The organism is Azotobacter vinelandii CA, from assembly GCF_000380335.1.
GTDB classification, from domain to species: Bacteria; Pseudomonadota; Gammaproteobacteria; order Pseudomonadales; family Pseudomonadaceae; genus Azotobacter; species Azotobacter vinelandii.
This window is the reverse complement of sequence record NC_021149.1, coordinates 1,365,652-1,423,322: the sequence shown is the minus strand read 5'-3', so window position 1 is coordinate 1,423,322 and position 57,671 is coordinate 1,365,652. Positions and strand designations below refer to the sequence as shown.

Genomic DNA, 57,671 nt, shown 5'->3' with positions numbered 1-57,671 from the left:
GCATTCAGCACCTGCCCGCCCCTTTGGGCAAGGGGTGGCGCACGCGAAAGCTCCAAGGCGAGTCATCCGTTTCCCCGCTTGCGTCGCTGCCGGAAACGGGCCCGGACCGCGTTCGGCAAGGCACAACCCGCGGGCGATGGTCATTCCCTTGCCAAAGGCTGCAACGCCGCATGGCCTGCCCCGGCCACCCCCGCAGGAACGGGCCCGCTTCGGCACAGCGCCGCGTGGCTCGGCATTCATTCATTTGGAACGACCAAACCTCAGCCCTCGCGTCTTGCCCTGCGCCAAGACAGGCTCCGTCGCAACGCGGCAAATAATTGGTGACTCGCCCTAGCCAGTTTCCGACAGGCATTGCAGAATTTTTATGCAGATTGACTAAGTGGAAACAACGCACGCCCATGTCCAGCAAGTCCAGCCCCACCCCGGCCGCCGCTTCGCAGGCCAACACCCAACTGGCCGACAGTCCGCTGGACAGTTCCCTCGACGACCTGATCGGCTACGCCCTGCGCCGCGCCCAGCTCAAGGTCTTCCAGCAACTGGTCGGCCGCCTCGCCGCCTTCGACCTGCGCCCGGCACAGTTCACCGCCCTGGCGATCATCGCGCAGAACCCCGGCCTGATGCAGGCCGACCTGGCCCGTGCGCTGGCCATCGAGCCGCCGCAGGCAGTGGTCCTCCTGAACAAGCTGGAGAGTCGCGGGCTGGCGCTGCGGGTGCGCTGCAAGCCGGACAAGCGCTCCTATGGCATCTTCCTCAGCAAGGCCGGCGAGACGCTGCTCAAACAGTTGCGGGAGGTGGCCGCGCTGAGCGACCAGGAAGCCACCGCGGCGCTCAGCGCCGAGGAGCGCCAGCAGTTGATCGGGCTGTTGCACAAGATCTACCGCTGAGCCGTCCTTTAGGCCATCGCGGCCTTCCCTCATTCCTCATCGTCCCGCCCCGGCGTCGACATGCCGCCGGCCGCCGCGCTCAGGCGGAAGGCCTTCGGCGACTGCCCGGCGAGGCGGCGGAAGAACCGCGAGAAATATGCCGGATCGTTGAAGCCGAGCGCGTCGGAAAGCTCGTTGACGGTCATGGTGGTGTAGATCAGGTTGCGCTTGGCCTCCAGCAGCAGACGCTGATGGATCACCTGCAGGGCGCTCTGCCCGACCAGTCGGCGGCACAGGCTGTTCAGGTAGACGCCGGATAGCCCGATGCGGTGCGCGAACTCATCCACCGACAGGTGTTCGCGGTAATGCTGCTCGACCAGCCGCATGAAGCGCGCCAGGTACTGGCGGCTGCGCTCGCTGGCGCCGAGTGAGGCGGCGTGCCGGCGTTCGCGGCGGCCGAGCCAGACCATCAGCAGGTTGACCAGCGACTGCAACTGCAACTCGCGCCCCGGTTCGTGCCCCCGGTATTCGCGAAAGAGCGTCTCGAACAGCGCATCGAGCCAGGTCCGATCCGCACCGACCGGATGGCAGGCGAATCCGCCCTGAACGCCCAGGTTGTGTCCCAGGAGCTCCTCCAAATGCGCCACCAGGGGCGCGGCCAGGGTCAGTACGTAGCCCTGGATGTCCTCGGAGAAGCGGAAGCCGTGCACGCAGAGCGGCGGCACTACCTGGATCGCCGCCTCGGCCAGGCGCAGGTGCTGGTTCTCCACCTCGACCAGCGCCTCGCCCGCCTGGACATAGAGCAACTGGAACAGGTCGGCATGACGGTGCGGCCTGATCTCCCAGCGATGCAGGCTGCTGCGCTGCGGGATCGACTCGCAATGCAAAAGGTCCGGCGTCGGCCAGGCCAGTCGTTCCCCGTACAGCTTGAACACCGGAATGTCGGGCGCGATCGGCCTCATGGGCTGCGCTCTCCTCTGGCTCGATAACCGAACGAATCATCCGAAAGTACCAGTAATACCGTCCAAATCACCTTATTTTCCTCATCCATCCAAATAAAAATGCAGAGGCCTTCAGCGCAGCCGGCTCTGCACGGGCAGGCCGGCCCCAACCCGGAGAGACAACAACAATGAAGACTCAAGTGGCAATCATCGGCGCCGGTCCGTCCGGCCTGCTCCTCGGCCAACTGCTGCACAAGGCCGGCATCGACAACGTGATCCTCGAACGTCACAGCCCCGACTACGTGCTCGGCCGCATCCGCGCCGGCGTGCTCGAACAGGGCGTGGTCGACCTGTTGCGCGAGGCCGGCGTGGCCGAACGCATGGACCGCGAAGGCCTGGTCCACGAGGGCATCGAGCTGGCCTGCTCGGGGCGGCGCATCCGTCTCGACCTCAAGGCCCTGTCCGGCGGCAAGACGGTGATGGTCTACGGCCAGACCGAAGTCACCCGCGACCTGATGGACGCGCGCCGGGCCAGCGGCGCGCCGATCGTCTACGAGGCGCAGAACGTGCGATTGTCCGGCCTCAAGGACGGAATGCCCCATGTCACCTACGAGAAGGATGGCCAGACCCATCGTCTCGACTGCGACTACATCGCCGGCTGCGACGGCTTCCACGGCGTGTCGCGCCAGAGCATCCCGGCCGAGGCGCTGTCGCATTACGAGCGCGTCTACCCGTTCGGCTGGCTCGGCCTGCTGTCCGACACGCCGCCGGTGCACGAGGAACTGATCTATGCGCACACCGACCTGGGCTTCGTGCTCTGCAGCCAGCGTTCGCCGACGCGCAGCCGCTACTACCTGCAGGTGCCGCTGAGCGACAGGGTCGAGGACTGGTCCGACGAGCGCTTCTGGAACGAACTCAAGCGCCGCCTGCCGGGCGACGTGGCGAACAGGCTGGTCACCGGGCCGTCGCTGGAGAAAAGCATCGCGCCGCTGCGCAGCTACGTGGTCGAGCCCATGCAGTACGGCCGGCTGTTCCTGGTCGGCGACGCGGCGCACATCGTCCCGCCGACCGGCGCCAAGGGCCTGAACCTGGCGGGCAGCGACGTCTGCTACCTGTACCGCATCCTGCTCAAGGTCTACCGCGAAGGCCGCACCGAGCTCCTGGAAAAATACTCCGAGCTGGCCCTGCGCCGGGTCTGGAAAGGCGAACGCTTCAGTTGGTTCATGACCAACCTGCTGCACGACTTCGAAGGTAGCGACGCCTTCGACAGGCGCATGCAACTGGCCGACCGCGACTACTACCTCGACTCCGAAGCGGGCCGCGTGACCATCGCCGAGAACTACGTCGGCCTGCCCTACGAAGAGATCGCCTGACCGCCGCGCTCCAGCCGGAAACGGCGGCGCCTGTCGCACCGCCGTTTCCCCGCCCCGCCATTCGCCACGGGAACGGCACCACGTCCGATGGAAACCTGCGGTAACTATCTGGCACAGTGCGTTGTCCAAACGGACGTTTGATTCATTCGATGTCGTTGGAGTCTTACCATGATTCGAGACAAACGCTTCACCTCCCGTGCCGTTCTGCTGTTCGCCCTGCTGGCGGGCGTCGCCGGCCAGAGCCAGGCCGAAAGCAGCGGCGTTTCCAGCGCGCTGGGCATTCTCAATGGCGCCATGGGCAACAAGAACAGCGGCGAGACGACCCAGCAGGCCACCCAGGCGACCCAGACCAGCGGTCTCGGCGGACTGGGTGGGCTGACCGGCCTGACCGGCGTTTCCGTGCCCTCACTGGATTCGGTCGGCACCGGAAACGTGGCCGGCGTACTGCAGTACTGCGTCAACAACAACTACCTGAAGAGCGACGCCAGTAGCATCAGCAGCAAGCTCACCGGACTGCTCGGCGGCCAGGAAGAGGCGACCCAGGATGAAGGTTACCAGCAGGGACTCCAGGGTATCCTGGGTGGTGACAGCGGCACGGAAGTCGACCTGAGCAGCAGCACCCTCAAGCAGAAATTGACCGACAAGGTCTGCGACCAGGTTCTGAGCTACGGCAAATCGCTGCTCTGATCCCCGGCAAGCGCCCTGCCCCGCGCAGGGCGCCCCGCCTCGAGGCAGCGGCGGGCCTTGCAAGACTCATGGCCATTGCTCGATGTAGGTGGAAGTGACCAGCACCGGGTAGTGGGCGAACCCCAGCAGGGCCGCCAGATCGTCGCCGGACACCGGGATCAGCGACAGTCCCTCCGCCAGCCCGCGCAACTCCGCGAGACCCGCCGGCGAAGCGACGTTCACCACCAGGCCGAGCGCATTCAGGCGCCGCAGCCGGTCCCGCTTCGCCCGTAGCCAGCTCCTCGACAGACTGTCGTCGCCGACCAGGAACACCGGCCGCATGCCCGGCGCCTCGATCGCGCGGCTCTCGATCGGACCGGGCGACAGGCGCCAGGAAACCACCGGCAACATCTCGGCCCCGCCGGCGTCCACGGCCGGTTTCGGCTGCCCGGATTGCCGGGCCCGGGCCGCGCCGCCCTGCTGTCCCTCCCCCGGCCCCGCCGATGAGCAAGCCGTGAGCAGGCCGGCCAGGACGCAGCAGAGCATCCGTCTGTTCCAGGTATTCATCGGGTTCATCGCCGCCATGGATTGTCCGACATCGACAGGAAACGTCGCCGGCCACGGGCCGTACCTTCCCTGCTAAAACCAAACGAATCCATTCCCGTTTTCCCGCCGCCATCCGTTGACCGCTTCCCTCGCCCACGCCCTTGCCCGAAGGGGGTTGGATGGACTCATGACGAAATTATCAGCAACGGGGCCTTTCCGGCGACCGGAGTCACACAGTGGATGCGCTCAGCGAGCCGTGGCCGGCGCCTCCGTTTCATTCTGCCAACCGCCGCCCAGCGCCACGATCAGTTGCACGCTGGCCACCAGTTGGGTGCCGACCAGTTGCAGCACGCTCTGCTGCTCGCTCAGGCTGGTGTTCTGGGTGGTCGCCACGTCCAGGTAGTCGATCATCCCTTCCTCGTACTGGTCGTAGGTGACCCGTTCGGATTCCCGGGCCGCGTCCGCCGCCCGGCGCCGGGCGGCCAGTTCGGTTTCCAGGGTACGCAGTTCGACCAGGTAGTCCTCCACCTCGCCCAAGGCGTCCAGCACCGTCTGCCGGTAGGTCGCCACGGCGGCGTCGTAGCTGGCGCGGGCCTGGGCGACCTCGGCGCGGGTGGAGCCGAAGTCGAACAGCGTCTGGCTGAACGAGGGACCGATGGACCAGAAGCGGTTGGCCACGGTGAACAGTTTCTTGGTGCCGGAATCCTGGAAGCCGCCGCTGGCGCTCAGAGTCAGGTCGGGGAAATAGCCGCTCTTGGCGACGCCGATGGCGGCGTTCGCCGCCGCCACGTCGCGCTCGGCGGCGGCGATATCCGGGCGCCGCTCCAGCAGGCTGGAGGCCACGCCGGCCGAGGTCTCGGGAATCCGCTGTTCGAAGCGCTCCGCCACCGGCAGGGAGAACTCCGCCGGCGCCTTGCCGATCAGGATGGCGATGGCGTGCTCGTACTGGGCGCGCTGCCAGCGCAGGTCCAGGGACGAGGCGCGCGCCGATTCCAGTTGGGTTTCCGCCTGGGCCAGGGTGGCCCGCGAGGTCTGGCCTTCCTCGTACTGGTCGCGCACCACCCGCAGGTAGCGCTCATAGGAGCGGATGTTGATGTCGTAGAGCCTGATACGCTCGTCCAGCACGCGGAGCTGGAAATAGTTCTGCGCCAGGCTGGACTGCGCGCTCAGGGTGGCGTCGGCCAGTTCGGCGGCGCTGGCCTCGGCGCTGGCGCGGTCCTCCTCCAGGGTGCGGCGCAGCTTGCCCCACAGGTCCAGTTCCCAGCTCAGGCTGAGCTGCGCGGAGTAGTTGTCGCTGATGCCCGACACGCTGCGGCTGCTGCTCTGGGTGACGCCTTCGCTGCCGCTGCTGCCGGTAGCGCTGCTGGTGGAGGAGCCCGTGCTGGAGGTCAGGTAGGTGCCGCCGCCCGAGCCGCTGCGGGTCATGCCGGCGCTGCCCCGCAGGGAAGGAAACAGGTCCGCCCGCGACTGTCCGGTCAGGGCCAGCGCCTGGGCGTACTGGGCCAGGTACTGCGCCACGTTCTGGTTGGAGACTTCCACCTGGACCAGCAGCGCGTCGAGCCGCGCGTCGCCATAGACCCGCCACCAGTCGCCGCGCGCCTCGCCGTCGCGCGGTGTGGCGGCCTTCCAGCCGGCGGCCTCCTTGTAGTCGACCGGCATGCTCACAGCCGGGCGCTGGTAGTCCGGGCCGAGCATGCAGCCGCTCAGCCCGCCGAGGGTCAGCGCCAGGGTCAGCGGCCGGATACGCAAGAAAAGGGACGGTAGAGCCATGGCGAATCTCACAGGGCAGGCAGACGGCGGACATGCACACGCCAGAAACGGGCGATGCTGCGGCCGAAACGGTCGAGGTAGAGGTAGACCACCGGCGTGGTGTAGAGCGTCAGCAACTGGCTGAGCGCCAGCCCGCCGCAGATGGTCAGCCCCAGCGGGCGCCGCAGGTCGGCGTCGCCGCCGCTCTCCAGCACCATCGGCAGGGCGCCGAAGAAGGCCGCCAGGGTGGTCATCATGATCGGCCGGAAACGCATCCGGCAGGCCAGCAGTATGGCCTCGCGCGGCGCCAGGCCCTGGTTGCGCTCGGCCAGCAGGGCGAAGTCGATCAGCATGATGGCGTTCTTCTTGACGATGCCGATCAGCAGCAGGATGCCGATCAGCGCGATCACCGTCAGTTGCGTGCCGGTGGCGATCAGCAGCAACAGGGCGCCGACCCCGGCCGAGGGCAGCGTGGAAAGGATGGTCAGCGGGTGGATCAGGCTTTCGTAGAGGATGCCCAGCACGATGTAGACGGCGGCCAGCGCCGCCAGGATCAGCCAGGGCATGCTGGCGGCGAGGCTTTCGTAGGCTTGCGCGGTGCCCTGCAGGCCGCCGTGCACCGAGCCAGGCAGGCCGATACTCACCAGCGCCTGGTCGATGGCGGCCTTGGCCGCCTGCAGCGAAACGCCGTCGGCAAGGTTGAAGGCGACGGTGCTGGTCGCCATCTGGTTCTGGTGCGCCACCGAGAGGGAACCGTTGGCGCTCTCGATGCGCGCCAGCCGGGACAGCGGGATGGCCTCGCCCTGGGCGTTGAGCACCTTGAGCCGCTCCAGCACCTCGGGATCGTGGGTATAGGCCGGGTCCAGACCCATGATGGTGTAGTACTGGTTCAGTTCCCGGTACTGGGTCGCCACCTGCCGCTGGCTGAAGGCGTTGTTGAGGAAGTCGTCGAGATCCGCCACGTCCAGCCCGTGCTGGATCGCCCGCTGGCGGTCGAAGACCAGCTTCACTTCCTGGCCGCCGGTCTGCGAATCGCTATCCACCCCGCTGAGCTGCGGCAACTGCTTGAAGGTGGCGTGAACCTTGGGCGTCCATTCGCGCAGGGTCGCCAGGTCTTCCGACTGCAGGCTGTACTGGTACAGGGCGTTGGCGCTGCGCCCGCCGATGCGCAGGTCTTCCGCCGGCATCAAAAACAGCGAGGCGCCGGCGACGTGGCGGGTCCTGGCGCTCAGCCGGTTGGCGATCTCCATGGCGGTGGCGGTGCGCTGGTCGCTGTCCTTGAGGCGCACGAAGAAATTGCCGGTGTTGCGCGAACCGAAGCCGCCGCTGCCGGTGGAGGCCATCACGCCCTGCACGTCCGGGTCCTGGCGGATCAGTTCGCTGAAGGCCAGCAGCCGGGGTTCGAGGGACTGGAACGAGGTGTTCTGATCCGCCCGCAACTGGCCCATCAGCATGCCGGTGTCCTGGTTGGGGAAGAAGCCCTTCTGCACCACCGCGAACAGGAAGAGGTTGACGGCCACCGTCAGCAGCAGGCTCGCCAGGGTCAGCCGGCGGTGGCGCATCACCCATTCCAGACTGCGCGCATAGGCCGCCGCCAGGGCGTCCAGCAGGCGTTCGATCAGCCGGTACAACGCGTTGTCCGTGGTTCCTGCGTGCGCCTTCAGCAGGCGCGAGCAGAGCATGGGCGTCAGGGTCAGCGACACCAGCATGGAAATCAGCAGGGCCACCGACAGGGTGACGGCGAACTCGCGGAACAGCCGGCCGACGATGTCGCCCATCAGCAGGATGGGGATGAACACGGCGATCAGCGAGAGAGTCATCGCCAGCACGGTGAAGCCCACTTCCCGCGTGCCGCGCAGCGCCGCCCGCAGCGGCGACGAGCCGGCCTCCAGGTGGCGGCTGATGTTCTCCAGCACCACGATGGCGTCGTCCACCACGAAGCCGGTGGCGATGATCAGCGCCATCAGCGACAGGTTGTTCAGGCTGTAGCCCAAGAGGTACATCACCGCGCAGGTGCCGATCAGCGAGATCGGCAGGGTCGCCGCCGGGATCAGCAGCGCACGGGCGTCGCGCAGGAATACGAAGACCACCGCGATCACCAGCAGGATGGCGATCAGCAGGGTTTCCTCGGTGTCCAGCAGCGAGGCGCGGATGTTCGGCGAGCGGTCGATGGCCACCACCAGCTCGGCCTGCCCGTCCAGCATGCCACGCAGCAGCGGCAGCAGCGCCTTGATGCTGTCGATGGTTTCCAGCATGTTCGCCCCGGCCTGGCGGGTCACGCCGATGGTCACCGAGGGGCGGTTGTCGTGGAAGCCGGCGGTGTAGAGGTCCTGCACCGAGTCGTAGACGTTGGCCACGTCGCCCAGGCGCAGCGCCTTGCCGTCCGCGTAGGCGATCGGCAGGTCGCGGTAGTCGGCGGCGCGGGTCAACTGGGCGTTGGCGTCGATCCACCAGTGCTGCCGTTCGCCCTGCAGGGAGCCCTTGGGCAGGTTGCTGGTGGCCTCGGCGATGCGGCTGCGCACCGTCTCCAGGGAAATCCCGTACTGGCTCAAGGGCTGCGGCTGCAGGTCGATGCGCACCGCCGGCAGGGCGCTGCCGCGCAGGGAGACTTCGCCGACGCCCTTCACCTGGGCGATCTTCTGCTGCAGCTTGCTGGAGGCCAGGTCGTACAGCTCGCCGCTGCTCAGGCTCTCCGAGATCAGCGAGAGCATCAGGATGGGCGCGTCCGAGGGGTTCGCCTTGCGGTAGGTGGGCAGCGATTTCATGCTGCTCGGCAGCAGGCTGCGCGCCGCGTTGATGGCGGCCTGCACGTCCCGCGCGGCGCCGTCGATGTCGCGGTCCAGGTCGAACTGGACGATCACGTTGGTCGAGCCCTGGGAGCTGGTCGAGGTCATCTCGGTGATCCCGGCGATCTGCCCCATGGCCCGCTCCAGCGGCATCGCCACGGTCGCCGCCATGGTTTCCGGGCTGGCCCCGGCGAGGCTGGCCTCGACCATGATGGTGGGGAAATCCACTTGCGGCAGCGGCGCCACCGGCAGCAGCCGGTAGCCCAGCGCGCCGGCCAGCACCAGCGCCAGGCTCAGCAGCAGGGTGGCGACCGGGCGGAGGATGAAGGGCCGCGAGAAGTTCATGCCGGCTCACCGGCCGCCGCGTGGCGGCGGCGGCGCTGCGCCAGGCGCTCGAACAGCAGGTAGATCACCGGCGTGGTGAACAGGGTCAGCAACTGGCTGAGCAGCAGCCCGCCGACGATCACCAGCCCCAGCGGCCGGCGCAGCTCGGCCCCGGCGCCCTGGGCCAGCATCAGCGGCAGGGCGCCGAGCAACGCGGCCAGGGTGGTCATCAGGATCGGCCTGAAGCGCAGCAGGCAGGCCTCGTGGATCGCCTCGCGGGCGGCCAGCCCGCGCTGCTGCCGGTCGAGGGCGAAGTCGATCAGCATGATGGCGTTCTTCTTGACGATGCCGATCAGCAGGATCACCCCGATCAGCGCGATCAGGCCGAACTCGCTGTCGCTGGCCAGCAGGGCCAGCAGCGCGCCGATGGCCGCCGACGGCAGGGTGGAGAGGATGGTGACCGGATGGATCCAGCTCTCGTAGAGCACGCCGAGCACGATGTACATGGTGACCAGCGCCGCCAGGATCAGCCACAGGGTGTTGCCGGTGGCCGTGGCGAAGGCGTCGGCGGCACCCTGGTAGCGCAGGGTGATACTTTCCGGCAGGCCGATGGCGGCGCAGGCCTCGCCGACCGCCTGGCGCGCCTGCTCCAGCGAGTAGCCCGGCGCCAGGTTGAACGACAGGGTCACCGCGGGCGTCTGGTTCAGGCGCGCCAGCGACTGGTGGCCGGTCCGCTCGCGCAGGCTGGCGATGTTGCTCAGGCGCACCATGGGCGTCTCGCCGTCGGTGGAGTCGTCCGTGGCGCTGCCGGTCAGGTAGACGCGCTCGAAGTCGGCCGGTCCCCGGCGGAAGGCCGGCGCCACCTCCAGCACCACCCGGTACTGGTTGGCCTGGGTGAAGATGGTCGAGATCAGCCGCTGGCCGAAGGCGTTGTACAGCGCCGTGTCCACGTCGCTGGCGCTGATCCCGTAGCGGGCCGCCGCCGCCCGGTCGATCTGCAGGTAGGCGACCGGGCTGGCGTTCTGCAGGCCGCTGACCACGTCCCGCAGTTCCGGGCGCGCCCTGAGCCGCTCCAGCAGGCGCGGCACCCAGGTTTCCAGGTCGGCCAGCACCGGCGTGTCCAGGGTCAGTTGATAGCGGCTGGGGGTGACCTGGTCGTCGACGCTCAGATCCTGGCTGGCGGTCAGGTACAGGCTGACCCCGGTCACTTGAGCGGCGGCCCGGCGCATCCGCTCGATCACCGCGTCGGCCCGCTCGTCGCGCTCGGCGAAGGGTTTCAGCTCGATCTGCAGGCGGCCCATGTTCAGGGAGACGTTGCTGCCGTCCACGCCGACGATGGAAGACAGCGAGGCGACCGCCGGATCGGCGCGCAGCACCTCCACCAGCACCTGCTGGCGCCGGCTCATCTCCTCGAAGGAGACGTTCTGCGGCGCCTGGACGATGCCCTGCAACTGGCCGGTGTCCTGGATCGGGAAGAAACCCTTGGGCACGAACAGGTACAGCGCCGCGGTCAGCGCCAGGGTGGAAACCGCCACCAGCAGGGTGAAGCCCTGGTGCGCCAGCACCCAGCGCAGCGCCCGGTCGTAGACGGCCACCAGCCGTTCGAACTGCAAGCCGCCCCAGCGCGAGAAGCGGCTCTCCTCCGCCGCCGGGATGTGCCGCAGCAGGTAGGCGCAGAGCATCGGCGTGAGGGTCAGCGAGACGAACATCGACACCAGGATCGACACCGCCAGGGTGATGGAGAATTCGCGGAACAGCCGGCCCACCACGTCGCCCATGAACAGCAGCGGAATCAGCACGGCGATCAGCGAGAGGGTCAGCGAAACCACGGTGAAGACGATCTCCGCCGAGCCCTTGAGCGCCGCCTGCAGCGGCGGCTCGCCCTCTTCCAGGTGGCGCTGGATGTTCTCCACCACCACGATGGCGTCGTCGATCACGAAGCCGGTGGCGATGGTCAGGGCCATCAGCGTCAGGTTGTTCAGCGAGAAGCCGGCCAGGTACATCACCCCGAAGCTGCCGATCAAGGACAGCGGCACCGCCACGCTGGGGATCAGGGTGCCGGCCAGGTTGCGCAGGAAGATGAACGACACCAGCACCACCAGGGCGACCGACAGGATCAGCTCCAGTTGCACGTCCTCGACCGAGGCGCGGATGGTCTGGGTGCGGTCGGCCAGCACCTCCAGCTCCACGGCGCCGGGCAGGCTGTCGCGCAGGCTGGGCAGCAGCGCCTCGATGCTGTCCACCACCTGGATCACGTTGGCGCCGGGCTGGCGCTGGATGTTGATGACGATGGCCTGCTTCGCACCGGCCCAGGCGCGCTGGTAGAGGTTCTCCGGCGCCTCGTCGAGGCTGGCCACGTCGCGCAGGCGCAGCGCCTTGCCGTCCTCGTAGGTCAGCACCAGCTCGGCGTATTCCGCGGCGCTGCGCAACTGGTCGTTGGCGTCGATGGTGACCGAGTGGTCGGGGCCGTCGAAGCCGCCCTTGGAACCGTTGACGTTGGCGCCGTTGACCAGTTCGTAGACGTTTTCCGGCGCCAGGCCGTGGGCGGCCAGGGCGACCGGATCGACGCGGATGCGGATCGCCGACTGCTGGCCGCCGGCCAGGCTGACCAGGCCGACCCCGGACACCTGGGACAGCTTGAGGGCGATGCGCGTGTTGATCAGGTCCTGCACCTCGATCAGCGGCAGGCTCTCCGAACTGGCCGCCAGGGTCAGCACCGCCGAATCGGCCGGGTTGACCTTCTTGTAGGTCGGCGGATTGGGCAGGTCGCTGGGCAGCAGGCTGTCGGCGGCGTTGATCGCCGCCTGCACCTCCTGTTCGGCCTCGTCCAGCGACAGGTCGAGGTTGAACTTCAGGGTGATGACCGAGGCGCCGCCGGAACTGGTCGAGTACATCTGGCTCAGGCCGGACATCTGCCCCAGTTGCCGCTCCAGCGGCGCGGTGACGGCGGTGAGCATCACCTGCGGCCCGGCGCCGGGGTAGAAGGTGGTCACCTGGATGGTCGGGTAGTCCACCTGCGGCAGCGCCGCGATGGGCAAGATGCGATAGGCCAGCAGACCGCTCAGCAGCACCGCCAGCATGATCAGCAGGGTGGCGATCGGCCGGCGGATGAAAAGACCGGAAGGATTCATGTTCAGGGCCCCGGCGGCATGCCAGCGGGCCGCTTGCCGGTCTCGATGACGCTGATGTCCACCTCGGTCGCATCCACCACGCTGACCCTGGAACCGTTGCCCAACTGGTCGACGCCCTGGGTCACCACCCGCTCGCCGCCGGCGACGCCGGAGAGGATCGCCACCCGGCCGTCCGCGGCGCTCGGCCCGACCGTGACGGTCTGGCGTTTGACGGTATCGTCCTGGCCGATCAGGTAGACGAACTTGCCGGCGTCGCTGAGCTGCACCGCCGCCGCCGGCACCAGCACGGCGTTCTCCAGGGTGCCGATGCGCAGCCGCACGTTGACGAACTGGTTGGGATAGAGCCGCTCGTCCGGGTTGTCGAACAGCGCCTTGAGCTGCACGCTGCCGGTCGCGGTGTCGATCTCGTTGCTGATGAACTTCACCGTGCCCCCGGCCAGCACCTCGTCGCCCTGCTGCGACAGCGCCTCGACCGCCAGGCTCTCGCCGCGGCGCAGCGGCTGCAGCACGTCCTGCAGGTTGGCCTGGGGAATGCTGAATTTCGCCGCGATGGGCTGGGTCTGGGTGATGGTGACGATGCCGCTGGTATCGCTGGCGTGCACCATGTTGCCGGGGTCCACCTGGCGCAGGCCGACGTAGCCGTCGATGGGCGCGACGATCCGCCCGTAGCCCAGGTTCACCTGCGCCGAGCGGATCTGCGCCTGGCTGGCCTTCACCGCGCCGGCATACTGTTCGACCAGGGCGATCTGCGTGTCCAAGTCCTGGCGGGCCAGGGAATCCTTGGCGTACAGGCGGCTGTAGCGCGTCAGGGTCAATTTGGCGTTGGCCAGTTGCGCCTGGTTTTCCGCCAGTTCGCCCTGATACTGGGCCAGCGTGGCCTGATAGGTGCGGGTGTCGATCTCCGCCAGCAACTGGCCCTTCTTCACCCGCTGGCCCTCGGTGAAGTGCACGGCCTGCAGGGTTCCGTCGATCCGGCTGGTGACCGTCACCGTGTAGTTGGCGCTGACCGTGCCCAGCGCGTCCAGGTGGACCGGCACGCTGGCCAGCGTCGCCGTGCCGGCCTGCACCGGCGTGGCCTCGTCCATGGGCGGCGGCATGCCGACCTGGCGCTGCGAGAGGAAATACCAGCCCGCCCCCGCCGCGGCCAGCGACAGGAGCAGCGCCAGCGACAGGCGCGTGAAACCGCGTGAGGAAGAAGGCTGAATCATGATTCCGACCGACGACTGAAACCGGGCGCCATCGGAACAGACAAATGTGCAGAGAGTGTGGAGATTGCCCCGGCGGGCTTGAACGGCTCCCGGCGCGTGGCGCTAAATGCCCCCGCCAGCCGGAGTTCTCCGATGAAAATCAGCCTCTCCACCAAGGTATTCCTCGCCGTCCAGGCGCTCTGCACCTTCGCCGTGCTGGGCATGGCGCTGGCCGCCTACCTGAGCTTCGCCCGCGGCTTTCTCGGCTACCTCAACGAGCAGGCCATCGAGCGCCTGGAGCGCATCCTGCCGAACTTCCAGCGCGCCTACACCGAGCACGGCGACTGGCGCTTCCTCGACGGCAACCCGGACGAATGGTTCCTCCTCACCCGTCCCGACGACCGCCCCAAGGGCGCCGGCAGCGACCTGCCGCCGCCGCCGATCTCCGATCTGACCGGCGCCTTCCTGCGCCTGAGCCTGCTGGATGCCGGGCAAGGCTACGTGGCCGGCTACAGCCAGTACGCCAGCCAGCCGGTGCTGCGCGCCATCCGGGTGGACGGCGAGACGGTCGGCTGGCTGGCCATGACCCCCTTCGAGACAGTCAGCGCCGCCGGCGACCAGCGTTTCCAGGCCGGGCAGATACGCTCGAGCATCCTCATCGCGCTGATCTGCCTGCTGGTCTCGGCGGTGATCGGCTGGTGGATCGCCCGTTCGCTGCTGCGCCCGATCCGCCGGGTGGCCCGCGCCACCCGGCAACTGGCCGCCGGCGACTATTCGATCGAACTACCGGTGGCCTCCAACGACGAGGCCGGCCAGTTGGCCGGCGACTTCAACCGCATGGCCCGCACCCTGGCCGCCAACGAACGCCTGCGTCGCGCGTTCATGGCCGACATTTCCCACGAGCTGCGCACCCCGCTGGCGGTGATGCGCGGCGAGCTGGAAGCCATGGAGGACGGCATCCGGCCGACCGACCCGGCGGCGCTGCGCTCGCTACAGGCCGAAGTCGCCGCGCTGAGCAAGCTGGTGGACGACCTCTTCGAACTGTCCCTGGCCGACGTCGGCGGCCCCACCTATCGCCACGAGCCGCTGGACCTGCGCCTGCTGCTGGAAAGCCTGGCCGACAGCTACCGAACCCGCTTCACCGAACGGCGGCTGGCCCTGGAACTGCAACTGCCGGACGATCCGTTGTCGGTGGTGGGAGACGAGATGCGCCTGAACCAGTTGTTCCACAATCTCCTGGAAAACAGCCTGCGCTACACCGAGCCCGGCGGCCGGGCCCGGCTGGGCGGGCAGCGGCAAGGCGACGCGATCCTGATCCACTGCGAGGACTCCGCGCCCGGCGTGCCGGAAGCCCAGCGGGCGCGGCTGTTCGAGCGCTTCTACCGGGTCGAGGGCTCGCGCAACCGCGCCAGCGGCGGCGCCGGCCTGGGATTGGCGATCTGCCGCGGCATCGCCGAGGCCCACGGCGGCAGCCTCTCGGCCAGAGCCTCGACGCTCGGCGGCCTGTGGCTGACCGTGCACCTGCCGATCCGCGCGGAGCAACGGCCATGAGCCAGGGCCGCATTCTGGTGGTGGAGGACGAACCCAAGCTGGCGGCGCTGATCGGCGACTACCTGCGCGCCGCCGATTTCCAGGCCGAAACCCTCGCCGACGGACTGCGCGTCATCCCGCTGCTGCGCCGCCAGCCCCACGACCTGGTGATCCTCGACCTGATGCTGCCCGGCCGCGACGGCCTGGACATCTGCCGCGAACTGCGCGGCTTCAGCCGGGTGCCGGTGATCATGGTCACCGCGCGGGTCGAGGAGATCGACCGCCTGCTCGGCCTGGAAACGGGCGCCGACGACTACCTGTGCAAACCCTTCAGCCCGCGCGAACTGGTGGCGCGGGTCAAGGCCGTGCTGCGCCGCAGCGGCAAGCCGCCGCCGCTGCCGGGGCTGCTCACCGACCCGGCCAGCTACCGGGCCTACTGCAACGGCATCCCGCTGGACCTGACCCCGGTGGAATTCCGCCTGCTCGACGCCCTGCTGGCCCGGCCCGGACAGGCGCTGACGCGCGAGCAACTGATGAACCACCTGTACGAGGACCACCGCATCGTCACCGACCGCACCGTCGACAGCCACGTCAAGAACCTGCGCCGCAAGCTGCAACAGGCGGCGCCGGGAGAAGACCCGATCCGCTCCATCTATGGTGTGGGGTATTGCCTGGAATGGCGGGGAACCGGGGGTTGAACCCCGGCAGCCTCGGAGCGGAACCGAAAGCATCGCGGGCAAGCCCGCTCCGCGGGAAGCACCAGCCACCCGTAGGGTGGAAAACCGCGCAGCGTTTTCCACCAATCGCAGCCCAGCGCCACGCCACGGTGGGTGGCTTCGGCCATCCACCCTACGCACCCCGATCCCGTTCAGAAGGCCGGGCGCCGGAACGAGGGAACCCCGGCGTAGCCGGGGCTGGATGATCGGGCGCGCTTTCTCTTAACGTGAAAGACCTCCCTCTCCAGACACAAGCCATCCTACCCCGCGAAAGGGCATGCCGGTGACGTGCTCAGCGCTCAGGCCTCAATGGGCTGCAGCAGGTAGATAGCCAAATTGCGCCAGCGCCTTGATCCAGCGTGGGGCATTCCGCTGCACGACCAGGGCTCGGTAGTCGATGTGCGTGTCCTGATAAGGTGTGCTGCGACTGAGCATGCAGTACACGATGCGCAACATCTTGTGCGCCAGGGCGATGATCGAGCGCTGGCGGCCGCGGCGTACCACCAGGGCTTGGTATTTCGCCTGCAAGGCGCAGCGGGTGCGGCTGGCGCTGTTGGCAAATTCGCAGAACAGGCGGCGCACATAGCGATTGCCTTTACGCATTCGGCCATTGCGGCGTTTACCCGCGCTCTCGTGGTTGCCGGGGCACAGGCCGGCCCGGGATGCCAGGCGTTCCGCGCGGCCAAAGACCTGCATGTCACAGCCGATCTCCACCAGCAACAGGGCCGCTCCCACGCGGTCGATGCCGGGCATGCTCTGCAGCAGCGCCAGCATGTCCTGCTCCTCGCCGGCCAGACTGTCGAGCAGGTAAGCGTCGTGCTGGGCAATCTGTTCTTGCAGTGCGTCGATATGGACCAACAACGCTTTGAGGATGAACCTGTGCTGGGGGCTGAGTTCGCCCTGCAGGGCTTCCAGCAGGTCCTTGCGATCCGCCTTGAGCCGGCGGCTGACTTCGTGGGGCGACTGACCCTCGAGCAGGGCCGCGATCATGGCGCGTGACGACTGACCGTTGATGTCGCCGACGACCACGCTCAAGCGGATACCCGCATCGTTGAGGATCTTGTGGAGGCGGTGATGCCGTGCGACCAGACGCAAGCCCCGCAGCTTGGGCGGCGGCACGAAGGAGCCGCGCAGTAAACCTGCACGTGCCAGCGTGGCCAGCCACTCGGCGTCGCCCATATCGGTCTTGCGCCCGGGCACCTGTTTGACGTGCCGGGCATTGACCACCTTGGCGATGATCCCCATCGCTTCCAGCGCAGCATAGGGGCTCTTCCAGTAGATGCTGGTGCTCTCCATCACCACCTCATCGGGCTGGCGTTGCGCGCACCAGGCAGCCATCGCCCGCAGATCGCGCTGCATGCTGCGGAACTGGCAGCGTTCGATGAGCACCTCGCCAGAGGGCTGCTCGACAATGGCGCAGGCGGTTATTTGCGCTTGGTGCACATCCAGACCGATAACACGCTTGAACAACGGTTGCAGGTCCATGGCGTCTCCTCCTGGCTACACGGGGACATGGGCGACGGCGGGAGAACAGACCGAAAACCAGTCAACGGCAAGCCGATGACGGCCTTCTTAACGTGCGCGCTCGAGGCGGCAATCCGGGGTTCGCGTCGGTCTGACAGCTCACGTTTGGTCTCGGGATCAAGTCGCCAGTGAGAAACGCGAGCTCCAATCCCGCCGTCTCCCATAGTGTCTTTCATCATCCGGGGTGACGCAGCGTGTCATGAACGTTTGGTCACTTTCTCTTTCGCGCGAGCAAAGAGAAAGTGACTCGGCCGGGGGGGCCGAAACAGGGAGCATCGAAACCCTCGATGACCAGCCATGCCACCCTCTACGAAACCACAACTACCCCATCCCCCGCTCCAGCTCGGGCAGCGCCTCCAGCAGATCCGCCTCCAACCCGTAGTCGGCGACCTGGAAGATCGGCGCCTCCGGGTCCTTGTTGATCGCCACGATCACCTTCGAATCCTTCATCCCCGCCAGGTGCTGGATCGCCCCGCTGATGCCCACCGCCACGTACAGGTCCGGCGCCACTATCTTCCCGGTCTGCCCCACCTGCATGTCGTTGGCCGCGAATCCCGCGTCCACCGCCGCCCGCGAGGCGCCCACCGCCGCGCCCAGCTTGTCGGCCAGGGCGTAGAGCAGCTTGAAGTTGTCGCCGCTCTGCATCCCCCGTCCGCCGGAAATCACCACCCGCGCCGAGGTCAGTTCCGGCCGGTCCGACCTGGCGATTTCCTCGCCGACGAAACTCGACGTGCCGGCATCGCCCGTGCCGCTCACGCCCTCGATGGCCGCGCTGCCACCCTCGCCCGCCACTGGATCGAAGGCCGTGGCACGCACGCTGATCACCTTGATCGGCGCGCTCGACTGCACCGTGGCGATGGCGTTGCCGGCGTAGATCGGCCGCTTGAAGGTGTCAGGGCTTTCCACCGCGACGATTTCGGAGATCTGTTCGACATCCAGCAGCGCCGCCACTCGCGGCAGGTAGTTCTTGCCGTTGGTCGAGGCCGGCGCCAGCACGTGGCTGTAGCCTTGCGCCAGGCCGGCGATCAGCGGCGCGACGTTCTCCGCCAGCAGGTGGCCGTAGGCCGCGTCGTCGGCGACCAGCACCTTGCTCACCCCGGCGATCTTCGCCGCGGCTTCGGCGACGGCGGCGCACTGTTGTCCGGCGACCAGTACGTGGATGTCGCCGCCGATGGCCTGAGCCGCGGCGACGGTGTTGAGGGTCGCGGCGGCCAGGGCGGCGTTGTCGTGTTCGGCTATTACCAGGGTCGCCATCTCAGATCACCTTCGCTTCGCTCTTCAGTTTCTCGACCAGTTCGGCCACCGAGCCGACCTTGATACCGGCCTGGCGTTCGGCCGGCGCCTCGACCTTGAGCACCTTGAGAGTCGAGGCCACGGACACGCCCAGGTCCGCCGGCTTCACCGTCTCCAGCGGTTTCTTCTTGGCCTTCATGATGTTCGGCAGCGAGGCGTAGCGCGGCTCGTTCAGGCGCAGATCGGTGGTGACGATGGCCGGCAGGCTCAGTTCCAGGGTCTGTAGCCCGCCGTCGATCTCGCGGGTGACCTTGAGCTTGTCGCCGGCCTGCTCGACCTTGGAGGCGAAGGTGCCCTGGGCGTAGCCGGTCAGCGCGGCGAGCATCTGCCCGGTCTGGTTGTTGTCGCTGTCGATCGCCTGCTTGCCGGTGATGACCAGTTGCGGCTGCTCCTTGTCGACCACCGCCTTGAGCAGCTTGGCCACCGCCAACGAGCCCAGCTCCTCGTCGGTCTCGACCAGGATGGCGCGGTCGGCGCCGAGGGCCAGGGCGGTGCGCAACTGTTCCTGGGCGGCGGCCGGGCCGACGGACACGGCGACGATCTCGCTGGCGATGCCGCGCTCCTTCAGGCGCACGGCTTCCTCCACGGCGATCTCGCAGAAGGGGTTCATCGACATCTTGACGTTGGCCAGGTCGACACCGCTCTGGTCGGGCTTCACCCGCACCTTGACGTTGTAGTCGACCACGCGTTTGAGGCTGATCAGGATCTTCATCGGGGTTTCTCGTTCGGTCATTCGGGAAGGAACGGCAACGGCTGGCGGCTGGCCTCGATCAGCGCCAGGCGGTGGTCCGCCTCCGGCAGCAGGTAGGCGAAGAAGAAAGCCGCCGACTCCAGCTTGCCGGCATAGAAGGGATCGCCGCCGCGTCCGGCGGCCAGGCGCGCGCTGCGCAGCCAGGCGAAGGCCAGGGCGACCAGGCCGAGCAGGCGCAGGAAGTCGCCCGCCGCCCGGTAAGGGCGCTCCGGGTCCTGCGTCGTGGCGGCGGCCAGCCCCTCGGCGGCGGTCGTCAAGCAATCGCAGTAGTGCGCCAGGGTAGCGGCGAAGGCGGCGCAGTCCGGGCAGATCGCCGCGACCTCGGCTTCGGCGCGGAACTCTTCCAGCAGGTCGCGCAGCACCGCGCCGCCGTCGCCGAGCACCTTGCGCAGCAGCAGGTCGTTGGCCTGAATCTCGTTGCTGCCCTCGTAGATCATGGCGATGCGGCTGTCGCGCAGGGTCTGCTCGATGGCGTATTCCTGCACGTAGCCGTAGCCGCCGAACACCTGCAGCGCCGCGCTGGCCAGGCGGAAGCCCTGTTCGGTGAAGAACGCCTTGACCAGCGGGGTGAGCAGCATCGCCCGGCCCTGGGCTCTGGCGCGCCGCGCCGGGTCGGCGCCCTGCTCGGCTTCGTCGAGCAGGTGCGCGGTCCAGTAGCCGAGAGCGCGCATGCCCTCGGTGAGAGTGCGCAGTTCGAGCAGCACGCGGCGCATCGCCGGGTGGTAGTGGATGGGGTCGGCCGGCGCCTCGGCGCGTCCCGGCGGACGGCGCACGGCGCGCATCTGGCGGCGCTCGGCGGCGTATTGCGCGGCGTTCTGCCAGGCCGCTTCGGCGTGCCCGAGGCCCTGCAGGCCGACGTGCAGGCGCGCCGAGTTCATCATCACGAACATCGCCGCCAGCCCCTTGTGCGGTTCGCCGAGCAGCCAGCCTTCGGCGTGCTCGAAGCTCAGGGTGCAGGTGGCGCTGCCGCGGATGCCCAGCTTGTGCTCGATGCCGTCGCAGCGCACCGCGTTGCGGCGGCCGTCGGGCAGCAGCTTGGGCACCAGGAACAGCGAGATGCCGCGGCTGCCGGGCGGCGCGTCGGGCAGCCGGGCGAGCACCAGGTGGAGGATGTTCCCGGTCAGGTCGTGCTCGCCGCCGGAGGCGAACAGCTTGCTGCCGCTCAGCCGGTAGCCGCCGTCCGCCGCCGGCTCGGCGCGGCTGCGCAGCAGGCCGACGTCGCTGCCGGCCTGCGGCTCGGTCAGGCACATGGTCGGCAGTATCTCGCCGCTGACGATGTCCGCCAGGTAGCGTTCGCGCAGCTCGGGCGTGCCGTGGGCGCGCAGGCATTCGTAGGCGCCGTGGGCGATGCCGGGGTACATGGCCCAGGCGTGGTTGGTCGAGTAGATCATCTCCAGCAGCGCGGCGTTGAGCAGTTGCGGCAGGCCCTGGCCGCCGTCCTCCGGGGCGCAGGCCAGCGCCGCCCAGCCGCCTTCGACGAAGGCCCGGTAGGCGGCGGGAAAACCGTCCGGGGTGGTCACCCGGCCGTTCTCGAAGCGACAGCCCTGGCGGTCGCCGGGCGCGTTCAGGGGCGCCAGCACGCCGCTGGCGAAGCGCGCCGCCTCCTCGATCACCTGCGCGGCCAGTTCGCCGTCCAGGCTCTCGAAGGCCGGCATGCCTTGCCAGTCGGCCGGCGCCGCCAGCCATTCCTCGATAACGAAGCGCATGTCGCGCAGCGGGGCTTGGTAATGCCACATGGGCGAATCCTCCATTCAGCGCCGGTAATCGGGATTCTCGATCAGCACGGCCATGCCCTGGCCGCCGCCGATGCAGGCCGCGGCCACGCCATAGCGCAGGTTGGCGGCGCGCAACTGGCGCGCCAGGGTCAGGGTCAGGCGCAGGCCGGTGGCGGCCAGCGGATGGCCGAGGGCGATGGCTCCGCCGTGGACGTTCAGGCGTTCCGTGTCGATCTCCAGTTCGCGCTGCACGGCGAGGATCTGCGCGCCCTGCGCCTCGTTGATCTCGAAGCGGCCGATGTCCGCCAGGCCCAGTCCGCTGCGTTCGAGCAGCAGGCGGATCGCCGCCACCGGGCCGATGCCCATCAGTTCGGGCGGCACGCCGCAGGCCGTGGCCGCACGCAGCCAGGCCAGCGGACGGGCGCCGGGGAAGTCGCGGCAGGCGCCGACCAGCGCGGCGGCGGCGCCGTCCACCACCGCGCAACTGTTGCCGGCGGTCTGCACGCCGCCGGCGTGCACCGGGCGCAGCGCCTGCAGGGTCTCGAAGGACGAGGCGCGCACGTGGCTGTCGCGCGTCAGCGTCTCGACCCCGCGCGGCAGTTCGAGGCCGCGCTCGCGGCAACCGTCGAGGACGAAGCGCGCGCGCTGCAGCGGCAGGATCTCGCCGGCGAACCAGCCCTCCTGCGCCGCCGCCAAGGCACGCGCGAAGCTCAGGGCGGCGAAGCGGTCGACCGCCTCGCGCCCGATGCCGTAGCACTGGGCGAGGTTTTCCGCGGTCTGCAGCATGTCGATGCCGACGGCCGAATCGAACAGCGCCTCCCAGAGGAAGTCCTTGAACTCCACCGGCGCGCCGAGGCGGAAACCGCCGCGATGCGTGTAGGCGGCGATCGGGCTGCGCGACATCGACTCGCTGGCCACGCACAGCGCCAGGCCGGCGGCGCCCTGGGCGATCTGTTCGCCGGCCTGGCGCAATATCTCGAAGCCGGTGCCGCAGATGCGCTGCACCGCCAGCGCCGGCACGCCCAGCGGCACGCCGCTGTACAGGCCGATGTGACGCGGCAGGAAATAGGCATCGAAGCTGGCCTGGGCCATCGAGCCGGCGATCACCGAGTCCACCTCCGCCGCGTCGATGCCGCTGCGCGCGAACAGCCCGCGGGCCGCGGCGATGCCCAGGTCGATGGGCGAGACCTGCGCCAGCGCGCCGCCCACATCGACCCAGGGGGTGCGCAGGGCGTCGACCAGGCAGACCTCGTCGAAAGCCGAATGGAGTCCCGCGCCGCGCCTCATGCCCCGGCTCCCGGCAGCACCCGCCCGGCGTCCTCGCCGGCGTAGAGCGCATCGATCAGCGCGGCGCGGTGCTGCAGCACGGCGCGCTGGTTGATCGAGCCCTTGTCGGTCACCTCGCCGCGATCGATGCATGGCGGCTCGGCGAGCAGGCAGGCCCAGGCCAGGCGGCTGGCGTTGCCGGTCGCGCCGCGGTTGAGTTCGTCCAGCAGTTCGCGCAGCCAGGTACGCAGCGCCGGCGAGGCCAGCACCTCGGCGACCGGCGCCGACTCCGGCAGGCCGGCCAGCGCCCGGCATTCGGGCAGGCGCGGGAAGATCAGCAGGGCCAGCTCGGGCCGGTTCGGCCCGGTCACCACCACGTCCTGGATATAGGGCGCGCCGGCCAGGATGACCCGCGCGCGCAGCGGGCCGACGCTGACGAAGACCCCGGAAGAGAGTTTGAAGTCCTCGGCGATGCGCCCGTCGAACAGCAGGCCCAGCTCGGGCCGTTCCGGGTCGACCAGCCTGAGGGCGTCGCCGGAGCGGTAGTAGCCCTCCTCGTCGAAGGCTTCGGCGCTGAGTTCCGGCTCGCGCCAGTAGCCGGCCATCACGTGCGGGCCGCGAAAGCGCGCTTCCAGCTTGTCGCCCACCGGCGCCAGCTTGACTTCGCAGCCCGGCGCCGGTACGCCGACGTAGCCGGGCAGGTCCACCGCCCCGGTGCTGAAGGTGCAGGATGGCGCCGTCTCGGTCATGCCCAGCCCGGCCACGGTGCGGATGCGCTCGCCGCAGTGCGCCTCGGCCACCCGGTCCAGCCGCTCGCGCACCGAGTGCGAGAGGCCGGCGGCGGCGAAGAAGAACAGCCGCATGCGGGCGAAGAAGCGTTCGCGCAGCTCGTCGTCGGTTTCCAGCGCGCCGACCAGCTCCTCCCAGCCCTTGGGCACGGTCAGGTAGGCGGTCGGCGAGATTTCGCGCAGGTTGCGCAGGGTCTCGGCGAAGCCCTGCGGCGTCGGCTTGCCGTCGTCGATGTAGAGGGTGCCGCCGTTGTAGAGGGCGATGCCGACGTTGTGGCTGCCGCCGAAGGTGTGGTTCCAGGGCAGCCAGTCGACCAGCACCGGCGGTTCCTCGGCGAACACCGGGAAGGTCTGCAGCAGCATCTGCTGGTTGGCGCAGAGCATGCGCTGGGTGGTCGGCACGGCCTTGGGCAGCTTGGTCGAGCCCGAGGTGAAGAGGAACTTGGCGATGCTCTCCGGGCCGACCCGCGCGAAGGCGGCCTCCGCCCCGGCGGTATCCACCGGCCGTTCCAGCTCGGCGAAGGCGCGGCAGGGCCGGCCGGGCAGCACGCCCTCGCTGAACAGCAGCGGCACGTCGGCCGGGATGGTGCCTTCGATGGCGCGGGCGTAGGTCGCGCCGTCCGCGGCGAACACCAGGCCGGGCTGCAGGCGTTCGACGATGTGGCGCAGCTTGGCCAGGTCCTGGGACAGAGTGGAATAGGCCGGCGACACCGGGCAGTAGGGAATGCCCACGTAGAGGCAGGCGAGCGCCAGCTTGAGGTGATCCAGAGCGTTGCCGGAAAGCACCAGCAACGGCCGTTCGGCGCTCAGGCCGTACTCCAGCAGATGCTGACCGATGGTCCGGGCGCTTTCCAGCATCTGCGCGTAGCTGAGGCGTTGCCATTCCCCGTCGTCGCCGCGCCGGGCGACCAGGATCTGCTCGGGGGTCAGTCGCGCCCAGTGCTCCAGGCGGTCGAGCAGGCGCGCCGGCAAAGGCGCCAGGGCCTCGACGGGACGCAGGTAGAGGCAGCCGTCCGCCGTCTCGTGGACGACGCCCGGCGAGCCGATGGCCACCGGACGCAGGCGCGGCTGAGATGAAGGAAAAAGGGACTCGCAAGCCTTGCTGTTCATTGCACTCCTCCCGCAGGACGCCGCCGCACGCACGGAGCGCGGAAGCGCCTGCCTATGCGGACCGGCCACGGCCGGCCCTCAGTTGTTCTTGTTGTTCCGGAAGATCGCTCGCCCCGGCGCCGGCCGGGGATGCCGCTCAGATCGGGTAGTGGCGCGGCCCGTTCTGCAGGGTGACCCAGCGCAACTGGGTGAACTGCTCGATCGAGGCGCGCGCGCCGAAGCTGCCGTAGCCGCTGGACTTGACGCCGCCGAAGGGCATCTGCGGCTCGTCCTGCACGGTCGGCCCGTTGATGTGGCAGATGCCCGACTCGATGCGCTGCGCCAGCCCCAGGGCGCGGGAAAGGTCGCGGCTGAAGACCGCCGCGGAGAGGCCGAATTCGGAATCGTTGGCCAGCCGCAGCAGTTCCTCGTCGCCGTTGGCGCGCAGCACCACCGCCAGCGGGCCGAAGGATTCCTCGCGGTACAGGCGCATGCCGGCGTCGACGCCGTCGAGCAGGGTGGCCTGCATCAGGCTGCCCTCGCCGCGCCCGCCGCAGAGCAGCCGCGCGCCCTTGGCCAGGGCGTCGTCGACCAGGGCCTGGATGCGCTGCGTGGCGCTCGCATCGATCAGCGAGCCGAGCACCGAACCGGCGTCGGCCGGATCGCCGACCCGCAGCGTGGCGACCTTGCGCGCCAGCCGGGCGACGAACTCGTCGGCCACCTTGTCGTCGACGATCAGCCGCTCGGTGGACATGCAGATCTGTCCCTGGTTGAAGTAAGCGCCGAAGGCCGCCGCCTCCACCGCGGCGTCCAGGTCGGCGTCGTCGAGCACCAGGAAAGGCGCCTTGCCGCCCAGTTCCAGCACCGCCGGCTTCAGGTGGCGCGCCGCCAGTTCGCCGACGATCCGCCCGACGTGGGTCGAGCCGGTGAAGTTGACCCGGCGCACCGCCGGGTTGGCGATCAGCCGCTCGACGATGCTCGGGGCGTCTTCCGGCGCGTTGCTGAGCACGTTGACCACCCCGTCGCCGAGCCCGGCATCCTGCAGCACCTGGCCGAGCAGGCGGTGGATCGCCGGACTGTTCTCCGAGGCCTTGAGCACCACGCTGTTGCCGCAGGCCAGCGGCATGGCCACGGCGCGCGCGGCGAGGATCAGCGGGGCGTTCCAGGGCGCGATGCCGAGCACCACGCCACAGGGCTGGCGCAGTGCCATGGCGAAGCTGCCGGGGATGTCGGAAGGAATGACCTCGCCGAGGATCTGCGTGGTCATCGCCGCCGCTTCGCGCAGGACGCCGCCGGCCAGTTTCACGTTGAAGCCGTACCAATCGGCCATGGCGCCGGTTTCGCCGGCCAGGGCGACGAACTCGGCCGCGCGGCTTTCCAGCAGTTCGGCGGTGCGCAGCAGGCGGGCGCGGCGCTCGCCCGGCGCCAGCGCGGCCCAGGCCGGAAAGGCGCGTTGGGCGGCGGCGACCGCGGCGTCGGCGTCTTCCGGAGTAGCCGCGGCGGCGGTCGAGACGATCTCGCCGCTCAAAGGGTTGCGCCGCACGAAGGTACGTCCGTCGCCGGCCGGCCTGGCCAGCCCGTCTATCAGCAAGGGCACGTCGAGCATGGGGGAATCCTTGTCTTGTCGTTGTTCTGCACAGGTCCCGGACGGGCGGGGCGCGGGCCCCCTCCCCGTCCCGCCGCGTTCAGCGCTTGTAGGCTTGCAGGCCCGGCTTGATGCTCTTCTCGTCGAGGAACTGGCGCATGCCCTCCTCGCGCCCGCCCTCTTCGTCGAGCAGGCGCGACTGGTCGAGCTTGGCGTACAGGTAGTCCTCGTTCTGTTCCCAGGTCAGTTCGCGGCAGCGCTTGAAGCCGTTCTTCGCCGCGCGCAGCACCACCGGGTTCTTGTCCAGCAGGTCCTGGCAGAGGGTCGCTACCGTCTCGCGCAGCTGCGCCAGCGGCACGCTCTGGTTGACCAGGCCCATCTCTGCCGCCTGGCGGCCGTCGAAGGTCTTGCCGGTCATGATGTAGTAGAGCGCCTGGCGGTGGCCGACGGTGTCGGCCATGGCCTTGCTGACCAGGTTGCCGGGCGGGATGCCCCAGTTGATTTCCGACAGGCCGAAGGTCGCCTCGTCGGCGCAGATCGCCAGGTCGCAGGCCACCAGCGGGCTGAAGCCGCCGCCGAAGCACCAGCCGTTGACCATGGCGACGGTCGGCTTGGCGTACATGCGCAGAAGTTTCCACTGCCATTCGCAGGCTTCGCGGCGGATCTTCTCCTGGAGGATCTCGGGACCGGCGTCGACCTCGCGGAAGTATTCCTTGAGGTCCATGCCGGCGGTCCAGGCGCTGCCGGCGCCGGTCAGCACCAGCACCCTGGCCGCGGGGTCCTGCTCCAGGGTTTCCAGCACATCGCGCATCTCGCGGTTGAGCGTCGGGCTCATGGCATTGCGCTTGTCCGGGCGGTTCAGGGTGACCCAGGCGATACCACCCTCGATCTCCACAATCACGGTCTTCCAGCGGCCTTCGTACTTGTTCATGGCGGATCACCTTCGAGTTGTTGTTGGTGTGGGCCCTAAACTAGCGCCTGAAAATTAGTTATGTCAATTAATTATTATGCCTGTTTCGAGCCTTCGTCCCGCCCGCGTACGAACAGTTCGCGCACCTCGTCCGGTACGCGCTGTCCGCGCAGCCGTCCCGCCTCGCCGGCGGCCCAGACCCGGATATCGCGCGCCTCGACGGCCAGCGTCCCGTCTGCCTTGCAAGCCCGGTGGTGAACCTCGAAACTGCTGTGCCGGAAGGCATGCAGGTGCGACTCGATGCGCAGGATCTCGCCGAAGCGCGAGGACATCCTGAAGCTCGCATGGGCATCGACCATCGGCCAGCCGAGGATGCCGTGGCGCGCCATGGCCTCCTCCAGGGACAGGCCGGCCCGGGCGAACAGGGTATCGGTGGCGGCATTGAACCAGGCAAAATAATTAGGATAGAAAACTATTCCGGCAGGATCGCAGTCTCCCCAGGCGATCCGCACTTCGTACAGCTTGTGCATGCTGCTCCTCGGGCCGCGGCCAGTCTTGGCTCCAGCGCCGGCAGGGCCGCCGCGGCGGTCGACCCTGCCGGCGCCGTCACCAGAGCTTCCAGGTGTAATCGACGTTGATCCGCGTCTCGTTGTCGTCGCGCATCGTCGCGTTCGGCGCGAAGCTGTTCTGGTAGCGTGAATTGCGCAGGCGCAGCGCCACGTTCTTCAGCGGCCCCGACTGCACCACGTAGGACAGTTCCAGGTAGCGCTCCGTCTCTTCCCGGTTGCCACCGCCCAGGCGTTCCGGCAGCTCGGCATTGGTCCCCTTCATGAAGCGCGCCACGCCGATCAGCCCCGGCAGCCCCGCCGCCGCGAAGTCGTATTCGTAGCGCACATGCCAGAAGTGCTCGTCGGCGTTGAGGAATTCCGAGCTGATCGCGTATTCGGAAATCAGGTGCGGCTCCGAACCGGCGATGTAAGGCATCGCCGAGTCGCCGCTGGACAGCGCCCCGCCCACCGTCAGCCGGTGCCCGCCCAGCTTGTAGCCGAAGTTCAGGCCCACGTACTGGTTGTCCACCGAGCCGGCCTTGCCCTCGCCCTCCTCGTCGCTGAGGAACCAGCGGAAGTCGGTCTTGAATTCCCCCGGCCCCCACTTGAACTGGTGGATCGCGCCCAGGTAGTTCTGCTGGTAGATCTCGTCCAGCCGGGCGTGCCAGTAGCTCAGGGTCAGGTTCTTGCCCAGCGCGTAGTCGCCGCCGAGGAAGAGGAACTCGTCGGACTCCGCCGTGCCGTCGAAGCGGCCGTTGGGGCCGGCGATGGCGATCTTCTGGTAATCGGTGGAGTCGCGCTGGTTCATGCGGTTCAGGTAACCGGCCTGCAGGCTCAGGCCGGGGATGTCGGTAGAGCGCAGGTGGCCGCCCTTGAAGGTCTGCCAGAGCAGGCGGGCCGGGCTGCTGATGAGGATCGGCAGGCGCGGCATCACGGTGCCGACATGCAGTTCGGTCTGCGAGTAGCGGAGCTTGCCGGTGAGGCCGAGTTCAGCGTAGGAGTCCTGGGCCTCGCCGCTGCCGCGTTCGACCGGCAGCAGGCCGGTGCCAGCGCGGTCGCGCGAGGAGTCGAGCTGGACGCCGAGCATGCCCTGCAGGTCGAGGCCGAAGCCGACCGGCCCCTCGGTGAAGCCGGACTTGAGGTTGAGGATGAAACCCTGCGCCCATTCGCGACGCGCGGAGACGTTGGATTCGCCCTTGTAGTCGCGGTCGAAGTAGAAGTTGCGCAGGGTCAGGCTGCCCTGGCTGTCCTCGATGAAGCCGCCCTGTGCCGTTCCCTGGGCGAGCAGCAGCAGGGCCGCGCCCGCCGCGCCCCGTCTCGTGTCGAGCATGTTCTGTTACCTTTATTGTTCTTGTTGTCTGGCGCCGCCGCGCGACCGGGCCTTGCCGCTCCGGCCGGCGGAGGCATTGGAAAACGGCGGACTGCGTCCTTCGCGGCCCGCCATTCCGGTCAGATGGTCAGGCCCTCGGCGCGGCGCTGGCCGAGCAGGTAGAACACCGCCGCCGCGGCCACCACGACGCCGGGGGCAGAGGCCAGCAGCAGGCCGGTGGCGCCGGTGCCCATCGCCAGCATCTGCCCGGCCACCAGCGGGCCGCTCATCGAGCCCAGGCGACCGACCGCCACGGCGGCGCCGACGCCGGTGGCGCGCATCGCGGTGGGATAGAACAGCGGCGCCAGGGCGTAGAGCACCAGTTGCCCGCCGATGGAGAAGAAGCCGGCGGAGAAACTGGCCAGCAGCATGCTGGCGAAGCTCGTCGACAGGCTCAGCCCGGCCAGGGCGGCGAGGATGCCGGTGTAGGTCAGCGCCACCAGCGCCAGCGGCCGCCAGCGATCCAGCAGCAGCCCGAACAGCAGCGAACCGGTGGCGCCGCCGATATTGAAGAGGATCTGCACCGTGCCGGCCTGGGACCGCGAGAAGCCCTGGCCGACCAGCAGCGAGGGCAGCCAGTTGAGCAGCATGTAGACGACCATCAGGGTGAAGAAGTAGCTGATCCACAACAGCAGGGTCGGCACGGCCGCCCCCTCCTGGAACAGTCCCTGCCGGAGGGATACGCGCGGCGCTGCGGACCTGACGCTCCGCTGCTCGTGGAAGGCCGCCGATTCCGGCAGGCACAGCACCAGCAACGGCGCGACCAGCAGCGGCGCCACCCCGCCGACGTAGAACACCGCTTTCCAGCCGCTGGCCAGGCCGGCCATACCGACCAGTGCCGCCAGCGCGCCGCCCAACGGCACGCCACAGTACATCAGGCTCACCGCGGTGCCGCGGGAACGCGCGTCGGCCGCCTCCGAGGACAGGGCGATCAGGTTGGGCAGCGCCGCGCCCAGGCCTACGCCGGTCAGAAAGCGCGCCGCCAGCAGGCTGTAGAAGTCCCAGACCAGGGCGGTGGCGATGGAGAACAGGCCGAACAGCGCCACGGCGCCGATCAGCACGCCCTTGCGGCCGATGCGGTCGGCCAGCCAGCCGCCGCCCAGGGCGCCGGGCAGCAGGCCGAGGATGCTGGCGCTGAACACCGCGCCCATCATGGTGGAAGTCAGGCCGAACTGTGCGGCCATGCCCGGCGCGGCGATGCCGGCGGATTGCAGATCCATGCCCTCGAGGAGCGCGACGACGAAACACAAGACAATGGTCGTATGCGTACGACGGGATTCTTTCCCTGGCGTTTTCATCGGAAAAACCACCTTTTGCAGGATTCGGACAGACGATCGCCCAGTTCCGGAAACATGCCGTCCCGGAAAATCGAGAGTCGCAGGGTCGACCGCCGTTATGGCGCGAGGCAGCCCGCCCGATCAGGGACTGGGCGTCGGCGCCAAGGGAGGCATCGCCCGGAGCGGGATCGGGCCAGGGCTACGGAGGGAAAGGGCGTTGGCGCACGGCAGGCGCCTGGCGTGCGGGGCCAGCTTCGTCATGATTGTTTCCTTTGTTATCGATTGTTATCCGGAAGCCCAATTAGTTAATCGAATTAACAATAAGGCGATGGCATTTCAACAAAGGGCCTTTATGACGTCAACGATCACGAAATTATAGAGACCGCCAGGCTAATAGTTAAAAAACATAACAATAAAAATGCCGCTACGGGTCCCGCCTAGCCTTGCCATGGCTCAAGGAATCGCGAGTCAGTGCCGACGAAGGCTTCCCTGTTCGTCCTGGCACGTCATACTTGACAGAGACTCACCGCACAGGACACGACCATGCCTTACCAACACATCATGACCGCCGTCGATCTCACCGACGAATGCCATCCGGTCATCTGCCGGGCAATCGATCTGGCCAAGCACTTCCAGGCCCAACTGTCGCTGGTGCATGTCGTCGAGCCGATGGCCATGGCCTTCGGCGGGGACGTGCCGATGGACTTGTCGACCCTGCAGCAGCAGCAGCTCGACCAGGCGCGCGAGCGGGTCGCCGCCTTCGCCGGCCAGTACCCCGAACTGCAGCCCGAGCGGCGGCACATCCTTTTCGGACAGCCGCGCCAGGAAATCCACCAGCTCGCGCTGGAGAAGAAATGCGACCTGATCGTGGTTGGCAGCCACGGCCGCCACGGCCTCGCCCTGCTGCTCGGCTCCACGGCCAACGATCTGCTGCACGGCGCGCCCTGCGACGTGCTGGCGGTGCGTCTGAAAAAAACCGAATGATGGCACCCGGCCGGCGAGGAGACTGGTTCAGTCCCTCGCCGGCGCTCATCGTCAGCGGACGGCCCCTGGCGAGCCGGGCCTCCAATGCATGGCTCGTGCCGGAAGCCATGGAGAAGGAAGGCAGGAAAGCCTCGAGCTTCGGACGCCGCCGCCGGTGCCGTGGGTGCGCTGCCAGAAGTCCCGGTTGAGCAGTTGCAATTGCTGGAGCAGACGCGCCCGGCTCCTTCGACTCCCGGTCGGCATGGCGTCAGGCTCACCCAACGCACGCCCTCCTCCAGGCTGGCCTGCTCGCGGTATTCCCGCTCCGGCGTGGGCTCCCGGCCCCGCGCCTTCCGGAATGCCGGCAGGCCTCGGCAATCCTCGATCACGCCCTGCAGTGCCAGCGCTGCCGGACAGTGGCTGTAGTTCCGGGTCTTTCCTCCGGCTGCCCAGGAGAAAGCCCCAGCACCCGGCAGGCCTTGCCGGGCGCCCTCTGCGACGAGCCGGTCAGGCCTCTTCCAACTCCGCCCAACGCTCCAGCAGACGGTCGAGCTCCTGCTGCAGGCTTTCCAGACGAGCCAGAAGCGGAGCGGTCTGGGCCGCCGGCTGCTGGTAGAAGGCCGGATCGGCGATCCGCTCCTGCAGTTCGGCCAGTTCCGCCTCCAGGGCGTCGATCTGACCGGGAATCGCCTCCAGTTCGCGCTGCAACTTATAGCTCAGCTTTTTCCTGGAAGCGCTCGACGGGCCGGCAGTTTCCGCCTCGGCAGCCGGAGCCGTTGCCTGCTTCCTCGGCGCCTCGCCCTGCCCCGGGCGCTCGCCGACACCGAGAAGACGCGGCGAGCCGCCCTGGCGCAGCCAGTCCTGGTAGCCGCCAACATACTCGCGGACCCGGCCGTCGCCTTCGAACACCAGGGTGCTGGTCACCACGTTGTCGAGGAAAGCCCGGTCGTGGCTGACCATCAGCACGGTACCGGGGAAATCCAGCAACACCTCCTCCAGCAGCTCCAGGGTTTCCACATCTAGGTCGTTGGTCGGTTCGTCGAGCACCAGCAGGTTGGCCGGCTTGCTGAACAACTTGGCCAGCAGCAGGCGCGCGCGCTCGCCGCCGGACAGCGCCTTGACCGGAGTGCGGGCGCGCTGTGGACTGAACAGGAAATCGCCGAGATAGCTCAGCACGTGGCGGTTCTGACCGTTGATGGTGATGAACTCGCGGCCTTCGGCGAGGTTGTCGATCACCGTCTTTTCCGGTTCGAGTTGATGGCGCAACTGATCGAAATAGGCTGCCTCCAGCTTGGTGCCGATCTCGATAGTCCCGCTGGTCGGCGCAAGCTCTCCCAGCAGCAGCTTGAGCAGGGTGGTCTTGCCGCTGCCGTTGGCACCGAGCAGGCCGATGCGATCGCCGCGCTGCAGAACCAGGGAGAAATCGCGGATCAGCGGCGCGCCGCCCGGGTGCGCGAAGCCGACATGCTCGACGGCGATCACCTGCTTGCCGGACTTTTCCGCCGCCTCCACCTGGAAGCTGGCCCGGCCCTGGCGCTCGCGGCGCTCGGTACGCTCGACGCGCATCGCCTTGAGCGCCCGTACGCGCCCCTCGTTGCGGGTGCGACGAGCCTTGATGCCCTGGCGTATCCACACTTCCTCCTGGGCCAGGCGCTTGTCGAACAGCGCGTTGGCGGTCTCCTCGGCGGCCAGTTGCTGCTCCTTGTGCACCAGGAAACTGGCGTAGTCACCGTTCCAGTCGATCAGTCGGCCGCGATCCAGCTCGAGGATCCGCGTCGCCAGGTTCTGCAGGAAGGCCCGGTCGTGGGTGATGAACAGCACGGCGCCGTTGAAGCCCGCGAGCGCCTCTTCCAGCCAGGCGATGGCGCCGATGTCGAGGTGGTTGGTCGGCTCATCAAGCAGCAGCAGGTCGGGCTCGGAGACCAGCGCCTGGGCCAGCAGCACGCGCCGCCGCCAGCCGCCGGACAGCTCGGCGAGGGTCTTGTCGGCCGGTAGTTGCAGACGGCTCAGGGTGCTGTCGACCAGTTGCTGCAGGCGCCAGCCATCCTTCGCCTCCAACTCCTGCTGGACACGGGTGAGTTGCTCCAGATCGGCATCGCTGTGGATGTTCTGACTCAGATGATGGTATCGGGCCAACAGATCGCCGACCCCGGCCAGGCCTTCGGCGACCACATCGAACACGGTGCGCTCGTCGGCACGCGGCAGCTCCTGCGGCAGCTCGCCGAGCTTCAACCCCGGCGCGCGCCAGATCTCCCCGTCGTCGGCCTGCTGATCACCCTTGAGCAGACGCAGCATGCTGGACTTGCCGGTGCCGTTGCGGCCGATGATGCACACCCGCTCGCCACGGGCGATCTGCCAGGACACCCGGTCGAGCAACGGCATGGCGCCATAGGCGAGGGAAACGTCGGTGAACTTGAGCAGGGTCATGAGCGGGGCCTCGAGGAGAATCGGCGCGCATTCTATCAGGCTCGGGCACCGGTCACGTTCCGGCCGACCACTCGCGCATTCCTGGCTGTTCGGTGCGCTGTCAATGAAGGCGGCGCTACAGCTAAACTAGACATGAGTTCCATTACCGCGAAACTCCGTCGCCACTCCTTCCGCGAGAAGCGTCATGCGCAGCCGATTGCTCAGCCTGTTCTTCTGCCTGTCCCTGTTCCCCCTGGCGGCCCCGCTCGCCGAGGCGGCCTCGCTCAGCGAACAGCGCCTCCTCTACGACCAGGCCAAGCGGGCGCTGGCCAAGGGCGATGCCGACCCCTACCTGCGCAATCGCCAGGTCCTGCGCGACTATCCGCTGGAGCCTCACCTGGCTTACGACGAACTGACCGCCCGGCTGAAAACCGCCAGCAACGGGGAAATCGAAAAATTCCTCACCGAGCATGGCGACCTGCCACAGATCGGCTGGATGAAACTGCGCTGGTTGCGCTGGCTGGCCGAACGCGGCGATTGGCAGACCTTCGTCGACTATTACGATCCGGCGCTGAACTTCACCGAACTCGACTGCCTGTACGGCCGCTACCAGCTCGCCCACGGGCGCAAGGCCGAAGGGCAAGCCCTCGCCGAGAAGCTCTGGCTGGTCGGCAAGTCGCAGCCGGAAACCTGCGACACCCTGTTCGGGCTCTGGGCCGCCGAGGGCCAGTTGACCGATCAGAGGCGCTGGCAGCGCCTGCGCCTGGCCGCCGATGCACGCAACTACGGCTTGGCCACGCATCTGGCGAAAAGCGCTCCCGCTCTCGAGCGCGAAGGCCTGCTGATGGTCGAGGTGGCGCAGAAGCCGCAAATGCTGCTGAGCCAGAGTTCGCGCTTCGCTCCGGCCAGCGAGCGAATGGCCGATGTGGTCGGTCTCGGCCTGCGCCGGCTGGCTCGCCAGGAGCCGGACAAGGCCCTGGCCCTGCTCGACGACTATGCCCGGCGCATGCGCTTTTCCAACGACGAGAAGGTGGCGATCGCCCGGGAAATCGGCCTGTCGCTGGCCAAGCGCTTCGACAGCCGGGCTCTTGCGGTGATGACCGAATACGATCCCGAACTGCGCGACAAGACCGTGGCCGAATGGCGCGCCCGCCTGCTGCTGCGCCTAGGGCGCTGGGACGAGGCTTACCGCCTGACCCGCCAGATGCCTCCGGAGCTCGCCGACAGCAACCGCTGGCGTTACTGGCAGGCACGCAGCCTGCAACTGGCCCAGCCACAGAGCCGGGAAGCGAGCGGACTCTACCAGCCGGTCGCCCGCGAGCGGGATTTCTACGGTTTTCTCGCCGCCGACCGCATCCAGGTGCCTTACCAGTTGAACCACAAGCCGATGCCCCTGGACCCGCGGGTGGTACAGAAGGTGCGCAATACCGCCGGTATCCGCCGGGCCCTGGAGTTCTACGCACGCGGGCAGGTCGTCGACGCGCGCCGCGAGTGGTACCACGTCAGCCGCCTGTTCAGTCGCGAGGAAATGGTCGCCCAGGCCAGGCTGGCGTACGACATGGGCTGGTATTTCCCGGCCATCCGCACCATCAGCCAGGCGCAATACTGGGACGATCTGGACATCCGCTTTCCGATGGCCCACCAGAACAGCCTGACGAGTGCCGCCAGAAGCCGCGGCCTGCACTCGAGCTGGGTGTTCGCCATCACCCGCCAGGAAAGCGCCTTCATGAGCGATGCCCGCTCCAGCGTCGGCGCCGGCGGCTTGATGCAACTGATGCCGGCGACGGCCCAGGAAACCGCGCGCAAGTTCGGCATTCCGCTGAGCTCGCCACGGCAGGTCTTCGATCCGGACACCAACATCCAGCTCGGCGCCGCCTACCTGAGCCAGGTACATGCCCAGTTCGGTGGCAACCGGGTACTCGCCTCCGCTGCCTACAACGCCGGCCCCGGGCGCGTACGCCAATGGCTGCGTGGAGCCAATCACCTGGCCTTCGATGTCTGGGTGGAAAGCATCCCCTTCGACGAAACCCGCCAGTACGTGCAGAACGTGCTGTCGTACTCGGTGATCTACGGGCACAAGCTCAAGGCTCCGCAACCCCTGGTGGAGTGGCACGAACGCTATTTCGACGATCAGTAGGACTCGGGTTCGGCCGCTCGCGGTCCGCAATTGCTGCATAGCAGCGGCGAGTCGGGCGGCAGGTGTACCCGCAGGGCGGCCGCGCGGGTGGTGAAACGCAAGCTCCGGCTGTTTGCCGGTTCGCCGTCCAGGTTCAGGTCCAGTCCCTCCGGGGCCTCGACCTCGATCCACGGCAGGCGCGCTCCGATGGAGAGAGTTTCGGCCCCACCGAGAATGCGTTGGGAAATCAAGGCTCCCAGAGTACCGAGCGGACTCTCGGTATCCTCGGGTGCAGGAACTATGCAGAGGTCGAGCAGGCCATCGTCCACCAGCGCCCCGGGACAAAGCGGATTGCCTCCACCGGCCTGACGCCCGTTGCCGATGCCCAGCGCCAGGAACTCCCCCTCCCAGTGAAAACCCGGTCCGTGAAAACGTCCGAAGGAGGCATGCAATTCGGAAAGGCGCGTCAGCCCGGCCAGCAGGTAGGCCGCGCCACCAAGAGCCTTCTTCAACTCCTCGGGCGTGCTGGCAGTGACTTTCGAGCCGAAGCCGCCGGTGGCCATGTTGAGAAACAGCCGACCATCCACTTCGCCGAGATCCACCGGGCTGGGAGCGACTTCCAGCAGGGTCAGGGCCTCTGCCGGCGTCAAGGGAATGCCTGCCGCCCGGGCGAAATCGTTGGCCGTGCCCAGCGGCAGGATCGCCAGACTGGCAGCGCTGCCCGCCAGGACCATGGCTTCCGCCACTTCACGCAGGGTACCGTCGCCACCGCCGGCGATGACGGTCGGATAGCCTGCCGCCAGCCCCTCCCCCACCAGGCGCCGGGCATCTCCGGCCTCCCAGGTCAGGCGCACGGCGATTTCCCAGCCCGCCTCGCGGCGGGCGAGAATGGCGGTACGCAGTTCCTCGTTCGAGGCCTGTCGACCATGCAGCACCAACCATGCCTTGTGCCCAGCCATTACCCACCTCGGAAAGCGTTCCTTTTCAGCAAGTATGGACGACGGAACAGTCGAACACGCTCCGGTACGACGTCTCAGCCCAGCACTTCGCTCAGCGGAATGAAACGTACCGAGTCGCCTTCGGCCAAGGTCGTATCTTCGATTACCTCGACCAGTCCGTCGGCCCAGGCAGCACTGAGCAATACGCCAGGACTCTGGTTCGGATAAAGCACAGCACGTCCATTTTCCAGACGTGCCCGCAGGTACTCGCGACGCTTGCCGGGCTTGCTCCAGGCAAAACCGGCCGGCACCTGGAAAGCCAATGGCATTACAGCCCGCACGCCGAGACGGCGCAACAGATACGGCCGGGCCAGCAGGGCGAAGGTGACCAGCGAGGAGGCCGGATTACCGGGCAGACCGATGACGGGAACGCCCCGATAGCGGCCGACTGTCAGCGGCTTGCCTGGTTTGATCGCCAGCTTCCACAAATCCAGTTCGCCCTCCTCGCGCAGGATCTGACCAAGGCAGTCCGCTTCGCCGACCGATACGCCGCCGGTCGAGAGGATCAGATCGGCCTCACCCAGCTCTTCCAGACGGGCACGGGTCAATTGCGGATCATCGGGCAGGATGCCGGCATCCAGCACGCTGCAGCCCAGGCGCTTCAGCCAGCTCAGCAACAGGGTGCGATTGCTGTTGTAGATCTGCCCCGGGCCCAGCGGTTGTCCCGGCCTGACCAGTTCGTCTCCGGTGGATAACAGCGCCACCCGTGGACGCCGCCGCACCGGCAGCTCGACGATGCCCAGGGATGCGGCCAGTCCCAGTTGCGCCGGCCCCAGGCGAGTGCCTGCGGCCAGCACGGTTTCACCGCAACGGGTTTCCTGGCCCTGCTCACGGATGTTCTGTCGCGGACGCAAGGCCTGGCTGAAGCGTACCCGCCCATCCTCGAGCAGTTCGGTGTTTTCCTGCAGTTCGACGCAATCCGCCCCTTCCGGAACCGGCGCCCCGGTAAAGATGCGTGCGCAGGTGCCGGACTGCAGAGGCTCGGGGGCCTGTCCGGCGAAGATCGTCTGACTGACGGCCAGTGGCTCGCCAGTCCAGTCGACCAGACGCAGTGCATAACCATCCATTGCGCTGTTCGGCCAAGGCGGCAGATCCAGGGAAGCAATCAAAGGCTCGGCCAATACCCGCCCCTCGGCATCATCCAGTGCGACCCGTTCGACATCGCCGATCGGTTCTTTCTCGGCCAGTTGCAACAGGCATTCAAGGGCAGCCTCGACAGCCATCAACGCGGACTTTTTCATCGGTCTATCCGCGCGCTCCACAGGACGGTACCGGCTTCAGGTGGGGCACGAAGCTGCAGGGACGATGACGGGCGTCCAATTGCTCGGCCAGGATGCCATCCCAAGCCGTGGCGCAAGCGCCGGTCGAGCCCGGCAGGCAGCAGACCAGGGTACCATTGGCCAGACCGGCCAGGGCACGGGACTGAACGGTAGAGGTACCGATCTCAGCCATGGAGATATGGCGGAACAACTCGCCAAAGCCGTCGACCTGCTTGTCCAAAAGGCAGGTTACGGCTTCGGGGGTGCTGTCACGGCCCGTAAAGCCGGTTCCGCCGGTAATCAGCACGACCTGCACATCCTTGTCGGCGATCCAGGCGGCCACCACGGCGCGAATGTGGTACAAGTCATCCTTGAGCAGCAGACGCGCCGCCAATTTGTGCCCTGCCGCACTCAGGCGCTCGACAAGCAACTGGCCTGAGGTATCGGTACCCAGAGTACGGGTATCGCTGACGGTCAGGACTGCAATGTTCAACGGCACGAAGGCCGCTTCAACCTTATGACTCATGCTGCCTTCCAGTATCACGGAGAAGTCGGGCCGGAGTTATACCACAAGCCACCGCCGGAACCATTCAATGACCATGCCCCTTCCTCCCTGCTCCGTGCTATTGCTGGCTGGCGGCCGGGGACAACGCATGGGGGGACATGACAAAGGGTTGCTGGAGTGGCGGGGCAAGCCGTTGATTGCCCACCTACACGCAGTGACGCGACCGATCACCAGCGACCTGATCATTTCCTGCAATCGCAATACTGAACGTTATGCACTCTATGCCGATCATGTAGTGCATGACGACAGACCGGACTTCCCGGGCCCCTTGGCCGGTATCCGCGCAGGACTGGCAGTCGCCCGTCATGGCTGGCTGCTGATCTTGCCCTGCGATGCCCCCCTGGTCGATGCCGCACTGTTGTACAGCATGCGCCAACATGCCAGCGCCCACCCCGAACGTCCTTTGCTGCTACGTCAGGGTCAGCAATGGGAGCCCCTGTTCTGCTTGATCCCCAAGAGCCTGGAACCAGCCCTCGAAAGGGCCTGGCAGGACGGCGAGCGCAGTCCGCGCCGGGTCTTTCTGGCACATGAGGCTACAGTTCTGCAATGCGCATCGGGAGATTCACGGCTGGCCAACCTGAACACACCGCGACTGCTAGAGCAATTTCCGACCTGACTGACGGGCTATTGAGTTGCGATGAATTAGCCTTCCGCAGAACCGTATAGCTCCATTACCTCAGAAAGCCGCCACACTATGGTAGGTGGTTCAATTCTTTTGATATAGCGGACAATCCGTCCCAGATGACTCATCCCTGAACTACGAAACTCAGAACCTCGACGCCAGCCTCAAATCGTACAGATGATTGGGGAGCACGGCCTGAAACTCCCACTTTGACCAAGGCATGAAGCCTTGTCGAGAAGTCGTTCGGCGCTGGATGCAGTTAGTGCAAATCCGAACGCTCGAGGCTGCCGAGGATTGACACTGTAGGAAACGATATCGGACGAGCGATGGAATGATCCACCGGTTGATCGGTCAAGTACACCGAAACAAGCAGCAACCCGACGGTCATGGCTCGTAGAACACCTTTTGAGAAATAGTGAAGCATAGTGTTCTGATGAATACAGCCATCTATTCCTATGGCAAATACCCTTGGCTGGAAAACACCGCCGAATAGGGTCCTGCTAGCTCAAAAGGATTTTTACTTCACTGCTGGATCAGCCAGCCCGACCCACAAAACAAAACGCCCCGGTAACCGGGGCGCTTCATTCTTACCTGGATCAACGTCTTGCAAACACCCCGAGAAAAACCGGGTACCCTTGATTGGTCGGAGCGACTGGATTCGAACCAGCGACCTTCTCGTCCCGAACGAGACGCGCTACCAAGCTGCGCTACGCTCCGAAGATGGCGCGCATTTTACAGAAAAACTTTTTATGCACAAGGGGTTAATGAAAATTTTCACACTCTCTGCCTCGGGTGAATGTGAAGAATACCCAAGGGTCCGGAAAGAACGCTGCTTTAAAGCTCCACGGGCAAGAGGAACGATATCAGCCCCCACCGTCCCATTTGGTTGCACCTACTGCGATACTACCTATCGCGTCACACTCCTTGACGCGTTTACCCGACGGCCCTGGGCGCAACTGCCAATTGGTGGCGAACTTAAACCATCTCATTCAAAGTGATCCACGATACCAAGCAGGCATCTGGAAACCTCGCGCATAGTGATCCCGACTGGTCTTGCCGCCTTACAAGCGTAGATGTCCTGAGGGAAGAGCAGCGAACGGAACAGCGGCGCGCCCGGAGGAAAACGGCCGGGGCGCCACCCGACGGGCCTGCGGAGAGAGACGAGCCCTTGCCGGGGCGGACCTACGAGCCAGGGCCAAGCAAAAACCCCCGGACCGATGACTCGGTCCGGGGGTTCGCAAAAGGCGCTTGACGATGACCTACTCTCACATGGGGAAACCCCACACTACCATCGGCGATGCGTCGTTTCACTGCTGAGTTCGGGATGGGATCAGGTGGTTCCAACGCTCTATGATCGTCAAGCAATTCGGTTGCCGCCGTGTCGATGACACGACAGCCAATCGGGTAGGTGATAGCGGTAGCCTGTTTCCGGCAGCGTGCGGTCCAGCCAAATCTTCGGCCTGTCGGCTGCGCCCTCTCCGTGCCGCCCCGCTGGGGCTGGCAACAGATTGTTTGGGCGTTATATGGTCAAGCCTCACGGGCCATTAGTATGGGTTAGCTCAACGCCTCACAACGCTTACACACCCCACCTATCAACGTCGTAGTCTGCGACGGCCCTTCAGGGAGCTCGAGGCTCCAGTGAGATCTCATCTCGAGGCGAGTTTCCCGCTTAGATGCTTTCAGCGGTTATCTCTTCCGAACGTAGCTACCCGGCAGTGCCACTGGCGTGACAACCGGAACACCAGAGGTTCGTCCAACCCGGTCCTCTCGTACTAAGGTCAGCCCCTCTCAAATCTCAAACGTCCACGGCAGATAGGGACCGAACTGTCTCACGACGTTCTAAACCCAGCTCGCGTACCACTTTAAATGGCGAACAGCCATACCCTTGGGACCGGCTTCAGCCCCAGGATGTGATGAGCCGACATCGAGGTGCCAAACACCGCCGTCGATATGAACTCTTGGGCGGTATCAGCCTGTTATCCCCGGAGTACCTTTTATCCGTTGAGCGATGGCCCTTCCATACAGAACCACCGGATCACTAAGACCTACTTTCGTACCTGCTCGACGTGTCTGTCTCGCAGTCAAGCGCGCTTTTGCCTTTATACTCTGCGCGTGATTTCCGACCACGCTGAGCGCACCTTCGTACTCCTCCGTTACGCTTTGGGAGGAGACCGCCCCAGTCAAACTGCCCACCATACACTGTCCTCGATCCGGATGACGGACCGGAGTTAGAACCTCAAGCATGCCAGGGTGGTATTTCAAGGATGGCTCCATGGGAACTGGCGTCCCCACTTCAAAGCCTCCCACCTATCCTACACAAGCAGGCTCAAAGTCCAGTGCAAAGCTACAGTAAAGGTTCACGGGGTCTTTCCGTCTAGCCGCGGATACACTGCATCTTCACAGCGATTTCAATTTCACTGAGTCTCGGGTGGAGACAGCGCCGCCATCGTTACGCCATTCGTGCAGGTCGGAACTTACCCGACAAGGAATTTCGCTACCTTAGGACCGTTATAGTTACGGCCGCCGTTTACCGGGGCTTCGATCAAGAGCTTCGCTTGCGCTAACCCCATCAATTAACCTTCCGGCACCGGGCAGGCGTCACACCCTATACGTCCACTTTCGTGTTTGCAGAGTGCTGTGTTTTTAATAAACAGTCGCAGCGGCCTGGTATCTTCGACCGGCATGGGCTTACGGAGTAAATCCTTGACCCTCACCGGCGCACCTTCTCCCGAAGTTACGGTGCCATTTTGCCTAGTTCCTTCACCCGAGTTCTCTCAAGCGCCTTGGTATTCTCTACCCGACCACCTGTGTCGGTTTGGGGTACGGTTCCTGGTTACCTGAAGCTTAGAGGCTTTTCTTGGAAGCAGGGCATCAACCACTTCGCCTTCGTAAAGGAAGGCTCGTCATCGGTTCTCGACCTTGACCACCCGGATTTGCCTGAGTGATCGGCCTACCGCCTTAAACTTGGACAACCAACGCCAAGCTGGCCTAGCCTTCTCCGTCCCCCCATCGCAGCAACCAGAAGTACGGGAATATTAACCCGTTTCCCATCGACTACGCTTTTCAGCCTCGCCTTAGGGGCCGACTCACCCTGCGTCGATTAACGTTGCGCAGGAACCCTTGGTCTTTCGGCGTGGATGTTTTTCACACCCATTGTCGTTACTCATGTCAGCATTCGCACTTCTGATACCTCCAGCAAGCCTCTCGACTCACCTTCACAGGCGTACAGAACGCTCCTCTACCGCGCATCTTGCGATGCACCCGTAGCTTCGGTGCCTGGTTTGAGCCCCGTTACATCTTCCGCGCAGGCCGACTCGACTAGTGAGCTATTACGCTTTCTTTAAAGGGTGGCTGCTTCTAAGCCAACCTCCTAGCTGTCTAAGCCTTCCCACATCGTTTCCCACTTAACCAGGACTTTGGGACCTTAGCTGACGGTCTGGGTTGTTTCCCTTTTCACGACGGACGTTAGCACCCGCCGTGTGTCTCCCGTGCTGGCACTTGCCGGTATTCGGAGTTTGCATCGGTTTGGTAAGTCGGGATGACCCCCTAGCCGAAACAGTGCTCTACCCCCGGCAGTGATACACGAGGCGCTACCTAAATAGCTTTCGAGGAGAACCAGCTATCTCCGAGCTTGATTAGCCTTTCACTCCGATCCACAAGTCATCCGCTACCTTTTCAACGGGAGTCGGTTCGGTCCTCCAGTCAGTGTTACCTAACCTTCAACCTGCTCATGGATAGATCGCCCGGTTTCGGGTCTATACCCAGCGACTTGGCGCCCTATTAAGACTCGCTTTCGCTACGCCTCCCCTATACGGTTAAGCTTGCCACTGAATATAAGTCGCTGACCCATTATACAAAAGGTACGCAGTCACCCAACGAAGTGGGCTCCCACTGCTTGTACGCATACGGTTTCAGGTTCTATTTCACTCCCCTCTCCGGGGTTCTTTTCGCCTTTCCCTCACGGTACTGGTTCACTATCGGTCAGTCAGGAGTATTTAGCCTTGGAGGATGGTCCCCCCATGTTCAGACAACGTTTCACGTGCGCCGTCCTACTCGATTTCATTGACCAGGGACTTTCGTGTACGGGGCTATCACCCGCTACGGCGGCACTTTCCAGAGCCTTCCACTAATCCCAAGCCAACTTAAGGGCTGCTCCCCGTTCGCTCGCCACTACTAAGGGAATCTCGGTTGATTTCTGTTCCTCAGGGTACTTAGATGTTTCAGTTCCCCTGGTTCGCCTCTTGCCCCTATGGATTCAGGACAAGATACCCGGCTTGTGCCGGGTGGGTTTCCCCATTCAGAGATCGCCGGATCACGGGCCGTTTGCCGCCTCCCCGACGCTTATCGCAGGCTACCACGTCTTTCATCGCCTCTGACTGCCAAGGCATCCACCGTATGCGCTTCTTCACTTGACCATATAACCCCAAGCAATCTGTGGCCTCGCGGCCGTGCCTGGCTGGTGTGAAGACGACATTTGCCGAACATTTGCGCTTGAACTCGCACATTTGCCTTGACCACGCCGATCGCAGTGAAACAATCGACGCGTCGTACTTCTATCACATACCCGAATTGTTAAAGAACGGTTCTGGCGCAAAGACCAGAAATCAGCATTCGCCCTATGGGAAATGCTCATTTCTAAGCTTTCAGCGATGGTGGTGGGTGGTGGAGCCAAGGAGGATCGAACTCCTGACCTCCTGCGTGCAAAGCAGGCGCTCTCCCAGCTGAGCTATGGCCCCTCTTGCCTTGCGCGAGGTCGACACCGGCCACGACCCTTGACAATTGGTGGGTCTGGGCAGATTCGAACTGCCGACCTCACCCTTATCAGGGGTGCGCTCTAACCAACTGAGCTACAGACCCAATCGTCTCACTCTCGGGTCTAGACCCAATCGCTGTTTGCCAGGGAATCAAGCAATTCGTGTGGGTGCTTATGATAAGCCGGATCTTCGATTAAGGAGGTGATCCAGCCGCAGGTTCCCCTACGGCTACCTTGTTACGACTTCACCCCAGTCATGAATCACTCCGTGGTAACCGTCCTCCCGAGGGTTAGACTAGCTACTTCTGGAGCAACCCACTCCCATGGTGTGACGGGCGGTGTGTACAAGGCCCGGGAACGTATTCACCGCGACATTCTGATTCGCGATTACTAGCGATTCCGACTTCACGCAGTCGAGTTGCAGACTGCGATCCGGACTACGATCGGTTTTCTGGGATTAGCTCCGCCTCGCGACTTGGCAACCCTTTGTACCGACCATTGTAGCACGTGTGTAGCCCTGGCCGTAAGGGCCATGATGACTTGACGTCATCCCCACCTTCCTCCGGTTTGTCACCGGCAGTCTCCTTAGAGTGCCCGACCGAATCGCTGGTAACTAAGGACAAGGGTTGCGCTCGTTACGGGACTTAACCCAACATCTCACGACACGAGCTGACGACAGCCATGCAGCACCTGTCTCTGCGCTCCCGAAGGCACCCATCAATCTCTTGAAAGTTCGCAGGATGTCAAGGCCAGGTAAGGTTCTTCGCGTTGCTTCGAATTAAACCACATGCTCCACCGCTTGTGCGGGCCCCCGTCAATTCATTTGAGTTTTAACCTTGCGGCCGTACTCCCCAGGCGGTCGACTTAATGCGTTAGCTGCGCCACTAAGCTCTCAAGGAGCCCAACGGCTAGTCGACATCGTTTACGGCGTGGACTACCAGGGTATCTAATCCTGTTTGCTCCCCACGCTTTCGCACCTCAGTGTCAGTATCGGTCCAGGTGGTCGCCTTCGCCACTGGTGTTCCTTCCTATATCTACGCATTTCACCGCTACACAGGAAATTCCACCACCCTCTACCGTACTCTAGCCCAGTAGTTTTGGATGCGGTTCCCAGGTTGAGCCCGGGGCTTTCACATCCAACTTGCCGAACCACCTACGCGCGCTTTACGCCCAGTAATTCCGATTAACGCTTGCACCCTTCGTATTACCGCGGCTGCTGGCACGAAGTTAGCCGGTGCTTATTCTGTCGGTAACGTCAAGACGCTTGGGTATTCACCGAGCGCCCTTCCTCCCAACTTAAAGTGCTTTACAATCCGAAGACCTTCTTCACACACGCGGCATGGCTGGATCAGGCTTTCGCCCATTGTCCAATATTCCCCACTGCTGCCTCCCGTAGGAGTCTGGACCGTGTCTCAGTTCCAGTGTGACTGATCATCCTCTCAGACCAGTTACGGATCGTCGCCTTGGTGGGCCTTTACCCCACCAACTAGCTAATCCGACCTAGGCTCATCTGTTAGCGTGAGGCCCGAGGGTCCCCCACTTTCTCCCGTAGGACGTATGCGGTATTAGCGCGAGTTTCCCCGCGTTATCCCCCACTAACAGGCAGATTCCTAGGCATTACTCACCCGTCCGCCGCTCGCCGGCAACCCGAAGGTCCCGCTGCCGCTCGACTTGCATGTGTTAGGCCTGCCGCCAGCGTTCAATCTGAGCCATGATCAAACTCTTCAGTTTCAATTCGTTCGGATCCTAAGATCCCAAACTTGGCTCAGCAATCGCCATAACTCATGAATTCACGAGTCGCTTGGACTTGCTGACTGTCTTGCGATGCCAGGCTTGCCACAAGCGCCCACACGAATTGCTTGATTCCACTTTGTTAAAGAGCGTTTCGACCGGGCTTCCCCGTCCGAGGCCGCGCATTCTACCGTAGAACGACAGCCTGTCAAGCAGCAAAAAACAAAATCCCAGAACATTTGAAATCAATCAGACCCAACCTGATTCATGACGGCAGCGATCCCTCAAAAACTGTCACGCACCAAGCCTCAAAACAATGACCCTTTGAATCCAAGATAGCAGAGAGATACCCACCCAGAACCAGGAAGACGACGAAAGGGTGTCGGCGGAGCAATGCCCTCTCCAAGCCAGCCCCTCGCATCACTTCAGTGTGTTACGCCCCTTACTGGCGGCGATGCGCATACGCAGTGCATTAAGCTTGATAAAGCCCGCAGCATCCGCCTGATTGTAAGCGCCTCCATCCTCCTCGAAGGTCGCGATACTGGCATCAAACAACGAGTCATCCGACTTACGACCAACCACAATGACGTTGCCCTTGTACAGTTTCAGGCGCACTACACCATTCACACTGGTTTGCGAAGCATCAATCATCTGCTGCAGCATCAGCCGCTCCGGACTCCACCAATAACCGTTGTAGATCAGGCTGGCGTACCTAGGCATCAACTCATCCTTCAGATGAGCCACTTCACGATCGAGGGTGATCGACTCGATAGCTCGGCGGGCCTTGAGCATGATGGTGCCACCGGGAGTCTCATAGCAACCGCGCGACTTCATGCCGACGTAGCGGTTCTCCACGATATCGAGGCGCCCGATACCATTCTCGCCCCCCATTCTGTTCAACTCACCCAACACCTGAGCTGGAGTCCGCTCGACACCGTCGATGGCAACGATATCCCCTCCACGATAAGTCAGCTCAACGTAGGTCGGCACATCCGGTGCGGCCTCAGGAGACTTAGTCCAACGCCACATATCCTCTTCATGCTCGGTCCATGTGTCCTCCAGCACGCCCCCCTCATAGGAAATGTGCAGTAGGTTGGCATCCATGGAATAGGGTGATTTCTTCTTGCCATGACGCTCGATCGGAATACCGTGCTTCTCGGCGTAATCCATCAACTTCTCACGAGACAGCAGGTCCCACTCACGCCAAGGGGCGATCACCTTGACACCAGGCTTCAGCGCATAGGCCCCCAACTCGAAGCGCACCTGATCGTTACCCTTACCGGTTGCGCCATGGGAAATAGCATCGGCGCCAGTAGCGTTGGCGATTTCGATCAGACGCTTGGCAATCAGCGGACGGGCGATAGAAGTACCCAACAGATACTCGCCTTCGTAGACGGTGTTGGCACGGAACATCGGGAAAACGAAGTCGCGCACGAACTCTTCGCGCAGATCGTCGATAAAGATCTCTTTGACACCGAGAGCCTGCGCCTTGGCTCGCGCCGGCTCGACCTCTTCGCCCTGACCCAAATCAGCGGTGAAGGTTACAACCTCGCAGTTGTAGGTATCCTGCAACCACTTGAGGATCACAGAGGTATCCAGGCCGCCGGAATAAGCCAAGACAACCTTTTTCACATCCGCCATGCCATCAGCTCCACAGGGTTTACGAAAAGGCGCCGATTGTAACGGTGCCGCCCAGCCTTTTACAGAGCCACTCCTCCCTTCAGCCCCAAGTGACAAGTGCCGCCAGAAGCCTTTTCCGGTAGGATGCACGGCAGCCTCACTTTTCTGGAAGTCTCGATGCCCGATAGACTGATACTGCTACGCCCTGATGACTGGCATATTCATCTTCGCGATGGTGCCGCCCTGAGCCGAACGGTGACGGATGCAGCACGCACGTTCGGTCGCGCCATCGTCATGCCCAATCTGGTTCCACCCGTACGCAACGCGTCCGAGGCGGGCGCCTATCGGCAACGCATCCAGGCCGCACGCCCTGCGGACAGTCGCTTCGAACCCCTGATGACCCTCTACCTCACGGACAAGACCTCCCCAGAGGATATCCGAACCGCCAAGGCCCAAGGCTTTGTGCATGCAGCAAAATTATATCCTGCGGGCGCCACAACCAATTCGGATGCCGGGGTCACACGCATCGACAACATCTTTCCAATACTGGAAGCGATGGCCGAGGCAGGCCTGCCACTTCTAGTACACGGAGAGGTGACTCACAGCGAAGTCGATGTATTCGATCGCGAAAAGCGCTTCATAGATGAAAATCTGGTCCGCATAATCGAGCACTTCCCTACACTTAAGGTGGTATTCGAACACATCACTACCCGAGATGCCGTTCAATTTGTGGAAACCAGTAGCAGCAATGTTGGCGCCACCATTACCGCCCATCACCTTCTGTACAACCGCAACCACATGCTGGTCGGCGGCATACGCCCCCACTTCTACTGCTTGCCAATCCTCAAACGCAGGACTCACCAGGAGGCCTTGCTGGATGCGGCCACCAGCGGTAACACAAAATTCTTTCTTGGTACCGACTCGGCGCCACACGCCCGTCACGCCAAGGAAGCGGCTTGCGGCTGCGCCGGCTGCTATACGGCGTACGCAGCCATCGAGTTGTATGCTGAAGCCTTCGAGCAACGCAGCGCCCTGGACCGGCTGGAGGCCTTTGCCAGCCACCATGGCGCCGACTTCTACGGCATTCCGCGGAACACCGACCACATAACGCTAATTCGCGAGGAGTGGACAGCACCAGCCTGCATGACATTTGGCGAGCATAGTCTGGTTCCATTGCGCGCAGGAGAAAAGCTGCGCTGGCGTCTGCTGGAGGAAAAAATGTGACCGAAGAACGCTTCGATGACATCCTCGAAACGTCCAATGCTACTCATGCATCGCGCCATCCTATGGCGCACCGCTTTCGCGGCTACTTGCCGGTCGTGGTAGATGTCGAGACAGGTGGCTTCAATAGTGCTACCGATGCCCTGCTGGAAATTGCAGCCATTACCATTGGCATGGACGAGCAAGGTCTCCTGTTTCCCGAACACAGTCACTTCTTCCGGGTCGAGCCTTTCGAAGGCGCCAATATCGAAGCAGCAGCCCTGGAGTTCACGGGAATCAAGCTGGATCACCCTCTGCGAATGGCGGTTAGCGAGGAACACGCCCTGCAGGAAATCTTCCGAGGCGTACGCAAGGCGGTCAAGTCCCACGGATGCAAACGCGCTATTTTAGTGGGCCACAACAGCAGCTTCGATTTGGCCTTTCTCAATGCAGCCGTGGCCCGTTGTGACATCAAGCGCAATCCCTTTCACCCCTTCTCCAGCTTCGATACTGCTACCCTGGCAGGGCTTGCCTATGGCCAAACCGTGCTTGCCAAAGCATGCCAAAGTGCAGGTATCGAATTCGATGGCCGCGAGGCCCACTCGGCGCGCTATGACACGGAAAAAACTGCCGAGTTGTTCTGCGGCATCGTCAATCGGTGGAAGGAAATGGGCGGCTGGGTAGATTTTGCTTGAGCAGGGAACTACCCCTTCCTTTTCTATTTGGCTCCTTTTTCTTGGCCAAGCCGATCGACACCATCAAGACTCACCCAGGCACGCCCGGCAAGCCATACCCCCCATGATGGCAGGTCACAGCCTGCTCAAAGCCAGCCACTGGCAACTTGCCCAATCACTGCCAATGGCAGCAGACAGCAACAGCCCAAAACCGCATTAGCGCCTTCAGGCCCCGCAGAACACAGGCCGACCAACGGCCGATCAAAACTTTGACAATCATTCTCATTAAGATTAGGATCCTCTCAAACACGTCATTCTCTGCCGAACAGAGGCGCCTATGTACGTATGTCTTTGCCAAGGTATTACCGATGGTCAAATCCGTAGCGCAATTCAGGGCGGCTGCTGCACTTATCGTGATGTGCGGATTGCCTTGGGCGTTGGCACACAGTGCGGCAAATGCGCCTGCGTCGCCAAACAGATCGCGCGAGAAACCCTTGGCGAAGGGGCACAAAACACCCAGGATGCAACCTTCTGCCCGGCGGCACTGGCTGCCTCTTGATGCCTCTGGAAGCCAGACCCCGCAAGTCTTGGCTTCCTCCATCACACTCTCCTCGCCATCCAGCCGCTCCAAACAGTCGCACTAGAGACTTATTCTCTATTAGACTCAATCACTTAGCTTTTGACATATCCAGTCCAAAAGACCAAACTGCCTCATCGACATCCCTATTCAAAAGGAATGGACATGAAAGGCGATAAGATAGTCATCCAACACCTCAACAAGATCCTCGGTAACGAGTTGATCGCGATCAACCAGTACTTCCTACATGCACGCATGTATGAAGACTGGGGGCTGGAGAAACTCGGCAAGCATGAGTATCACGAATCCATCGATGAGATGAAGCATGCCGACAAATTGATCAAGCGTATTCTGTTTCTCGAGGGCCTGCCCAACCTCCAGGAGCTCGGCAAGCTTCTCATCGGTGAACACACTAAGGAAATGCTCGAGTGTGATCTGAAACTTGAGCAAGCAGGGTTGCCCGACCTGAAGGCCGCCATTGCCTACTGCGAAAGCGTTGGGGACTATGCCAGCCGCGAATTGCTAGAAGACATCCTTGAATCCGAAGAAGACCATATCGATTGGCTGGAAACCCAGCTGGACTTGATCGATAAGATCGGCCTGGAAAATTATCTGCAATCGCAAATGGATGAGTAAGCGGCAGGAGCCGCAATGGCACCACCGAGAACGAGCACAAGCAGGGCACCATCCAGCAAAAACGCCCCACCACCTGGGGCGTTTCTCTTCGGTCTCGCTCTCGCCAGACGCCCCAGCCACATCCGAAGTAAAGAAAATAGAAGCGGCGCCTCTTCGGGCGCTACTGCAGAAGCAAGACAGCCAACACGAAGATCGCCTCACAGAGGAAGTACGATACCCGCCTGGCTCTCCGCGTTTAAACACATGATAAAATGCCCCCATCTCTCGATACGGGCATTTATCGAACCATCCTTATTGAACTACTACTGGTAGTAGGGCAAGTCATAAATTCGCACGCTATTTTCGGCGTGCAAACCTTTTTCTCTTCGAAAAAATCACAACAAATTTGCGACTCGCCCCGCTAGATTCTTACACAGCCCGTGCGAACGACACGTCTCAAGCATCGGCTTTGTCGGCCGCTCCTCTGACGATCTGCTGTAGTTCACCTTTTTCGAACAATTCGAGAATGATGTCACTCCCCCCGATTAACTCACCTTTGACCCACAACTGCGGGAAGGTCGGCCAGTTGGCATATTTCGGAAGATTGGCGCGAATCTCCGGATTCTGCAGGATATCGACATAGGCAAATCGCTCGCCACAAGCCATCAGGGCCTGCGCAGCGCGAGCGGAAAAGCCGCACTGCGGTGCATTCGGCGAGCCTTTCATATACAGCAAAATGCCATTGCTGGCAATTTGCTCTTTAATGGTTTCGATGATATCCATTGAGTCACCTCGGCTGTGCTGGGCTCGAAATCGGCGCGATGGCGGCATTGTAACGGAAAACCAAGCTTTGCGCTCAACCTTACCCCTGCCCTCTGAAAGCCTCTCTTTTCCACTCACGCAAAGGCATGGACTTTGCTTTCATTGCCATCAGGCGTGGTTTGCGCGGCTTTGCATTTTCCTTATAAGATCGTCGTTTTCCCATTTTCGCCACCCCCTCGAGTAGTGGCCGCTGCAGGCACAGTTTTCCGGTGAAGATTCACGTCCGGCCTGCAGCCTGTACCGATATAAGAAAGGAACTGATGATGAGCGCAAGGCACTTTCTCTCACTGATGGACTGCACGCCCCAGGAACTGGCCAACCTGATTCGTCGCGGCATCGAGCTGAAGGATCTGCGCAACGGCGGTGCCCTGTTCGAACCGCTGAAAAACCGCGTGCTGGGCATGATTTTCGAGAAAGCCTCGACTCGTACCCGCCTGTCCTTCGAGGCCGGGATGATCCAGCTCGGCGGCCAAGCCATCTTTCTCTCGCCGCGAGACAGCCAGTTGAATCGCGGCGAGCCCGTCAGCGACACGGCCATTGTCATGTCGCGCATGCTCGACGCGGTGATGATCCGTACCTTTTCCCACAGCACTCTGAGGATTTTCGCGGAGAACTCCCGGATCCCCATCATCAATGGCCTGTCCGACGATCTGCATCCCTGTCAGTTGCTTGCCGACATGCAGACCTTCCACGAGCAACGTGGCTCGATCCGGGGCAAGACAGTGGCCTGGATCGGCGACGGCAACAACATGTGCAACACCTATATCGAAGCGGCACATCAATTCGACTTCCAGCTCCGGATCGCCTGCCCGGAAGGTTTCGACCCCCAACCCGAGTTTATCGCCATTGCCCCTGACCGGGTACAGATCGTCCGAGACCCTCGAGAAGCAGTTGCCGGAGCACACCTGGTCAGCACCGACGTGTGGACCTCCATGGGCCAGGAAACGGAAGAGGAAGATCGGCTGGCGCGCTTCAAGCCCTACCAGGTGACCGGCGAACTGCTTGATCTCTCGGCCGACGATGTCCTTTTCATGCACTGCCTGCCGGCCCACCGCGGCGAAGAGATCAGTCTCGACCTGCTCGACGACCCGCGCTCGGTAGTATGGGACCAAGCGGAAAATCGTCTGCACGCACAGAAGGCATTACTGGAATTTCTCATCGAACCGGCTTATCACCACGCATGACCCACTCCCTACTGCTCAACCTGCGCAATCTCGTCTGCGGCTACCAGGGCCACAGGGTCGTCCAGCAGATCAACCTTCACCTGAACGCGGGCGATATCGGCTGCCTGCTTGGCCCGTCCGGTTGCGGCAAGACAACCACCCTGCGCGCCATCGCAGGCTTCGAATCGGTACAGGAAGGCGAGATCCAGCTCGCTGGCGAAATAATCTCCCGTGCCGGCTTCACCCTGGCCCCGGAGAAGCGACGCATGGGCATGGTATTCCAGGACTATGCACTGTTTCCGCACCTCACGGTGGCAGAGAACGTCGCCTTCGGTATCCGCAAGCACCCGCAGCGAGAACGCATCACCGCCGAGTTGCTGGAGTTGGTCAAGCTCGCCCATCTCGTGCAGCGCTACCCCCACGAACTGTCCGGTGGTCAGCAGCAACGTGTGGCGCTTGCCCGTGCCCTGGCGCCGGAGCCACAGTTGCTGCTGCTCGACGAGCCCTTCTCCAACTTGGACGTGGAATTGCGCCGCAAGCTCAGCCACGAGGTGCGCGATATCCTCAAGGCACGCGGAACCAGCGCAATACTGGTGACTCATGATCAGGAAGAGGCCTTCGCGGTCAGCGATCATGTCGGCGTATTCAGAAATGGCCATCTGGAGCAGTGGGATACTCCCTACAACCTCTATCACGAACCGCTCACCCCCTTCGTCGCCAGCTTCGTCGGCCAGGGCTATTTCATTCGCGGCCAGTTACTGAGCCCGGAGACGGTGCAGACCGAACTCGGCGTGATTCAGGGCAACCGTGCCTACACCTGCCCAGTCGGTAGTTCCGTGGAGGTCCTGTTGCGCCCGGACGACATCGTCTACACGCCCGACAGCGCCTTGAAGGCCACCATCACCGGCAAAACCTTCCTCGGCGCCTCCACTTTCTATCGCCTGCGGCTTCCCACCGGCAGCCCGCTGGAAGCAGTCTTCCCCAGCCATATCGACCACCAGCCCGGGGAACAGGTCGGCATCGGTGTGGCGGCCGAGCATCTGGTGATTTTCCCCATCCCGGACAATGGCTCCCTCCAGCCCGATCCGACGAGTTCCGGCGTGCGTCGTTACAGCGAGGCATGCTGACCGCAGCATGGTCGCAGGCGTCAGCCCGGCGTCTGCGGGGCTCAACGCCCGATAGCCGCAAAGCTGGCCCGGGTGTGTTCGGCCAGCGCCTGCGCAGCCAGTTCCACCTCCAGTCCGCGACGACCGGCACTGACGAAGATACTCGGGAAGGTGCGAGCCGATTCGTCGATGAAGGTACGCAGGCGTTTCTTCTGGCCCAGTGGACTGATACCGCCCACCAGATAGCCGGTGCTACGCTGCGCAACGCCGGCATCGGCCATATCGACCCTTTTGACACCGGCTGCGCTGGCCAGGGCCTTCAGATCCAGGCTGCCGGCAACCGGCACCACCGCTACCAGCAGTTCTCCTTTCTCGGTCGCGGCCAGCAGCGTCTTGTAGACTCGCTCTGGCGGCAACCCCAGCTTTTCCGCTGCCTCCAGACCATAGGAGGCGGATTTGGGATCATGGGTATAACTATGCACGCGAAACTCGGAATGGGCTTTTTTCAGCAGATCGATAGCGGGAGTCATACTCGAAAGTGGAAAATGGGACCATAGAACCGTTACCTTAGCCGAAATGGATAATAATTCCCCAGCCTCCCTCTCCTCCGACACCCCACTCTACGACCTGGTCGTGGTCGGTGGTGGTATCAATGGCGTCGGCATTGCCGCCGATGCCGCCGGACGTGGCCTGCGCGTGCTGTTGTGCGAACAGCACGATCTGGCCGCACACACCTCCTCCACCAGCAGCAAACTGATCCACGGCGGTTTGCGCTATCTCGAGCAGGGCGAATTCCGCCTGGTACGCGAAGCCCTGGCCGAGCGCGAAATATTACTGGCCAAAGCTCCCCATATCGTTCGGCCGCTGCGCTTCCTGCTTCCCTTGCGCCCTCAGTTGCGACCGGCCTGGATGATCCGGCTCGGCCTGTTCCTCTACGACCGTCTGAGCGGCCATGGGCAACTGCCCGCCTCGCAGGCGGTACGCTTCGCAGCGGACAGCCCGCTCAAACCGGAAATCCGCCGCGGTTTTGAGTTCGCCGACTGCCAGGTGGACGATGCCCGCCTGGTAGTGCTCAACGCCATGGCCGCAAGGGAAAGGGGCGCGATCGTCTGTCCCCGCACCCGCTGCCTTTCCGCACAACGCCAGCAGGGCCTCTGGCGGATCGAACTGCAGCGGGCCGACGGCCACCGCTCCACTGTCCGGACCCGGGCTCTGGTGAACGCCACCGGCCCGTGGGTGACCCGCTTCATCGAGGATGTCCTGCACCAGAGCCCGCCCCGGCGCATCCGCCTGGTTCAGGGCAGCCACCTGATCGCACCGCGGCTGTACGAAGGCAACGAAGCCTACATTCTGCAGAACGAGGACAGGCGCCTCGTCTTCGTCATTCCCTACCTGCAGCGTTACAGCCTGATCGGCACCACCGACCGGGAGTTCGCCGGCGACCCGGCCGAAGTGAATATCAGCGAAACCGAGATCGACTACCTGCTGCGAGTGGTCAACGCCCATTTCAAGCGACCGCTGCAGCGTAGCGACATTCGCCACAGCTTCTCTGGCGTGCGCCCGCTGCTCGACGATGAGTCCCATGACCCGGCCGCCATCGCCCGCGACTACAGCCTCAGCCTGTCCACCGGACAAGGCCAGGCCCCCCTGCTTTCGGTCTTCGGCGGCAAACTGACCACCTATCGCCGGCTCGCCGAGACGGCGCTGGAACAACTGTCCCCCTTCCTGCCGCCCATGAAGCCGAGCTGGACCGCCGGCACCGCATTGCCCGGCGGCGAAGAGCTGGAGGATCCGGATGTATTGGCAGGCACCCTGCTGCAGGAGTTCACCTGGCTGCCCGACGGGCTCGCCCAGCGCTGGGCCCAGACCTACGGCAGCCGTGCCTATCGCCTGCTCGAAGGCGCCACTCAGGCAGCCCACCTCGGTGAACACTTGGGCGGCGGACTGTACGGCCGGGAAGTGGATTACCTGTGCCGCGAGGAGTGGGCCGAGCAGGCCGACGACATCCTCTGGCGGCGCACTAAACTCGGCCTCCTGCTGCCGCCGGCCGCACAGCGGCGGCTCGCCGGGTATCTGAGCGAGCGGCCAGCCGTCAGGCCATGCGTGCCTACAACCGAGCCAGGGCCTCCCGACGCTGACTGCGCAGATACGGCAGTACCGCCGCCAGCAACGGCTCCTTGAAAGCCTCCTGGAAACGGTGGGCCAGGCCGGGGATCAGCCGTAGCTCGCTGCCCCGCACATGCGCGGCGACATGCACGCCATGCATCACCGGCAGCAACGGGTCGGCAGTCCCGTGCACCACCAGGGTCGGCAAGTGGAGGCGCTCGAGCAGTTCGACGCGACTGGGTTCGGCCAGCACGGCGAGGATCTGCCGCTTGACCCCCTCCGGATTGAAGGCGCGGTCATAGGCCGTCGCAGCCTGACGCCTGAGCTGCTCGCGGTCGACCTCGACCTGCGGGCTGCTCAGCGCGGCGAGCAATTCGACCTGGCGCTCGATCGCCACCTCGCGGCTGCCGGCCTCGCGTTGCGCCAGCAGCTTCAGCAGCGCCGCGCTGGGCCCCGGCAACCCCAGCGCACTGGAACTGGTCATGATCAGAGTCAGGCTCCGTACCCGCTCCGGAGCCAGATCGGCCATATGTTGGGCGATCATGCCGCCCATGCTGACGCCGAGCACATGAAAACGCGGCACTTGTAGCCGCGCCATCAGCGCCAGCGTGTCCCGGGCCATGTCACGCAGGCCATAAGGCGCGGACACCGGCAGCCCGAGCCGGTGGCGCAGCACCCCGTAGGTCAGGCTGACCTTGGGCACCTCCTGCCGCCAGGCGGAGAGACCGACGTCGCGGTTGTCGAACCGGATGACCCGGAAGCCCTGCCGGCACAGACCGAGCAGCACCTCGTCGGGCCAATCGATCAACTGGCCGCCCAGCCCCATGACCAGCACCAGGGCCGGATCGGTTTCACGGCCGATGCTCTGGTAGGCCAGTTGCACCGGCCCTACATCGGCCAGGGCGGTCGGCGCCTGAAGATCGCAGCGGGATGCCGCCAGACTTGGCAGGCTGCACAGCATGACGATCCAAAAGAACAATGTGCGCATCGCAAATACCCGGAAAACAAAACTCCATTCGATCAAAATTATGCGGATATTCGTTCGGGCGCGTTACCACAGAACCGTGACAATTTGATGAAGATTGCCGAGCAAGCACTCTCCCTTCGTCCGCTCAGGCGCTGTTCTCGCTCACCTGCAGCCGGGAGGCACGCAGTGCCCGCGCCGCGGCCACCATGTTCGCCAGCGCCGCTTCGGCTTCCGTCCAACCGCGAGTCTTCAGGCCGCAGTCGGGATTCACCCACAAGCGTTCCGGTGGGATGCGTTCGGCAGCCTGTCGCAGCAGTGCGAGTATTTCCTCCCGGTCCGGAACGCGCGGCGAATGGATGTCGTAGATACCGGGACCGACCTCGCCGGGATAGGCGAACGCCTCGAAAGCCTCGAGCAGCTCCATCTGCGAACGCGAGGTCTCGATGGAGAGGACATCGGCATCCAGCGCCGCGATGGCCTCGATCAGGTCGTTGAACTCGCTGTAGCACATGTGGGTGTGGATCTGGGTTTCGTCGCGCACCCCCGAACTGCACAGACGGAAGGCCCGAACCGCCCAGTCCAGGTAATGCCTGCGCTCGGCCTGGCGCAACGGCAATCCCTCGCGGAAAGCCGCCTCGTCGATCTGTACGATGCGGATGCCGGCAGCCTCCAGATCCTGCACTTCGTCGCGGATCGCCAGGGCCAGTTGCAGCGCCTGCTGCTCGCGCGACAGGTCCTCGCGCGGGAAGGACCACATCAGCATGGTCACGGGCCCGGTGAGCATGCCCTTCACTGGCTTGTCGGTGAGACTCTGGGCATAGCGTATCCACTCCACCGTCATCGGTCGCGTCCGCTGGATATCGCCCACGATCAGTGCCGGCTTGACGCAACGCGAGCCATAGCTCTGCACCCAGCCGGAACGGGTGAAGGCATAGCCGTCCAGTTGCTCGGCGAAATACTCGACCATATCGTTGCGCTCGGCCTCGCCGTGCACCAGCACATCCAGCCCGAGACGCTCCTGCACCTCGATCGCCAGGCGGATCTGTGCCCGCATCGTCGCCTCATAACCGGACTCGTCCAGCTCCCCACGCCGGAAAGCCTGGCGCGCCTGGCGAATCTCGGCGGTCTGCGGGAAGGAACCGATGGTGGTGGTGGGGAACGGCGGCAGACCGAGCTGCGCGTGCTGCCTGACGATACGCCCGGCGAATGCCGTCGGCCGGCGCCAGTCATCTTCGCCGATACCATGCAGTCGGGCCTGCACGGCCGGCTTGTGGATACGCGGGGAACCTCGACGCGTCTCCCGGGCACTCCGACTCTCCACCAGCGCCGCCTGCACCGCGGGTGCCCCAGGCGTCTCCACGGCCTTGGCCAGGATGGCCACCTCGGTGCATTTCTGCACGGCGAAGGCCAGCCAGCTTTTCAACTCCTCGTCGAGCCCGTCCTCCCGGGCCAGATCCATCGGACAGTGCAACAGCGAACAG

At 64.7% G+C, this 57,671-nt stretch carries 41 protein-coding genes, 3 tRNA genes and 3 rRNA genes (1 of these 47 running past the window's edge); 15 read left to right on the top strand and 32 right to left on the bottom strand.

Translation table 11 applies throughout. The features are described 5' to 3' along the window. Window positions 1-398 precede the first annotated feature (398 nt). A complete protein-coding gene (locus AVCA_RS06545; protein ID WP_012700077.1) occupies window positions 399-884 on the top strand; it encodes a MarR family winged helix-turn-helix transcriptional regulator in 486 nt (161 codons plus the stop codon). A gap of 29 nt (window positions 885-913) precedes the next feature. Here AVCA_RS06545 and AVCA_RS06540 read toward each other — a convergent pair whose 3' ends face one another. Continuing rightward, window positions 914-1,825, bottom strand: a complete 912-nt coding sequence (locus tag AVCA_RS06540) for a helix-turn-helix domain-containing protein (RefSeq protein WP_012700076.1) — start codon at window positions 1,823-1,825, stop codon at window positions 914-916. Window positions 1,826-1,992: 167 nt separating this feature from the next. On the opposite strand from AVCA_RS06540, the gene pobA reads away from it, so the two are divergent. Continuing rightward, window positions 1,993-3,177 (top strand): 4-hydroxybenzoate 3-monooxygenase, encoded by a 1,185-nt coding sequence (pobA, locus tag AVCA_RS06535; protein ID WP_012700074.1) that lies wholly within the window; start codon window positions 1,993-1,995, stop codon window positions 3,175-3,177. A gap of 168 nt (window positions 3,178-3,345) precedes the next feature. Next, window positions 3,346-3,864 carry a DUF2501 domain-containing protein gene (locus AVCA_RS06530; protein WP_012700073.1) on the top strand — a complete coding sequence of 173 codons (519 nt, stop codon included), beginning with the start codon at window positions 3,346-3,348 and terminating at the stop codon, window positions 3,862-3,864. A 66-nt stretch (window positions 3,865-3,930) separates the two neighbouring features. Here the strand turns inward: AVCA_RS06530 and AVCA_RS06525 are convergent, their stop codons facing one another. The 5 genes from AVCA_RS06525 to AVCA_RS06505 all read right to left on the bottom strand — a co-directional run bounded on the left by AVCA_RS06525 (window position 3,931) and on the right by AVCA_RS06505 (window position 13,587). Next, window positions 3,931-4,410, bottom strand: a complete 480-nt coding sequence (locus AVCA_RS06525; protein ID WP_407919056.1) for an integrating conjugative element protein — start codon at window positions 4,408-4,410, stop codon at window positions 3,931-3,933. Between the two features lie 225 nt (window positions 4,411-4,635). Continuing rightward, window positions 4,636-6,159: an efflux transporter outer membrane subunit gene (locus tag AVCA_RS06520; RefSeq protein WP_012700071.1), complete on the bottom strand. Its 1,524-nt coding sequence runs from the start codon at window positions 6,157-6,159 to the stop codon at window positions 4,636-4,638. Between the two features lie 8 nt (window positions 6,160-6,167). Further along, window positions 6,168-9,269, bottom strand: coding sequence for an efflux RND transporter permease subunit (locus AVCA_RS06515; RefSeq protein ID WP_012700070.1), 3,102 nt, complete (start codon window positions 9,267-9,269; stop codon window positions 6,168-6,170). Further along, window positions 9,266-12,379: an efflux RND transporter permease subunit gene (locus AVCA_RS06510; protein WP_012700069.1), complete on the bottom strand. Its 3,114-nt coding sequence runs from the start codon at window positions 12,377-12,379 to the stop codon at window positions 9,266-9,268. The genes AVCA_RS06515 and AVCA_RS06510 overlap by 4 nt, the downstream gene beginning before the upstream one ends. A gap of 2 nt (window positions 12,380-12,381) precedes the next feature. After that, on the bottom strand, window positions 12,382-13,587 hold the full coding sequence (locus AVCA_RS06505; RefSeq protein WP_012700068.1) for an MdtA/MuxA family multidrug efflux RND transporter periplasmic adaptor subunit: 1,206 nt from the start codon (window positions 13,585-13,587) through the stop codon (window positions 12,382-12,384). Between the two features lie 132 nt (window positions 13,588-13,719). On the opposite strand from AVCA_RS06505, the gene AVCA_RS06500 reads away from it, so the two are divergent. Together AVCA_RS06500 and AVCA_RS06495 are read left to right on the top strand one after the other, a co-directional pair. Then, entirely contained in the window at window positions 13,720-15,117 is a 1,398-nt protein-coding gene (locus AVCA_RS06500; protein WP_012700067.1) for an ATP-binding protein, read from the top strand. Then, a complete protein-coding gene (locus tag AVCA_RS06495) occupies window positions 15,114-15,794 on the top strand; it encodes a response regulator (RefSeq protein WP_012700066.1) in 681 nt (226 codons plus the stop codon). Before AVCA_RS06500 ends, AVCA_RS06495 begins: the two co-directional genes overlap by 4 nt. A gap of 324 nt (window positions 15,795-16,118) precedes the next feature. On the opposite strand, the gene AVCA_RS06490 is transcribed toward AVCA_RS06495, so the two are convergent. From AVCA_RS06490 to mhpT, 11 genes are all read right to left on the bottom strand, one after another. Further along, window positions 16,119-17,297: an IS110 family RNA-guided transposase gene (locus tag AVCA_RS06490; protein ID WP_012700065.1), complete on the bottom strand. Its 1,179-nt coding sequence runs from the start codon at window positions 17,295-17,297 to the stop codon at window positions 16,119-16,121. 360 nt (window positions 17,298-17,657) lie between these two features. Further along, window positions 17,658-18,590: an electron transfer flavoprotein subunit alpha/FixB family protein gene (locus AVCA_RS06485; protein WP_012700064.1), complete on the bottom strand. Its 933-nt coding sequence runs from the start codon at window positions 18,588-18,590 to the stop codon at window positions 17,658-17,660. A gap of 1 nt (window position 18,591) precedes the next feature. After that, complete coding sequence (locus AVCA_RS06480) at window positions 18,592-19,341, bottom strand: electron transfer flavoprotein subunit beta/FixA family protein (protein ID WP_041807037.1); 750 nt, start codon at window positions 19,339-19,341, stop codon at window positions 18,592-18,594. A 17-nt stretch (window positions 19,342-19,358) separates the two neighbouring features. Next, on the bottom strand, window positions 19,359-21,116 hold the full coding sequence (locus tag AVCA_RS06475) for an acyl-CoA dehydrogenase family protein (RefSeq protein WP_012700062.1): 1,758 nt from the start codon (window positions 21,114-21,116) through the stop codon (window positions 19,359-19,361). Between the two features lie 15 nt (window positions 21,117-21,131). Further along, window positions 21,132-22,382, bottom strand: a complete 1,251-nt coding sequence (locus tag AVCA_RS06470) for a thiolase family protein (RefSeq protein ID WP_012700061.1) — start codon at window positions 22,380-22,382, stop codon at window positions 21,132-21,134. Beyond that, window positions 22,379-24,259 (bottom strand): feruloyl-CoA synthase, encoded by a 1,881-nt coding sequence (locus tag AVCA_RS06465; RefSeq protein WP_012700060.1) that lies wholly within the window; start codon window positions 24,257-24,259, stop codon window positions 22,379-22,381. The genes AVCA_RS06470 and AVCA_RS06465 overlap by 4 nt, the downstream gene beginning before the upstream one ends. Before the next feature lie 136 nt (window positions 24,260-24,395). After that, window positions 24,396-25,844: an aldehyde dehydrogenase gene (locus tag AVCA_RS06460; RefSeq protein WP_012700059.1), complete on the bottom strand. Its 1,449-nt coding sequence runs from the start codon at window positions 25,842-25,844 to the stop codon at window positions 24,396-24,398. A gap of 79 nt (window positions 25,845-25,923) precedes the next feature. Then, the gene (locus AVCA_RS06455) at window positions 25,924-26,754 is read right to left on the bottom strand and encodes a p-hydroxycinnamoyl CoA hydratase/lyase (protein WP_012700058.1); all 831 of its coding nucleotides are present in this window, start codon (window positions 26,752-26,754) and stop codon (window positions 25,924-25,926) included. A gap of 74 nt (window positions 26,755-26,828) precedes the next feature. Beyond that, entirely contained in the window at window positions 26,829-27,263 is a 435-nt protein-coding gene (locus AVCA_RS06450; RefSeq protein ID WP_012700057.1) for an acyl-CoA thioesterase, read from the bottom strand. A 76-nt stretch (window positions 27,264-27,339) separates the two neighbouring features. Next, on the bottom strand, window positions 27,340-28,611 hold the full coding sequence (locus AVCA_RS06445) for an OprD family porin (RefSeq protein WP_012700056.1): 1,272 nt from the start codon (window positions 28,609-28,611) through the stop codon (window positions 27,340-27,342). A gap of 119 nt (window positions 28,612-28,730) precedes the next feature. Then, complete coding sequence (gene mhpT / locus AVCA_RS06440; protein WP_041807036.1) at window positions 28,731-29,948, bottom strand: 3-(3-hydroxy-phenyl)propionate transporter MhpT; 1,218 nt, start codon at window positions 29,946-29,948, stop codon at window positions 28,731-28,733. 522 nt (window positions 29,949-30,470) lie between these two features. On the opposite strand from mhpT, the gene AVCA_RS06435 reads away from it, so the two are divergent. Beyond that, a complete protein-coding gene (locus tag AVCA_RS06435) occupies window positions 30,471-30,911 on the top strand; it encodes a universal stress protein (RefSeq protein ID WP_012700052.1) in 441 nt (146 codons plus the stop codon). Window positions 30,912-31,397: 486 nt separating this feature from the next. On the opposite strand, the gene AVCA_RS06430 is transcribed toward AVCA_RS06435, so the two are convergent. Further along, window positions 31,398-33,317 carry an ATP-binding cassette domain-containing protein gene (locus AVCA_RS06430; RefSeq protein WP_012700051.1) on the bottom strand — a complete coding sequence of 640 codons (1,920 nt, stop codon included), beginning with the start codon at window positions 33,315-33,317 and terminating at the stop codon, window positions 31,398-31,400. Between the two features lie 184 nt (window positions 33,318-33,501). On the opposite strand from AVCA_RS06430, the gene AVCA_RS06425 reads away from it, so the two are divergent. Further along, window positions 33,502-35,433 carry a transglycosylase SLT domain-containing protein gene (locus AVCA_RS06425; RefSeq protein WP_012700050.1) on the top strand — a complete coding sequence of 644 codons (1,932 nt, stop codon included), beginning with the start codon at window positions 33,502-33,504 and terminating at the stop codon, window positions 35,431-35,433. Here AVCA_RS06425 and yegS read toward each other — a convergent pair. From yegS to moaB, 3 genes are all read right to left on the bottom strand, one after another. Continuing rightward, a complete protein-coding gene (yegS, locus tag AVCA_RS06420) occupies window positions 35,427-36,371 on the bottom strand; it encodes a lipid kinase YegS (protein ID WP_012700049.1) in 945 nt (314 codons plus the stop codon). The genes AVCA_RS06425 and yegS overlap by 7 nt on opposite strands. Window positions 36,372-36,445: 74 nt before the next feature. Then, window positions 36,446-37,651 carry a molybdopterin molybdotransferase MoeA gene (locus AVCA_RS06415; RefSeq protein ID WP_012700048.1) on the bottom strand — a complete coding sequence of 402 codons (1,206 nt, stop codon included), beginning with the start codon at window positions 37,649-37,651 and terminating at the stop codon, window positions 36,446-36,448. Between the two features lie 4 nt (window positions 37,652-37,655). Next, window positions 37,656-38,195, bottom strand: a complete 540-nt coding sequence (gene moaB, locus AVCA_RS06410) for a molybdenum cofactor biosynthesis protein B (protein ID WP_041807033.1) — start codon at window positions 38,193-38,195, stop codon at window positions 37,656-37,658. Window positions 38,196-38,268: 73 nt separating this feature from the next. On the opposite strand from moaB, the gene mobA reads away from it, so the two are divergent. Then, on the top strand, window positions 38,269-38,850 hold the full coding sequence (gene mobA / locus AVCA_RS23985) for a molybdenum cofactor guanylyltransferase MobA (protein ID WP_175556034.1): 582 nt from the start codon (window positions 38,269-38,271) through the stop codon (window positions 38,848-38,850). A 646-nt stretch (window positions 38,851-39,496) separates the two neighbouring features. Here mobA and AVCA_RS06400 read toward each other — a convergent pair. The 7 genes from AVCA_RS06400 to AVCA_RS06370 all read right to left on the bottom strand — a co-directional run bounded on the left by AVCA_RS06400 (window position 39,497) and on the right by AVCA_RS06370 (window position 46,981). Further along, a tRNA-Pro gene (locus AVCA_RS06400) sits at window positions 39,497-39,573 on the bottom strand. 529 nt (window positions 39,574-40,102) lie between these two features. After that, window positions 40,103-40,218 (bottom strand): 5S ribosomal RNA (gene rrf, locus AVCA_RS06395). Window positions 40,219-40,379: 161 nt separating this feature from the next. Beyond that, a 23S ribosomal RNA gene (locus tag AVCA_RS06390) occupies window positions 40,380-43,271 on the bottom strand. A 245-nt stretch (window positions 43,272-43,516) separates the two neighbouring features. Then, a tRNA-Ala gene (locus AVCA_RS06385) sits at window positions 43,517-43,592 on the bottom strand. A 44-nt stretch (window positions 43,593-43,636) separates the two neighbouring features. Further along, window positions 43,637-43,713 (bottom strand) — tRNA-Ile (locus tag AVCA_RS06380). A gap of 91 nt (window positions 43,714-43,804) precedes the next feature. Then, window positions 43,805-45,340, bottom strand: a 16S ribosomal RNA gene (locus AVCA_RS06375). Together the 16S, 23S and 5S rRNA genes with 2 tRNA genes alongside form the textbook arrangement of a ribosomal RNA operon. Window positions 45,341-45,760: 420 nt before the next feature. Next, window positions 45,761-46,981, bottom strand: a complete 1,221-nt coding sequence (locus AVCA_RS06370) for an argininosuccinate synthase (RefSeq protein ID WP_012700044.1) — start codon at window positions 46,979-46,981, stop codon at window positions 45,761-45,763. 156 nt (window positions 46,982-47,137) lie between these two features. Between AVCA_RS06370 and pyrC the strand changes: the two genes are divergently transcribed. The 4 genes from pyrC (at window position 47,138) to bfr (ending at window position 50,047) form a co-directional block, all read left to right on the top strand. Continuing rightward, window positions 47,138-48,184 (top strand): dihydroorotase, encoded by a 1,047-nt coding sequence (gene pyrC, locus AVCA_RS06365; RefSeq protein ID WP_012700043.1) that lies wholly within the window; start codon window positions 47,138-47,140, stop codon window positions 48,182-48,184. Then, on the top strand, window positions 48,181-48,855 hold the full coding sequence (gene rnt, locus AVCA_RS06360) for a ribonuclease T (protein ID WP_041807027.1): 675 nt from the start codon (window positions 48,181-48,183) through the stop codon (window positions 48,853-48,855). The genes pyrC and rnt overlap by 4 nt, the downstream gene beginning before the upstream one ends. A 316-nt stretch (window positions 48,856-49,171) precedes the next feature. Then, complete coding sequence (locus AVCA_RS24475; protein ID WP_072432620.1) at window positions 49,172-49,393, top strand: bacterioferritin-associated ferredoxin; 222 nt, start codon at window positions 49,172-49,174, stop codon at window positions 49,391-49,393. 183 nt (window positions 49,394-49,576) lie between these two features. Continuing rightward, window positions 49,577-50,047, top strand: a complete 471-nt coding sequence (gene bfr / locus AVCA_RS06355) for a bacterioferritin (RefSeq protein WP_012700041.1) — start codon at window positions 49,577-49,579, stop codon at window positions 50,045-50,047. A gap of 435 nt (window positions 50,048-50,482) precedes the next feature. Here bfr and grxD read toward each other — a convergent pair whose 3' ends face one another. After that, the gene (grxD, locus tag AVCA_RS06350; protein WP_012700040.1) at window positions 50,483-50,809 is read right to left on the bottom strand and encodes a Grx4 family monothiol glutaredoxin; all 327 of its coding nucleotides are present in this window, start codon (window positions 50,807-50,809) and stop codon (window positions 50,483-50,485) included. Between the two features lie 302 nt (window positions 50,810-51,111). Between grxD and argF the strand changes: the two genes are divergently transcribed. Both argF and AVCA_RS06340 read left to right on the top strand, forming a co-directional pair. Continuing rightward, a complete protein-coding gene (gene argF, locus AVCA_RS06345; RefSeq protein ID WP_041807023.1) occupies window positions 51,112-52,032 on the top strand; it encodes an ornithine carbamoyltransferase in 921 nt (306 codons plus the stop codon). After that, window positions 52,029-53,138: an ABC transporter ATP-binding protein gene (locus AVCA_RS06340; RefSeq protein WP_012700038.1), complete on the top strand. Its 1,110-nt coding sequence runs from the start codon at window positions 52,029-52,031 to the stop codon at window positions 53,136-53,138. Before argF ends, AVCA_RS06340 begins: the two co-directional genes overlap by 4 nt. A gap of 41 nt (window positions 53,139-53,179) precedes the next feature. On the opposite strand, the gene ybaK is transcribed toward AVCA_RS06340, so the two are convergent. Continuing rightward, on the bottom strand, window positions 53,180-53,647 hold the full coding sequence (gene ybaK / locus AVCA_RS06335) for a Cys-tRNA(Pro) deacylase (protein ID WP_012700037.1): 468 nt from the start codon (window positions 53,645-53,647) through the stop codon (window positions 53,180-53,182). Between the two features lie 46 nt (window positions 53,648-53,693). Between ybaK and glpD the strand changes: the two genes are divergently transcribed. After that, window positions 53,694-55,298, top strand: coding sequence for a glycerol-3-phosphate dehydrogenase (gene glpD / locus AVCA_RS06330; protein ID WP_081434876.1), 1,605 nt, complete (start codon window positions 53,694-53,696; stop codon window positions 55,296-55,298). On the opposite strand, the gene AVCA_RS06325 is transcribed toward glpD, so the two are convergent. Then, window positions 55,225-56,211 carry an alpha/beta fold hydrolase gene (locus tag AVCA_RS06325; protein WP_041807020.1) on the bottom strand — a complete coding sequence of 329 codons (987 nt, stop codon included), beginning with the start codon at window positions 56,209-56,211 and terminating at the stop codon, window positions 55,225-55,227. The two genes, glpD and AVCA_RS06325, sit on opposite strands and share 74 nt — an antisense overlap. A gap of 124 nt (window positions 56,212-56,335) precedes the next feature. Then, window positions 56,336-57,671, bottom strand: partial view of a 5-methyltetrahydropteroyltriglutamate--homocysteine S-methyltransferase gene (gene metE, locus AVCA_RS06320; protein WP_012700034.1) — the 3' portion only. 956 nt of this gene lie beyond the right edge of the window; only the last 1,336 of its 2,292 coding nucleotides appear in the window; its start codon lies beyond the right edge, outside the window; it ends in the stop codon at window positions 56,336-56,338.

Bases quoted from the DNA above. Each gene is read 5' to 3' on its own strand.
- AVCA_RS06545 (WP_012700077.1), top strand. From the start codon at position 399: ATGTCCAGCAAGTCCAGCCCCACCCCGGCCGCCGCTTCGCAGGCCAAC.
- AVCA_RS06540 (WP_012700076.1), bottom strand. From the start codon at position 1,825: ATGAGGCCGATCGCGCCCGACATTCCGGTGTTCAAGCTGTACGGGGAA.
- pobA (WP_012700074.1), top strand. From the start codon at position 1,993: ATGAAGACTCAAGTGGCAATCATCGGCGCCGGTCCGTCCGGCCTGCTC.
- AVCA_RS06530 (WP_012700073.1), top strand. From the start codon at position 3,346: ATGATTCGAGACAAACGCTTCACCTCCCGTGCCGTTCTGCTGTTCGCC.
- AVCA_RS06525 (WP_407919056.1), bottom strand. From the start codon at position 4,410: ATGAATACCTGGAACAGACGGATGCTCTGCTGCGTCCTGGCCGGCCTG.
- AVCA_RS06520 (WP_012700071.1), bottom strand. From the start codon at position 6,159: ATGGCTCTACCGTCCCTTTTCTTGCGTATCCGGCCGCTGACCCTGGCG.
- AVCA_RS06515 (WP_012700070.1), bottom strand. From the start codon at position 9,269: ATGAACTTCTCGCGGCCCTTCATCCTCCGCCCGGTCGCCACCCTGCTG.
- AVCA_RS06510 (WP_012700069.1), bottom strand. From the start codon at position 12,379: ATGAATCCTTCCGGTCTTTTCATCCGCCGGCCGATCGCCACCCTGCTG.
- AVCA_RS06505 (WP_012700068.1), bottom strand. From the start codon at position 13,587: ATGATTCAGCCTTCTTCCTCACGCGGTTTCACGCGCCTGTCGCTGGCG.
- AVCA_RS06500 (WP_012700067.1), top strand. From the start codon at position 13,720: ATGAAAATCAGCCTCTCCACCAAGGTATTCCTCGCCGTCCAGGCGCTC.
- AVCA_RS06495 (WP_012700066.1), top strand. From the start codon at position 15,114: ATGAGCCAGGGCCGCATTCTGGTGGTGGAGGACGAACCCAAGCTGGCG.
- AVCA_RS06490 (WP_012700065.1), bottom strand. From the start codon at position 17,297: ATGGACCTGCAACCGTTGTTCAAGCGTGTTATCGGTCTGGATGTGCAC.
- AVCA_RS06485 (WP_012700064.1), bottom strand. From the start codon at position 18,590: ATGGCGACCCTGGTAATAGCCGAACACGACAACGCCGCCCTGGCCGCC.
- AVCA_RS06480 (WP_041807037.1), bottom strand. From the start codon at position 19,341: ATGAAGATCCTGATCAGCCTCAAACGCGTGGTCGACTACAACGTCAAG.
- AVCA_RS06475 (WP_012700062.1), bottom strand. From the start codon at position 21,116: ATGTGGCATTACCAAGCCCCGCTGCGCGACATGCGCTTCGTTATCGAG.
- AVCA_RS06470 (WP_012700061.1), bottom strand. From the start codon at position 22,382: ATGAGGCGCGGCGCGGGACTCCATTCGGCTTTCGACGAGGTCTGCCTG.
- AVCA_RS06465 (WP_012700060.1), bottom strand. From the start codon at position 24,259: ATGAACAGCAAGGCTTGCGAGTCCCTTTTTCCTTCATCTCAGCCGCGC.
- AVCA_RS06460 (WP_012700059.1), bottom strand. From the start codon at position 25,844: ATGCTCGACGTGCCCTTGCTGATAGACGGGCTGGCCAGGCCGGCCGGC.
- AVCA_RS06455 (WP_012700058.1), bottom strand. From the start codon at position 26,754: ATGAACAAGTACGAAGGCCGCTGGAAGACCGTGATTGTGGAGATCGAG.
- AVCA_RS06450 (WP_012700057.1), bottom strand. From the start codon at position 27,263: ATGCACAAGCTGTACGAAGTGCGGATCGCCTGGGGAGACTGCGATCCT.
- AVCA_RS06445 (WP_012700056.1), bottom strand. From the start codon at position 28,611: ATGCTCGACACGAGACGGGGCGCGGCGGGCGCGGCCCTGCTGCTGCTC.
- mhpT (WP_041807036.1), bottom strand. From the start codon at position 29,948: ATGAAAACGCCAGGGAAAGAATCCCGTCGTACGCATACGACCATTGTC.
- AVCA_RS06435 (WP_012700052.1), top strand. From the start codon at position 30,471: ATGCCTTACCAACACATCATGACCGCCGTCGATCTCACCGACGAATGC.
- AVCA_RS06430 (WP_012700051.1), bottom strand. From the start codon at position 33,317: ATGACCCTGCTCAAGTTCACCGACGTTTCCCTCGCCTATGGCGCCATG.
- AVCA_RS06425 (WP_012700050.1), top strand. From the start codon at position 33,502: ATGCGCAGCCGATTGCTCAGCCTGTTCTTCTGCCTGTCCCTGTTCCCC.
- yegS (WP_012700049.1), bottom strand. From the start codon at position 36,371: ATGGCTGGGCACAAGGCATGGTTGGTGCTGCATGGTCGACAGGCCTCG.
- AVCA_RS06415 (WP_012700048.1), bottom strand. From the start codon at position 37,651: ATGAAAAAGTCCGCGTTGATGGCTGTCGAGGCTGCCCTTGAATGCCTG.
- moaB (WP_041807033.1), bottom strand. From the start codon at position 38,195: ATGAGTCATAAGGTTGAAGCGGCCTTCGTGCCGTTGAACATTGCAGTC.
- mobA (WP_175556034.1), top strand. From the start codon at position 38,269: ATGCCCCTTCCTCCCTGCTCCGTGCTATTGCTGGCTGGCGGCCGGGGA.
- AVCA_RS06370 (WP_012700044.1), bottom strand. From the start codon at position 46,981: ATGGCGGATGTGAAAAAGGTTGTCTTGGCTTATTCCGGCGGCCTGGAT.
- pyrC (WP_012700043.1), top strand. From the start codon at position 47,138: ATGCCCGATAGACTGATACTGCTACGCCCTGATGACTGGCATATTCAT.
- AVCA_RS24475 (WP_072432620.1), top strand. From the start codon at position 49,172: ATGTACGTATGTCTTTGCCAAGGTATTACCGATGGTCAAATCCGTAGC.
- bfr (WP_012700041.1), top strand. From the start codon at position 49,577: ATGAAAGGCGATAAGATAGTCATCCAACACCTCAACAAGATCCTCGGT.
- grxD (WP_012700040.1), bottom strand. From the start codon at position 50,809: ATGGATATCATCGAAACCATTAAAGAGCAAATTGCCAGCAATGGCATT.
- argF (WP_041807023.1), top strand. From the start codon at position 51,112: ATGAGCGCAAGGCACTTTCTCTCACTGATGGACTGCACGCCCCAGGAA.
- AVCA_RS06340 (WP_012700038.1), top strand. From the start codon at position 52,029: ATGACCCACTCCCTACTGCTCAACCTGCGCAATCTCGTCTGCGGCTAC.
- ybaK (WP_012700037.1), bottom strand. From the start codon at position 53,647: ATGACTCCCGCTATCGATCTGCTGAAAAAAGCCCATTCCGAGTTTCGC.
- glpD (WP_081434876.1), top strand. From the start codon at position 53,694: ATGGATAATAATTCCCCAGCCTCCCTCTCCTCCGACACCCCACTCTAC.
- AVCA_RS06325 (WP_041807020.1), bottom strand. From the start codon at position 56,211: ATGCGCACATTGTTCTTTTGGATCGTCATGCTGTGCAGCCTGCCAAGT.